The following is a 56,942-nucleotide window of genomic DNA, read 5'->3' as shown; positions in this document are numbered from 1 at the left end:
TCGATCCCGGCACCGAGACGGACAGCGAACGCGCCAAGGGCGCCGTGGATCTCATCGACGTTGTAAGGATGTATCTGAAATGAGCCACGATCACGCGATCCATTTGCCTCAAGGCACGCATGCTCATGTGTTTCTGGGTGACGATCACGAGCGCAACGAACGACGCACCTGGTTTGTGATCGCGCTGACCGCGACGATGATGGTTGCGGAGATCGTGGCGGGAACGGTTTTCGGCTCGATGGCGCTTGTCGCCGATGGCTGGCATATGTCGACACATGCTGCCGCGATGCTGATCGCGGCGTTGGCCTATCTCTATGCAAGGAAGAATGCCAGCAATCCGCGTTTCACCTTCGGCACGGGAAAATTCGGCGATCTCGCAGGTTTTGCCAGCGCTGTGATCCTCGCGCTTATTGCACTGCTGATCGGCTGGGAGAGTTTCCTACGCCTTGCCAACCCGATCTCGATCAGTTTTCCGCAGGCGATCTCCGTTGCCGTGCTTGGCCTTGCCGTCAACCTTGTTTGTGCCTGGCTCTTGCGCGACGACCATAGCCATCATCACCACGGTCACCATGGCGATAACCATCATCACCACGGTCACGATCATAATTTGCGTGCCGCCTATCTGCACGTTCTTGCCGATGCGCTGACGTCCGTCCTCGCCATCATCGCCCTTCTCGCGGGCAGCATTTACGGCTGGCTTTGGCTCGATCCGGCCATGGGAATTGTCGGTGCTCTTGTTATCGCCAGATGGTCATGGGGTCTCATCCGCGATGCGGGCGGCGTGTTGCTCGACTATGTCCCTCAGGGTGAAGACCTGCCTGATGAAATACGTGGCGCCATCGAAAAGGAGGGCGACGTGATTACCGACCTGCACGTCTGGCAGCTTGGCCCGGGGCATCACGGTGCCATTGTTTCGCTTTTGAGCGACGATCCGAAAGCGCCGTCGTCCTATCGTGCCAAACTCGCACATATCCATGAGTTGTCGCATGTGACCGTTGAGGTAGAGCCGAAGGCCGCGTAAATTTCGATTCGGGTGTGTCACACGCTGAGCTTTGAAGACCCCACGTGCGACGAACGTTCGAATAGCCGGGAGCCCATGTGATGACCGTCACGATTTACCACAACCCGAAATGCGGTACCTCGCGTAATACCCTCGCCATGATCCGCAATGCAGGGATCGAGCCGGTGATCGTGGAATATCTCAAGACGCCGCCGAGCCGGGAAACCCTGAAGGAAATGATCAGCCGGGCTGGTCTTAGCGTGCGCCAGGCCTTGCGCCAAAAAGGTACGCCCTATGTCGAGCTTGGCCTCGACAATGCTTCGCTGGACGACGATGCGCTTCTCGACGCGATGATGGCCAATCCAATCCTCATCGAACGTCCTTTCGTCGTGACCGAAAGAGGCGTGCGCCTCAGCCGCCCTTCAGAAATTGTGCTTGAGATCCTGCCAGATGCGCAGAAGGGCCCGTTTTCCAAGGAGGATGGTGAGGTCGTTATCGACAGCTCGGGCACTCGCATCCGCTGAGCCTCGATGTTATGGACGAGCAACGCCATCGGCCTGCGAAATTTCGGCGCAGTGGTCGACGCGGCTGGCGCCGCAGGGCTTGGTCGTGGAATCTTGCGGCTCGCCGATCTTGGCCCGCGTGAACTCAGTATCCATCAGGGATTTATCGGCGGCTATCGAGCGGAAAAGCCGCTTTGCAGGCTTTTCGACCCATTCGACCCGTCCGGGGGATGCCGTCGAATAGTGCCATGGCATGGTGATGAAGTGAATATTTTCAGACGAAAGATGCTGGACGGCGAAGGCGAGTTCCCGCATCACGCCGGGACTGAAACCCGGGTCGGTGATGACGGATTTCGTCGCGGCATCCATAAAGCTGAAGACCCGCACAGGGTTCGCCAATTGCGCTCCGAGCAATTTTTGAGCCATGGCACCAAAGAATTCATGCTGACGATGAATGCGTCCGATATCGGTGCCGTCGCCTATGCTGTAGCGGGCGCGCACGTAGCCTAGCGCTTCTTCGCCATTGAGGGTCTGGCATCCCGCAGCGAGGTCCAGCCCGGCAAGCTTGTCGTGGATTGGTTCGGAAATACAGTATTCGACGCCGCCGATGGCCTCCACAATCCGCCTGAATCCGCTAAAATCAACCTTGATCACGTGATCGATCTTTATGCCCGTCAGGGTTTCGACGGTCTTCCAGGTGCAGCTGATGCCTCCGAACATGAACGATGAGTTGATCATGCCGAGGTGCGCCCGCTGGCCGGGCAGGCCCTCGCGGCCGGAACAGGCGGGAAGGGGAACGAGCAGGTCGCGCGGGAAGCTCACGACATTCAACTCGCTGCGATCGGCCGAAAGATGCGCAAGCATGAGGATGTCGCTGCGCTCGCCGGGGTTGGCGACGGAAACGGTTTGCTGGTCCGAACCCACGATCAGGATGTTGAGTGCATCAGGCGATGCCTTGGCCGGGCGGCGATTGCCGAGGTCGGCTTCAGCAACCTCGAAGTGCCGCAGATTGCTCGTGAACTTCCAATACATGCCGCAAATGGCAAGCAGGATTACAAGCATCAGGCAAGTGACGGAAGCGAGCAGCAAATGCAGCCGCCGGCGTCGTTGAGGATCGCCCTCAGGCTTCGGCGCGCTGTTGATCAATCCGTCACTCACAAAATTCTCCAGTAGAACAAGCCAAGGTAATCATTATCCGGGCCAAGCCAACTAACATTTCCGTTTTAACGATGCGCATCGCACAAGCAACAACGCGAATGCCAGAGAATTCGAACAAGACCTTTGCCATGCAAAGAGCGTGCGAACGCCGCAAGGAGATGGCCAAGCCGTTGCGACACACGGCAGAACGACTATGCTGAGGGCGCGAATTGAAGGAAGGCGCTACCGCACTATGACGGACATCAATCAATTTCTCGAAGAAGCGATCGCCCTTGCACTGGACAATGCAAAAAGCGGCGGCCGTCCTTTCGGGGCCGTGGTCGTCAAGGACGGCAAGGTCATCGCGCGCGGCGTCAACCGGATTCAGGCCGACAACGATCCAACAGCACATGCCGAGCTTCTGGCCCTGCGTGCTGCCGGGCTTGCATTGCAATCCCCACGTCTGGACGGCTGCTCGGTCTACGCAAGCGGCCAACCGTGTCCCATGTGCCTAGCAGCGATGCGAATGGCCGGTATTGGCGATATCAAGTTCGCTTATTCCAATGAACAGGCAGAACCGTTCGGCCTCTCTACGGCCGTCATAGCAAAAGAGTTGGCGAAACCAATCGACCAGCAAGCGGGGCTGTCATATGCGCATTCGCCCGTGGGCGATGGTAAGCTGTATCAAGTTTGGCAGGACAACCAAAAGCGCTGATATCCGCGTCATCTGCAAGGGCTGCGGGTCTTGTCCTGAGAAGGCGGAATACCCGCAGAGCGACGGTAGCGGGAACCTGGGGCATCACTGAGCGTTTTTCGATGATACACCATCGGAGGACGAGGCCATGACAGCTCGCAGTATGCCAACGAAGGATGACATCGTAGCTCTCGAAAAATCCTATTGGGATGCGATGAAGGCGAAAGACGGCGGCCGCACCGCGGAACTGTCGGCGGATCCGGCACTCGTAACCGGCGCCCAAGGTGTGATGCGCATCGGCAAAAAGAAAATGGGCCAGATGACCGAGGACGGCAACTGGAGCCTGAAATCCTATGAATTCGCAGATGTCGAGGTTTCGACGCCGTCGCCTGATGTCGCGCTTATCGCCTACACGGTCGAGCAGAATGTAACGATGAATGGCAAATCGCAGAAAATGCGGGCCGCAGATAGCTCGGTTTGGATTCGCGGATCAAATGGTTGGGAGTGTCACGCGCACAGCGAGACGTTTCTGAAGTAGCACGAACCTGTTCAGTTGAAAATTTCATCTCCGGCCGTGAAAACGACCGGAGATGAATTTGCTTGTCTTGAACATTGTCCAGCTGATTGTGCCGGACAATGCGCGCTGCGCTTATCAGCTACAGCCGCTGGTTGCGCCGCATGTGTCGCACTTCAGGCAGGTGCCGTTGCGCACCATCGTGAAGTTCGAGCACTCTGAGCAGTTGTCGCCGGTATAGCCCTGCATCATCGACTTGATGCGCCGGTCCGACATGATTTTCTTTGCTTCGGCCTTCGCTTCCTCGGCGGCACCTTCTGCATCCTCGTTCTCGAAGAGCGCGGAAGCGGCGCTGGCCTCGGCCTCGCCCTTGGCGCGTTCTTCATAATCGCGCTTGAAGGCCGAGGATTCCTCGCTGACTGCGGCGATGGCCGGTTTGGCAGCGACGGCGACGGCGGAGCGGGCGGCAAGGGTCGTGACATTTGATGACGCAGCTGCCTTCGGAGCGCTTACCGCACCCTGACCCCCTGCATTGCTAAAACCCTTTGGATCCGCCTTGCCCGGCGAGACCACTTTCAGCGAAGCGCCGCGCGTCAGGCCCTTCGATACCGGTTCCGCCTTGCCTTCGGAAATACCACGCCCGAGCGAAGTGTTCGAGAAGTCGGACTGATCGACATGGGCGAGGTCGTGACGGTCGAGATAGGAAACGGCAAGCTCGCGGAAGACATAATCGAGGATCGATGTTGCGTTCTTGATCGCATCATTGCCCTGAACCATGCCAGCCGGCTCGAACTTGGTGAAAGTGAAGGCTTCCACATATTCCTCGAGCGGCACGCCATATTGCAGGCCGAGCGAGATGGCGATGGCGAAGTTGTTCATCATTGCACGGAAGGCGGCGCCTTCCTTGTGCATGTCGATGAAGATTTCGCCGAGACGGCCATCGTCGAATTCGCCGGTACGCAGGTAGACCTTGTGGCCGCCGACAACTGCCTTCTGCGTGTAGCCCTTGCGCCGGTTGGGCAGCTTCTCGCGGTCATGGATATATTTCTCGACGATGCGCTCGACGATCTTTTCGGTAACCTGCACGGCGCGTGCCGCGGTTGGTGCCTCGATCAGCGCCTCGACTGCATCGTCCTCATCCTCGTCCTCATCGGCGATAAGCGAGGAATTGAGCGGCTGCGAAAGCTTGGAACCGTCGCGATAGAGTGCGTTTGCCTTGAGCGCCAGCTTCCACGAGAGCATGTAGGCGGACTTGCAATCGTCGACCGTTGCTTCATTCGGCATGTTGATCGTCTTCGAGATCGCGCCGGAAATGAACGGCTGGGCGGCGGCCATCATGCGAATGTGGCTGTCGACCGAGAGGAAACGCTTGCCGACCTTGCCGCAGGGATTGGCGCAATCGAACACCGGATAGTGCTCTTCCTTCAGGAAGGGGGCGCCTTCGAGCGTCATTGCACCGCAGACATGGATATTGGCGGCTTCGATTTCCTTCTTCGAGAAGCCGAGAGCCGGCAGCATCTCAAAGGAAATATCGTTGAGCTGCTCGTCGGTGAAACCGAGAGCGTTCCTGGCAAAATCTTCACCCAGCGTCCACTTGTTGAAGGCGAACTTGATGTCGAAGGCCGACTTCAGCGCAGTGTTCAACGTTGCGATGATCTCGTCGGTAAATCCCTTCGCCCTCAGCGAGCCGGGATTGATGCCGGGCGCCTGGTTGAGATTGCCATGACCAACGGCATAGGCCTCGATCTCGGCAATCTGGCTTTCCGTATAGCCGAGCGTGCGCAGGGCTTCCGGTACGGCGCGGTTGATGATCTTGAAGTAGCCGCCACCGGCAAGCTTCTTGAATTTCACCAGGGCGAAATCGGGCTCGATACCGGTGGTGTCGCAATCCATGACAAGGCCGATCGTGCCGGTCGGTGCGATGACGGTTGCCTGGGCGTTGCGATAGCCATGCTTCTCGCCGAGCGCCAAGGCCTGGTCCCAGGCGGATTTCGCGTGGGCAATCAGGTCCTGATCGGGGCAGTCGGTGGCGATCAGGGCGACCGGGTTTACCGAAAGTGCCTCGTAGCCTTGGGTTTCGCCATGGGCAGCGCGGCGATGGTTGCGAATGACGCGCAGCATGTTGGCGGCATTCGGCGCATAGCCCGGGAAAGTGCCGAGCTCCTTCGCCATTTCGGCGGATGTCGCATAGGCAACGCCGGTCATGATCGCGGTGAGGGCACCGCCGATGGCGCGGCCTTCAGCGCTGTCATAAGGAATGCCGGAGGTCATCAGCAGGCCGCCGATATTGGCATAGCCGAGGCCGAGCGTGCGGTATTCGTAGGAGAGCCGTGCGATCTCCTTCGAAGGGAACTGCGCCATCATCACCGAGATTTCGAGGACGATGGTCCATAGACGGGCCGTATGCTCGTAGCCGACGACGTCGAACTTTCCGTCCTTCCCGCGATAGGTGAGGAGGTTGATCGAGGCGAGGTTGCAGGCCGTATCGTCAAGGAACATATATTCCGAGCACGGATTTGACGCGCGGATCGGGCCTGCCGCAGGGCAGGTATGCCAATCATTCATGGTCGTGTTGAAATGCAGGCCCGGATCAGCCGAGGCCCATGCGGCGTAGCCGATCTTTTCCCAGAGGTCGCGAGCTTTCAGCGTCTTCATAACCTTGCCGTCCTTGCGGGCAGTCAGGTTCCAGTTGCCATCACCTTCGACCGCGCGCAGGAACTCATCCTTCAGCGAAACCGAATTGTTGGAGTTCTGGCCGGCAACGGTGAGATAGGCTTCCGAATCCCAATCCGTATCGTAGGTCTTGAAGTCGATGTCCGTATAACCCTGCCGGGCAAACTGAATGACCCGCTGGATATAGTTTTCCGGAACCTGGTTCTTCTTCGCGGCCTTGATCTCGCGCTTCAACGCCGGATTCTTGGTCGGGTCGTAGCAATCGCCATTGTCGGCCTCGCAATTGACGCAAGCCTTCATGATCGCGGTCAGGTGCTGGCGAACGATCTTCGAGCCGGTTACAAGCGCGGCGACCTTCTGCTCTTCCTTGACCTTCCAGTCGATATATTCCTCGATATCCGGATGATCGACGTCAACGACGACCATCTTAGCGGCGCGGCGCGTCGTGCCGCCCGACTTGATGGCGCCGGCAGCGCGGTCGCCGATTTTCAGGAACGACATCAGGCCGGATGAGCGGCCGCCGCCCGAAAGCTTTTCGCCTTCGCCGCGCAGATAGGAGAAGTTCGAGCCGGTGCCCGAGCCATATTTGAACAGGCGCGCCTCGCGCACCCACAAATCCATGATGCCGCCTTCATTGACGAGATCGTCGGCGACAGACTGGATAAAGCAGGCATGCGGTTGCGGATGCTCGTAGGCGGACTTTGATTTTGTCAGCTTGCCGGTTTCGGGATCGACATAATAATGACCCTGGCCGGGACCATCGATGCCATAGGCCCAATGCAGGCCGGTGTTGAACCATTGCGGGGAATTGGGCGCGACGCGCTGGGTCGCGAGCATGTAGGCAAGTTCGTCACGGAAGGCGAGGGCATCTTCCTCACTGTCGAAGTATTTGCCCTTCCAGCCCCAATAGGTCCAAGTGCCGGCAAGGCGGTCGAAGACCTGGCGTGCGTCCATTTCCGAGCCATAGCGCGCATCTGCCGGCAATGCCGCGAGCGCCTCTTCGTCGGCGACTGAGCGCCAGAGCCATGACGGAACGTTGTTCTCTTCGACCTTCTTCAGCTTGGCCGGCACGCCGGCCTTGCGGAAATATTTCTGCGCCAGAATATCGGCAGCCACCTGACTGAACTGGGCTGGAACGTCGATATTCTCAAGACGGAACACGACGGATCCATCAGGGTTTTTGATCTCACTCGTCGCTACACGAAATTCGATGTCCGCATAGGCTGACTGATTGTCTTTGGTAAAACGCCGTTCTATCCGCATCTCTCTCGTCCTTGTCTCTATATATAGTGTCCATCGGGCTCCCTGTGAAGAGATGCGCAGCTATGGACACATGTCCGCCCTATCCGGCTCCAGCGGTCTGGAGCCAGCCGAATTTCCTCGACCCGTCATCGGCGCGGTCGCCCGCATGATTTCCGGGCCTGGCGGCCCTTTTTTTGACGCCTGTCGTGTGATTCATCTTTTATGATGCGTTCACACTATCTGGTATTCACTCTACCCTGTAAACACTAAATATAGTGTTAAATTGCCGTTTACCCAAGAAATATCTGCCAGCAGATGCAAAGAAGTTGTCCGTCCGGGCACAGCTTCGCCGACGCCTTGGCACAACAGGCCAAGCTGCGGAAAAACCTGAATAAACTGGTAAGAAGACCGGTAACAGACACGCCGGCCACGCCACCAACGCAACGCCGTCGATCATAAAAAATGACTCGGGCGTGAGCGTCAAGGCATAGTTTTTTACATATTTGTGACCGCAATATCTTGTGTGTCACATATGTGGATAACGGGGAGAACCTTGCGGAAAAAACGCCTGTGGAAGTCGTCGCGAAAAACGACGACGATCGTCAAGTCAGCGAAATCAGCGAGCTTGAAACTAGTGAAGATCCAGGATTGCAGGATCGAAGCTGGCGATGAGCTCGCGCAATTCCGGCTCGTCGACGCATTCTGCTGCTGCGGCGACGCTCATCCATTCGATGCGGCGCTGGCCGCGCTCCGGCCAGTTCTTTTCCTGCCGGGAAAAATGCATCGGAAAAACGTCGACAATGAAGTCGCCATTCTCGCCGTCGCACATGTCGCTCTTTTTGTAGGTGTAGGTGCCGATGGAGAAGGGCGCGACATCGCCGCGTGCGCCCGCTTCCTCATAGGCTTCGGTGCGTGCGGATTGAGCGAAAGTCTTCCGGACCTGCGGCCAGCCTTTGGGCAACACCCAGCGGCCGGTACCCCGGCTCGTAACCAGCAAGATTTCGGTCTTGCTCTTCTTCGTACGATAGACAAGCGCCGCCACCTGGCGAATTTTGCCGTTTGGCAATTCAATTCGCTTGTCGGTCACGATCTCATCCAGGTAGGTTACGTTCAATGGTCCGCTCGTACTTTAGTCTTACTATTTTCTACTAATGTGGACCGATTCTCCGAATTCACAAGTGTTTCGGCCCAACTACAGGTTGCTTATACGCCACTTGTGACGATTTTTTGAACAGCAGTGCAAAAATCTCACGCTCCACCATTCTAATTGCAGCGCAAACCAATCACACGACCAAGTGATAACTGGAAAGGGATCGCTACACGCGATAATCTGTCGTTCAACGCGATGGGAGGTGCAATGGTTTCCCAACATTCGTCTTTCGAGCACGATTTACCTCATTCGCACACTTCGACCGCGGACACCGGCCGTTCGAGCGTCATTGCCTCGTGTGTTTACGCCAATGGCAAGCGGATTGCGGATATTCCGATCGATGAGGCGGGCAACTGGTCCAAGAAAGACGGACATGTGGTGTGGATCGGGCTGCTCGAGCCTGACGGCGAACTCCTGCACCGGGTACAGAACCAGTTTGGCCTGCATAGCCTTGCGATCGAGGATGCCGAGCACGCACACCAACGGCCGAAGCTCGAGCAATATGGGGATGCCATATTCGTGGTGGCGCGCACAGCACAACTCATCGACAACCGGGTGGCTTTCGGCGAGACCCATGTCTTTGTCGGTAAGGGCTATCTCGTCAGCGTCCGTCACGGACCTTCAACGTCCTATACGGCCGTCCGCCAACATTGGGAAACATCGCCCTATGCCCTGGCCAAGGGCGAGGATTTCATCCTCTACGCCATTCTCGATTTCATCGTGGACAATTACATGCCGGTGCTCGAGTCGATCCATGACGAGGTCGAGTCGATCGAAGACCGCGTCCTGACCAAGCCCATGACCAGCAGTGATCTCGAGCGGCTCTACATGCTTCGGCGCGATCTTTTGCGCCTGCGCAACGCCATTGGTCCGCTGGTCGATGTATGCGGGCGGCTCAGCAATACGGACCTGCCGCAGATACAGACTGCGATGCAGCCCTTGTTTCGCGATGTGACAGATCATGTGCGCACGGTGCAGGAAAAGATCGACGGTTTGCGCGAGGTTCTCGCATTCGCCTTCGAGGCGAGCCTGCTTGTCGGCCAAAGCCAGGAGACGATTATTTCCAAGCGGCTCGCTGCCTGGGCGGCAATCCTCGCCGTGCCGACGGCAATTGCCGGGATCTACGGCATGAACTTCAAATACATGCCCGAACTCGACTCGCCCAACGGCTATTACTGGATCATGGCGCTGATGCTGTGCGTGTGCCTGATTCTCTTCTGGCGGTTCCGCAAGAGCGGCTGGCTCTAGCGATCAGCCACGGTGTCCCTTGGTTATCGGTTCCTGATATGTCAGGCCCATGTCCCAGGGAAAATAGATCCAGGTATCCTGCGAGACTTCCGTAACGAACGTATCGATGAGCGGGCGGCCCTTGGGCTTGGCATAGACAGTGGCGAAATGCGCCTTTGGCATCATCGAGCGAACGATAGCCGCCGTCTTGCCGGTATCGGTGAGGTCGTCGACAACGAGAATGCCTTCGCCCTCATTTTCGAGGAGCCGCGCATCGACATCCTTCAGCACCTTGAGATCGCCCTGCTCGTCATAATCATGGTAGGAGGCGATGCAGACTGTCTCGATCATCCTTATGCCCAGTTCCCGGCAGATGATCGCTGCTGGAACAAGCCCGCCGCGCGTGATCGCGACCATGGCGCGCCATTCGCGCTGCATCCCGGCAACGCGCCAGGCGAGGGCGCGCGCGTCGCGATGAAACTGGTCCCAGGAGACCGGAAAAGCTTTGTCGGGCAGGGACATGGCGCGCACTCCAATAAGGCTGGATCGATAAAATAGCGGAAATCCGCTCGGAATGCATTTCGCAATAGCGGCAAATGCCGGCCGATGGCAAGCGGCATGCGATGTTGGCCCATCGCGAGTCCTCGAAATATGTGTATTGCGGGCGCTAGCGCGACATCAGCGTCAGGCAGGGCATGTCCGCCATGATCGAACTGGTCACGCCACCGAACACCCATTCCTTAAGGCGCGACTGGCTATAGGCACCCATGACGAACAGCGATGCATTGGTCTCGGCAATGCGGCGACGCAACACCTTGTCGGTAGCCTCGCCATGGGAATCGACGATGTGGGGCGTGACGTTGACGCCGTGGCGCCGCAACGCATCGGAAAGTGGCGTGCCCGGGATTTCGAGGCTGGGATCGAGCGGCTTCTTGGGATCGATCCACAGGATATCGACGGAGTGCGCCTTGAGAAGCAGGGGAAGCGCATCGAACGCGGCGCGCGACGCCTCGCGCTTGCCATTGAAGGCGAGCACCACATGGTCGATCCGTTCCGGGATGCTGACCTTGTAGGGAACGAAGAGCACCGGCCGGCCGCTTTCCATCACAAGCGGATCGGTGACGTCGTTGACGCTGTCGGGATCGTTCGGGTCGGGCTGGCCGGCAATGATGATATCGGCGCGCAATGCACTCTGGGTGACCCCTGCGGAAGGACTGCTGCTTTCCGAGCGCACGATGCGAAATTCATGGCTGATCTTGCCGCGCCCCATTTCGGCATTGAAAAGCTTGGTAATCGCCTCAGAATTTTCCTTGTGTCGCTGCTCATGCGCTTCAAACAGCGTCGTATCGGCAAAGCCGGTAGGATCAGCGTAAACGATCGGCGAGGGGATCGTATAGAGACCAATAATGTGGGTTCGCTCGCTCGACGAAGCAATCAGTCTTGCGGCATCGATCACTCTCTTTGCTTCACGTTCGCTGCGAATGAATGCGATGATCGTGCGAAATGCCATGGTGGTCTCCATCATATCTTGCGCCGCTCGGCGCATCTGACAGTATTATACCCCTTAAACACAAGAATTTCTTTGCGTTTTCCGTAGGCTGGCGTCAATTCGATGTGTCTCAGCGTCCAAGCTGCGACGCCGACAGGCCCTCGACCATATTCCTGACCGCGGTTTCCGCAGCGATGAGTTTTTCCTTATCGCGAGCCCGGATGACGAGTTCAGTCGAGAACCTGTCATTTTCATATTTCGGATAGGACCCGATGATCGTATCGGGATGGGCGGCCTGGATATCGCGCAGGGCAGTGGCGATCGTTCCTTCGCCAAACGGGCAATTCACCGAGCGCGACAGCAACTGCTGGCCGACACGCAAAGTCGGCAAGACGTTATCGAGCATGGCCTGGAAAACCGATGGAACGCCCGCCATCACATAGACATTGCCGATATGAAAGCCTGGGGCCGTTGAAACCGGATTGGCGATATGCTCCGATCCGCGCGGCATGCGGGCCATGCGCTGGCGGCTTTCGGTAAACTCGATGCCGCGCGCCGCATAATTGTCGCCCATGATCTTCATGGCCCTGGCATCATGTTCGCACGGCACATCGAATGCCTTGGCGATAGCGTCGGCGGTGATGTCGTCATGCGTCGGACCGATGCCGCCGGAGGTGAAGACGTAGTCATAGCGGGCACGCAGCGCATTCAGCGCCTCGACGATGCGGTCTTGCTCGTCTGGAACGATGCGCACCTCCTCAAGGTCAATGCCGACCGCCGTCAGGATATCGGCGAGATGGCCGATATTCTTGTCCTTTGTCCGGCCGGAGAGCAATTCATCCCCGATGGCAAGCATGGCAGCGGTCACGACTTCGTTCGGCATCAGATTCTCCTATCGGACGGCGACGGTAATTGCAGGCGGGGCCTGCGGCAAGCCATTTCCGATGGGCGTCGTTGCTCTTCCCTTGGAAGGCCGGCGAGGGCAAATCAACGATTGACTGAATCGCCTGAACCGTCGAAAAGCAAAGCGCGCGGACGTGGCGAAACTGGTAGACGCAAGGGACTTAAAATCCCTCGGCCATAGGTCATGCGGGTTCGATCCCCGCCGTCCGCACCATGCACGCTTGCGTGAGGCGAGGTATGGCGGGTGGATTTGGTATTCAACATCGCATAAAAGCGGCACTTCCAACGCCAAGAGAAGATGATGCCGGCCATTTCAGCACAGACCACGACCACCAGGATCAAGTCATTCGCCGCGAGCAATCCAGCGATGCTGTTCGTGCTTTGCTATTTCGCCTTCCAGATATTCTTCCTGACAATGATCTCGAATGGCGCAGGGGTCGATGACGCCGAGCAACTCGCCTATGTCGGGGCTTTGCAATGGGGCTATGGCGGCTCGCAAGCCCCGCTCTATACGTGGATCAACAGCATCGCCGGCGATGTTCTGGGCATCAGTCTCTTTACGATCTATCTCGTAAAATTCAGCATGCTCGCGAACCTCTTTGCCAGCGTTTATTTTGGCGCAAGGCTTCTCGGGCTATCGCGCATGGTCGCCGCCGCAGGCATGCTGGGCATGTTCATGCTGCCGCAAATCTCGTGGGAATCGCAGCGCACGCTCACCCACTCCGTCGGCGGAACGACCGGTTGCGCCTGGGCTTTCCTCGCATTTGCCTGGCATATGAAGTCGCGGTCCTGGCATTCGGCAGCACTGCTCGGGCTCGGCATCGCCGCCGGCCTTCTAGGCAAATTCAATGCAAGTTTCTTTCTTATCGCTTTGATTTTGGCTGGTCTTTCCATCCCGTCCTATCGTGCCGTGCTGCTTTCGCGTCCAACACTCGCTGCGGTCCTCGCCTTCATAGCGGCCGTCATACCGACGGGCCTTTGGGCGCTCGCCCATACCGAAAACCTGCTCGCCCGGACGCACAAATTCGAAATGAACGCGGGCGGCCATTTTCTCCTCAGCCGTCTTCACGGTGAATGGAAGGTGCTCCTCAACAGCGTGCTTTTCTCAGGCGTGGCGCTGGCGTTCTTCGGCATTGCCTGGTGGCGCAGCCGCCGTGACCGGGTGACGGCGCGCTCCAGCGCGACCGATGGGGAAAAGTTCGTTGCGCGGCTCATCTGGTTCGCGCTCGCATGCGTTGCGGTAGGGGTCTTGATCAGCGGCGCTGCCGAGGTCAAGGATCGCTGGCTGCAGCCGGTTCTCTTCCTGTCGCCCTTGTATCTTGCCGTGCTGCTCGACCGGTTCATCAGATCAGATCTTCCCCTGAAGCGCTTTGCAGTGGTCGGGGCGATCTGCGGCCTCATCGTCATTCCGGGCCTTGCCATCAACATGCTCTACGCTCGCGATGGTGAAGATCCCTATATCGGCGAACTCGACTATGCGAAGCTTTTTGCTACGACGCGCGCCGAGGGCAGCTATCAGTCGGTCGTTTCCGACGGCCCGCAATTTCCCGGCAATTTGCGGCTTTATGATACGTCACTCACGCCGGTGCACATGGAAATGCCGAACGCCTCGGCGCGCATCAAGTTTCCAGCACTCTTCGTCTGGTTCGGCGAGGGTCTCAATCCTGGCGTCATGGCCTTGATGAGCGCTGCCGGCGTGCCCACACCGCCCACGGATGTGCGGCACATTTCGCTCAACTTCAGGAATTATCCGGATCGGAACGAGGCCGTAAGCTACGTCCTCGTTCCAGGTCCGGCAAAGCCTTAGGCCTCTCAGTCCTCGACGAAGACCTCGTCGCGCTTCTTGCGGATGCTCGGCAACAGCACGACGACGAGGACGGCAGCCGCAAGGAGCAGCAGACCGAGGCTCAGCGGCCGCGTCACGAATGTCGTCGGGTCGCCGCGCGACATGATCATGGCGCGCCGGAGGTGCTCCTCGAGCAGCGGGCCCAGCACGAAGCCGAGGAGAAGCGGCGCCGGTTCGCAGCGCAGTTTCGAAAGTCCGTAACCGAGAAGCCCGAAGAAGGCGACGGCGTAGAGATCGAATACATTGGAATTGACGCTGTAGACGCCGATCGAGCAGAACGCGATGATCGCCGGGAAGAGCATGTAATAGGGGATCGTAAGCAGCTTCACCCAAAGACCGATCAGCGGCAGATTGAGCAGGATCAGCATGAGGTTGCCGATCCACATCGAAGCAATGATGCCCCAGAACAGCGCTGGTTGTTCCGTGGCGACATTCGGGCCGGGAACGATGCCTTGAATGATCATCGCGCCGATCATCAGCGCCATGACCGGATTGGCAGGAATACCTAGGGTCAGCATCGGAATGAACGACGTTTGCGCGCCGGCATTATTGGCGGATTCCGGTCCTGCAACGCCGGCGATGGCGCCCTTGCCGAACTCTTCCGGCGTCTTCGAGATGCGCTTTTCCACCGTATAGGAGGCGAAGGAAGCGAGAATTGCGCCGCCCCCGGGCAGGATGCCTAGTGCCGAACCGATGGCCGTGCCGCGCAGGATTGGCGCAGTCATCGCCTTCCAGTCCTCGCGCGTCGGCCAGAGATTGGTCACTTTCTTGATCATGACGTCGCGCTCATGCTCGTTTTCGAGATTGCGCAGAATCTCGGCGATGCCGAAGACACCGACGGCGAGGGCGACGAAATTCAGGCCATCGGAGAGTTCGAGGATCCCGAGGTTGAACCTCGGCGTACCTGTATAAATATCGGTGCCGACAAGCCCAAGCAGGAGCCCGAGAACCACCATTCCAAGCGCCTTGATGACCGAGCCATGGGCAAGCGCGATGGACGAGACGAGGCCGACGATCATCAGCGAGAAATATTCGGCTGAACCGAATTGCAGCGCCACGGCGGTGAGCGGCGGCGCAAAGACGGCGACAAGGATCGTCGAAACGGTACCGGCGAAGAATGAGCCAATGGCGGCGATCGCGAGCGCTGCGCCGGCGCGGCCCTTGCGCGCCATCTGGTAGCCGTCGATGGCGGTGACCGCCGAGGACGATTCGCCCGGCATGTTGATCAGGATTGCCGTCGTCGAGCCGCCATACTGCGCGCCGTAATAGATGCCGGCGAGCATGATCAGCGATGAGACCGGCTCGAGCTGGAATGTGAGCGGCAGAAGCATGGCGATCGTCGCGGTCGCGCCGATGCCCGGCAAAACGCCGATCAGCGTGCCGAGAATAACGCCGATCAGGCAGAACAACAGGTTCCACGGGTGTCCCGCGGTGACGAAGCCAAGCGTGAGATTGTCGATCAGTTCCATCTTGGCCTCACTGTCCGAGCCAGGGGCCGAACCGCCGGAAGGGCAGGCCAAGCGCGTAGCTGAAAACAATTACCGAAAAAAGTGTCAGCCCGCTGACGAGGAGAAGGGCGGTTCCAGGCCGCATCTTCGAGCTGGCGAAGGCGGCGAGCAGGCCGGACAGGAACAGGGAAGGCACAAAGCCAAGTCCGCGCACCGTTAGGCCGAAAAGAATGGGAGCTGGCAGGATGAACAGCATGCCGCGCCAGGCAATCGGACCCATCGGCTCATGCTCGACCTGCGTGCCCTGGATGATCACGATGATCCCGAAAATGACGAGCAGGCCGGCGAGGACCAAAGGGAAATAGCCCGGACCCATCTTGAAGGCCGTTCCGATATCGAGGCCATAGGCCTGAATTGCGAAGAAGAGACCGACTGCGATGAAAAACAGGCCGCATATCAGGTCGCGCATACTGAAACTTAAGGATTTCATATGTCCCCCGTACCAATAAATTCTTTGTAATGGGCCGGCTCAGGCCATGAGGACCTGAACCGGCGAATAGTTCTAGTCGGCGTACTGGCCCGCGGCCTCGATGATCGGCTTCCAGCGGGAAACTTCGCTTTCAAGCTTCGACTTGAGCCCGTCAGGCGTAGCCTCGGCGTCGGTGACCGGTACGGTGCCGAGTTCGGCGAAACGAGCGACGACGTTGGGGTCTTTCAGCGCCTTCTGCAGCGACGCCGAGAGCTTGGCGGTGACATCCGCCGGCGTTCCCTTCGGAGCGTAGATGCCGTGCCAGATGCCGACCTGCAAGCCCGGCAAGCCAGCTTCCGCAACCGTCGGCAGATCGGGGAGGGCATCAAGGCGCTTGGCCGAGGTCACGGCATAGGCCTTGACCGTCGCGCCCTTGATCTGCTTGGTGGTGTTCGTGGTCTGGTCGCACATCAAATCGACCTGGCCGCCGAGAAGGTCGGTCATGGCGGGCCCGGTTCCCTTGTAAGGCACCGTCACCAGCGACGTCTTGATCTCGCTCATCAAAAGCATGCCGCACAGATGCGAAGCTGCACCGATGCCCGCATTGGCGAGGGTAATCTTGTCAGCGTTGGCCTTCACGTATTCGACGAGGCCCTTCATGTCCGCTGGCTCGAAATCCTTCTTGGCGACAATGGTCATCGGCACGTCGGTGACGAGGCCGACATATTCGAAGGCGTTCAGCGTGTCATAGGGAAGCTTGCGGTAAAGCGTGGCGCTCGTTGCCATGCCGATATGGTGCAGGAGGAGGGTGTAACCGTCCGGATCAGCCTTGGCGACCTGCGAGGCGCCCAGCGTGCCGCCGGCGCCGCCTACGTTCTCAACGACGATCTGCTGGCCGAGATCCTTCGACATCGATTCGGCTACGAGGCGCGTAACGGTATCGGTGGGTCCGCCTGCCGCAAAGGGCACGACCATGGTTATGCTGCGCTCGGGATAGCCAGCGGCATTGGCGCCGCCGGCGATAAGGGCGAAGGCAGCCGTGGCAGCCAGCGAAGAGATGAGTTTGTGCATCTTTGTTCCTCCCAGACGATTCTTGAAATTACTCGAAACGAACCATGGCGCCGAAGCTTGCCAATATCTTTCTCCTCCCGATATTGGCAGCGTCGCTTTCGGCGCGTAGCATCCAGTCTATCGGACGAAACCACGGCCGGTATGTCAAGCAATTCATGGGGTTCGTGAATATTTTTGACAGAGCGACTGTGAACAAACCCACTATGCCTTCGGCTTTAGTATAGGTTTGTTCGCACCACCAAGCATCAGAGGCAGTTTCATGGTCAAGCAAGCAAATCATGGCGGAAAGCCAAAGTCCTGGACGGAATCAGCATCCTTGCTGGTCGATGTCGCGATGGGCCGCAAACATGCCGATCTCGTGGTGCGTAATGGTCGCCTCGTCAGCGTTTATTCCGGTGAAATCATTGCAGGCATGGATATAGCCGTCGCCGCCGGCCGGTTCGCGTTTGTCGGGCACGGTGTCGAGCACTGTATCGGACCGAAGACGAAAGTGGTGGATGCGGGCGGGCGCTACCTCGTCCCTGGTCTTTGTGATGCGCACATGCACGTCGAAAGCGGCATGGTGACGGTGACCGAATTCACCCGCGCCGTCATACCCCATGGCACGACCTCGATGTTCATCGATCCGCACGAGATTGCCAATGTGCTCGGGCTCGAAGGCGTGCGCCTCATGCATGACGAAGCGCTCGCGATGCCGATCAACGTCCACGTGCAGATGCCGAGCTGCGTTCCGTCAGCCCCGGGCCTCGAAAATGCAGGCGCTGCCATCAGTCCGCACGATATCGAAGAAGCCATGACCTGGCCGAATATCATCGGTCTCGGCGAGGTGATGAATTTTCCAGGCGTCGCCAGCAACAATGCCACCATGCGCGGCGGCATCGATGCGACCATGAACGCCGGGAAAACGGTGGGCGGCCATTTCGCCTCGCCCGAGCTTGGACGGGCTTTCCACGGCTATGTCGCGGGTGGCCCGGAGGACGATCATGAAGGAACGCGCATGGACGATGCAATTGCGCGCGTACGCCAGGGCATGCGCGCCATGCTGCGGCTTGGCTCTGCCTGGTATGACGTTGCCAGCCAGATCAAGGCAGTGACCGAGCAGGGGCTCGATCCGCGCAATTTCATTCTTTGCACCGATGACAGCCATTCGGGAACGCTGGTGCATGAAGGTCATATGGACCGCGTCGTCCGCCATGCGATCACGCAGGGCCTGAAGCCGGTGACTGCGATTCAGATGGCAACGTTGAACACCGCCCAGCATTTCCGCCTTGAGCGCGAGATTGGCTCAATCACCCCGGGACGCCTTGCGGATTTCCTCATCGTTTCGGACCTTGCCAATCTGACGATCGACCGCGTCTATGCGCGCGGCAGGCATGTGGCCGAAAAAGGCAAGCTCCTCGCCGAGATCCCGCCATACAACTATCCGGCGTTCGCAAAGAACACGATCAAGCTCGGCAAGAAGCTTGCGGCGAAAGACTTTGACATCAAGGCGCCGAAGCCCGCAAAGCATGTCACGGCCCGGGTGATTGGAGTGATCGAGAACCAGGCGCCGACACGTGCGCTTGAAGCCGATCTTACCGTCTCCGACGATATCGTGCAGATGGACCGGCGCAACGATGTGTGCCAGATCGCGCTGGTCGAGCGCCATCGCGGTACCGGCGCAGTGGTCAACGGTTTCGTTTCAGGCTTCGGCTATACGCTTGATTGCGCTATGGCATCCACGGTTGCACATGACAGCCACCACATGATCGTCGTCGGTACGAACAAGGAAGACATGGCCAAGGCTGCCAATCGGCTCGGCCAGGTCGGCGGCGGCGTGGTGCTGTTCTCGAAGGGGCGCGAACTGGCGCTGGTCGAGATGCCGATTGCCGGCCTGATGTCGGATCAGCGGGCCGAGGTCGTTGCCGAGCAGGCGGACAAACTGGTCAAGGCCATGCGCGCCATGGGCTGCAGCCTCAACAACGCCTATATGCAGCATTCCTTGCTCGCTCTCGTCGTGATACCGGAATTGCGTATTTCCGATGTCGGCATTATCGACGTCAGGACATTCGAGAAGGTTGACCTGTTCCTATGACTGCATTCATCAAGGCCGTGGAGCGCGCGGCGGAAAAAATGCGCGTCCTTTTTCCAGAAACGCCGCTGCAACTCAATCACTATTTGTCCCATAAGTATGGTGCGCAGATCTGGCTTAAACGCGAGGACCTGTCGCCGGTTCGCTCCTATAAGATCAGGGGCGCGTTCAATTTCATCGCGCATTACCTGAACGAGCACAAAGGCGAAGACACCAGCTTTGTCTGCGCCTCCGCGGGCAATCATGCGCAAGGCTTCGCTTTTATCTGCCGGAATTTCGGCAAGAAGGGCGTCGTGTTCATGCCGGTGACGACACCGCAGCAGAAGATCGACAAGACGCGTACCTTCGGCGGCGAATTTATCGAGATCCGCCTTGTCGGCGACATATTCGACCAATGCTATGTCGCCGCGCAGGATTATGCCGCCGAAACGGGTGCCGTCATGGTGCCGCCATTCGACCACAACGATATCATCACCGGACAGGCGACGGTCGCGTTCGAGATTGCCCATCAGCTACCGGACAAGCGCAAGCCGGATTTGATGATCCTCCCCGTCGGCGGGGGTGGCTTATCTGGCGGCGTTACCCGCTATCTCGGCGAACTCGGCTGGGAAACGCGCTTTCGTTTCGTTGAGCCGGCTGGCGCGCCGAGCCTCAAGCGGAGTCTCGAGGCGGGCAAGCGCGTCAAGCTCGACACCGTCGACAATTTTGTCGACGGCGCTGCAGTGGCCGAGATCGGGCGCGAAAATTTCAAGATTCTCAAAGGCTTCACAGCGGACGCTGTGACTTTGATTCCGGAGAACCGCCTGAGTTCGACGATCCTCGAAATGCTCAATATCGAAGGCATCGTACTGGAGCCGGCCGGTGCGCTCGCCATCGACTCGCTCAAGGACTTCAAGAAGAGCGAACTCAAGGGGAAGCGGATCATCCTCGTGGTTTCAGGCAGCAACTTCGATTTCGAGCGGCTTCCGGAACTGAAGGAGCGATCGCTGCGCTATGAAGGTCTGAAGAAGTATTTCATCTTCCGTTTTCCGCAGCGGCCCGGCGCATTGCGCTCCTTTCTCGATCTTCTCGGGCCCGAGGATGACGTCGCGCGCTTCGAATATCTGAAGAAATCGGCGCGAAACTTCGGCTCGGTACTGATTGGCATCGAGACCAAGAACAAGGTCAATTTCGACATTCTGTTCAAACGCTTCGATGAGGCGGGCTGGGCCTATCAGGATATTACCGACAATGAGGCGATTGCCGGACTGATCATCTGATGACGACCTATATCGTCCTGTTCCGTGGCGTGGGCGGAGCAACCTTGTTGCCCGTCAAGCCGCTGAAGGACGCGCTGGTCGATGCCGGCTTCGACAAGGTCGCCACCTATATCAATACGGGCAATGTCGTTTTGGTGTCGGAGCTTCAGCGGCAAACCATCTTGCAAAGAGTGGCGTCTATCGCACTGGAAAACTTTGCGTTCTCCAAGGCAATCATGATCCTCGACCGGCAGGAATGGTCGAGCCTCATTGCCGGCAATCCGTTCCCGCAGCACGCGGCCGAGGGCAACAAACTCCACGCGTTCATTCTGGAGAAGGAGCCTGAAAAGGAGGCGGTCCAGGCCCTTGAGCGGAAGGCGGCGGGGTTGCCGGAACAATTCAAAATTCTGGGCAAGGTCCTTTACTACTATCCGCCGCAGGGGGCATCGCAGTCGAAACTGCATGGAAAAATTGAATCGACGCTGAAGGTTGCCGCGACGGCGCGCAATTGGAATACAGTGCTGAAATTGGGGGATCTGGCCGAGCGGCTGGAGGGGGAAACGCAATGACGGTCTATATCGCGCTGTTTCGCGGGATCAATGTCGGGGGCAACAAGCTTGTCAAAATGGAGACGTTGCGCAGCGCGCTGGAGGAGGCGGGTCTGGTGGACGTGACGACGTATATTCAGAGCGGCAATGTCGTCTTCAAATCGAACCAGACGGCAGCGCGTATCGAAAAGATGATTGCGGATCTCTTTCCAAAGACGTTTGGCTTTGAGTCTCGCGTCTCGCTTCGCAGCATCGACGAATGGAATTGCATGGTCGCGAAGAATCCCTATCCGCAGGCTAAGGAAAACCCGAAATCGCTGCATGCCGTGATCCTCGATAGCAAACCGACAGACGCTGCCCTTACAGAGCTTGAGACGAGGGCAAGCGGTTCCGAGAGCTTCACCGTCAGTAATCGCGTGCTTTATCTCTATACGCCCGACGGTTTCGGCACCTCGAAGCTGGCGGAAGCGCTCGACAAGGTCTTGAAAGTGCCGTTGACGGCGCGCAACTGGCGCACGGTTCTGACGCTTCAGGAAATGGCAGGCGCCATCTGAGCCCGAGCGAGCGAATCCTCCAGCGTCCGGAAAATGCGCGGGTCGGAACATTGCGCAACATTGAAGCGCATGTAGGCATTTGCTCCGGGCGAGGGACTGAACACCTGCCCGGGTGCGAAGATCACGCCTTCGGTTAGCCCGTACTGCGCGACTGCCGCCGCATCCGCACCTTGCGGCAGCTTGCACCACACGAACATGCCGCCGCGCGGTTCGATCCACGGCGTAACGCCCATGGATTTCAACCGGGAGAGGGTTTCACCCATGCTGCGCGCCAGGCGCGTGCGCAATCCATCGATGTGCTTGCGATAGCCGCCATCCTTGAGCATCAGGTAGACCAGTTCCGCGGAAATGCGGCCAGCGCCGAAGGAGGTCGCGACACGCAGGTCCACCAGAGCCTCGACCCAATCACGGCGCGCAGCGACGAAGCCACAGCGCACCGATGCGGATAGCGACTTCGAGAAACTGCCGATGTGGATCACCCGTTCGAGACCGTCGAATGCGGCAAGACGGGGAGCGGACTCGTGCTCGAAATCGGCAAAGATATCATCCTCGACGATGGTCAGACCATATTGCTCGGCAAGCTTCAGCAGGCGGTGGGCGACGACTGGCGAGAGGGTCGCTCCGGTGGGATTGTGCAATGCCGCGTTGGTGATGTAGAGGCGGGGCCTGTTCGCCTCGAGCGCAGCGGCAAAGCGTTCAAGATCGGGACCCGACGGCGTAAAGGGCACGCCTATGATCCTGGCACGGTGCGCTTTGAGCAGGGCGTGAAAGTTGAAGTAGCAGGGATCGTCCACAATAACCGCATCGCCGGGTTCGATCAGAAACCGGCAGATCAAATCGATCGCCTGCGTACCTGACTCTGTCAGCATGATCTGGTCCGGCGCTGCCTCGATCCCATGGTCGGCCATGCGGCGCGAAAGCAGTTGCCGCAGGGGATGCAGCCCGAGAGGCGAGGCGTAATCGGTGATGGCAGAAGTCTCGCCCCGCGCCAGTGTCCGCAAGGCCCTGCGGATGCCGTCCTCGGGCATCCATTCGGCGGGAAGCCAGCCGCAGCCGGGCTTTGCCACGTCCTCGCCAGCCTCAAGCGACAGGCGCGACACCCATAGCGGGTCAATGGCACGGTCGAGGCGCGGGCCAATTTCTGTCAGGCTGAGCGGCGGCAGATGGCCGGCCACGTAGAAGCCCGAGCCTCTCCGCGACTGGATGGCACCTTCCGCGGTGAGCCGGTCATAGGCCTCGACAACTGTCGATTTTGATACGCCCATTGTGGCTGCAAGGCTGCGAATGGATGGCAGCTTGGCTCCCGGTGCGAGCGTGCGCCGCATTACCCGCTGACGGATCTCGTCCATCACCTGTTCGACCAGCGTGCCCCGCAGGCGTGCAATATGCGTGCTTAAGTCCATCTGTACTGCACTTGTATCCATTACAGTTTGACAAAATTGTACCGGACCGTCTCTGGAAAATCCATCCTTCCGACGTCAGAAAAGCCCACACAAATGCAGGCAGTGGGAATCAATATGGACAAGATGGCGAGCGGCTGGATCAACGGCTTCGTGGGCGTACTTATCTTCAGCGGATCGCTGCCGGCGACCCGCGCGGCCGTATCAGGGTTCGATCCGATCTTTCTGACGGGCGCCCGGGCGACCATCGCGGCATTGCTCGGCTTGGCGCTGCTTCTCGCCTTTCGCGAAAAGCGTCCTGACAAGGCCGATCTCATTTCGCTTGTCGTGACCGCGCTTGGCGTTGTCGTCGGCTTTCCACTGTTGACAGCGCTGGCGCTCCGTCATGTCACGTCCGCGCATTCGATCGTCTTTATCGGCCTTTTGCCGCTCGCAACCGCCATTTTCGCAGTCTGGCGCGGCGGCGAGCGGGTACGCCCGCTGTTCTGGTTGTTTTCCTGCCTCGGCAGTCTGCTCGTGGTTGGCTTCGCGCTCACTCAGAACGTCAGCGCCTCGCTCGTTGGCGATCTTTTGATGTTCACAGCAATCGTCGTGTGCGGTCTTGGTTATGCCGAAGGAGCCAAACTGTCGCGCCGCCTTGGCGGCTGGCAGGTTATATGCTGGGCGCTTGTCATCTCGCTGCCAGTCATGTTGCCGCTAACGCTATATGTCATGCCCGGCGAGTGGCAGGGGATAAGCGGGCCTGCCTGGTTCGGTCTATTTTATGTCTCCCTGTTCTCGATGCTGATCGGCTTCATCTTCTGGTATCGCGGACTTGCGCAGGGCGGCATTGCCGCAGTCGGGCAACTGCAACTGCTGCAGCCTTTCTTCGGCCTTGTCCTTGCGGCAACCCTGCTGGGCGAGCATGTCGGGTGGCCGATGATCCTGGCAACGGTCGGCGTGATCGCCTGCGTTGTCGGCGCCAAGCGCTTTGCCCGATAGGTTGGACAGATTTTCTATTCCTGTGGGCCCACGCGCAAACTTATCCTTTGCCAGGGCCGCATCGACCGGTTATCGCCTGACGCACTCCTGTGATGCTGGATGCTGCACCCTCGATGAATGCCCTGGCTGATTACCTGAAGCGATACCTGCCTCCGCTTGCCCCCGTGAGCGGCATGGAGCGCTTGCGCGCCTGCATCGGCGCGTTCCTCGGCATACTCGCAACCGGCATCGTCAGCGCGGCCGCCCTCGGCCCGACCTCCAGCGTTCCCTTGCTCATCGCGCCAATGGGCGCCTCGGCGGTGCTTCTCTTTGCCGTTCCGTCCAGTCCGCTGGCACAGCCCTGGTCGATCCTTTGCGGTAACATACTCGCCTGCCTGATCGGCGTGACCTGCGCGATCTGGATCCCCGATCCTGTCATTGCATCGGCCGCTGCCATAGGCGCGGCGATTGCCGTCATGATGCTGACGAAATCGCTGCATCCGCCAAGCGGAGCGGTTGCGCTGACTGCCGTATTGGGTGGGCCTGTCGTCCATGATCTCGGCTACAGCTTCGTCATCTGGCCGGTGGGCTTGAACTCGCTTCTGCTGCTCGTCATCGCCATCGCCTACAACAATCTGACGGGCCGGCGCTATCCGCATCTGGCGCCACCGGCGGCCAAGAATATCCACGATACCGCCGATCCAATTCCGTCGGAGCGCATTGGATTTACGCGGGGCGATCTTCGATTTGCGCTAGGCCAGCACGACGAACTGATCGATGTGAGCCCGGACGATCTCGATTCCATCCTGCATCGGGCGCAAATGCACGCCTATCATCGCCGCTTCGGCGAGATACGCTGTGAGGATATCATGTCAAGCGACGTGGTGAGCGTCGCGCCCGAGACGTCCGTACGGCGCGCCTTTGCCCTGTTGCGCCGGCATCGGATAAAGGCACTGCCCGTCGTCAATAGCGAGGGCAGGCTGATCGGTATCGTGACGCAAACGGATTTCATGCAGCGCGCCGCCTGGCCGTCCCGAACCGCGCTTAGACCGGGCATTGTCGGCAAGTTTGGCAGCATTATCGGCGTCGCCCAAAAACAGCCGCGCGTGGTTGCGGACATCATGACGGCGCCGGTTCAGTTTGTCAGACCCGACACGCTTGTCACGGAACTCGTGCCGGCGATGGCCGATCGCGGCCTCCATCATTTGCCGGTCGCCGATGCGGAAGGGCGCGTGTTGGGCATCGTTACCCAATCCGACCTTATCGCTGCGCTCTACGCCCGTAACCTCAACGACAGGCAGAAGCCCGAACCGCTTTCACTTGCCGGCTAACCGGCACTCCCGACGGTGTTTTTGCGCCGCACAATAATTCATTTGCATTTTGCCGCGATAAGGCCCATATGCGGTTCAGGCGCTTGGGCCGGTTTGATCCGGTCTTCCAGAATTTGGACTTGTGGCGTCTTCAGTCCCATCCGCAAAAGGCGATGGGCACGGCTGCGCAAGTCGCTTGGGCCCGCCAATCCGGTGGTGCTTCCCTCCGCGTCTCGTCGTTCATCCATAAATTGTGCATGCAGGTTGCGCCCTGCGATGCGTTTGTGACCCGCGAAGATTCGCGCCGGTCAGTGAAAGAAGATTGAATTGAACACTCCAGAAACAAACGGCTTTGCCGCAATGGGCCTGAACGTGGTCCTTCTCAAGGCCATCGAAGCGGCCGGCATGGCAGAGCCGAAACCAATCCAGGAACAGGCTATTCCGGCACAGGTGTCCGGCAAGGACATTCTCGGCATCGCCCAGACGGGTTCGGGCAAGACGGCTGCCTTCAGCCTGCCGATCCTGCAGAAGATCATGGGTCTTGGCGACAAGCGCAAGGGCAAGACTGCCCGCGCCCTCATTCTCGCCCCGACCCGCGAGCTTGCCGTGCAGATTGAAGAAACGATCCGCAAGCTCTCGAAGGGCGCGCATATTTCGACAGCGCTTGTTCTCGGCGGCGTCTCGCGCATATCCCAGATCAAGAAGATGCAGCCGGGCGTCGACGTGCTTATAGCAACGCCGGGCCGCTTGACCGATCTCGTGCGTGAAAACTGCATCGATCTTTCGGAGACGCGTTGGCTCGTCCTCGATGAAGCCGACCGCATGCTCGACATGGGTTTCATCAACGATGTGAAGCGCATCGCCAAGGGCACGCATCGCGACCGCCAGACCGCGCTTTTCTCGGCAACGATGCCCCAGGAAGTCGCCACGCTGGCCCAGGGCCTGTTGCGCGACCCGGTTCGCGTCGAAGTCGCGCCGCAGGGCACGACCGCGGCCGAGATCAAGCAGGTGGTACACGCCATTCCGACGAAGCAGAAAAAGCAGGTTCTTTCGGCAATGCTGAAGGACGAAGCGCTGGCTTCGGTCATCGTCTTCACCCGTACCAAGCACGGCGCGGATGCGGTAACGCGCGTCCTCGAGAAGGACGGCTATGAAGTTGCCGCCATTCACGGCAACAAGTCGCAGAATGCCCGCCAGCGCGCGTTGAACGGCTTCAAGGACGGTTCAGTGCGCATTCTCGTTGCGACCGATATCGCAGCGCGTGGCATTGACGTCGTCGGCATCAGCCATGTCATCAATTTCGACCTGCCGGATGAGCCCGAGAGCTACGTTCACCGCATTGGCCGTACCGGGCGTAATGGCGCATCGGGTTCGGCGATTACGCTTTACGATCCGGCCGAAGAGAGCGTCAAGCTGAAGGCGGTCGAACGGGTCACGCGCATGCGTCTGCCGATGGCCGATTCGCCGGTTGATCTTTCGAGCCTGCCGGCCCGTGCTGCTAATAGCGACCAGCGTCCGCCGCGCCGCGAAGGCGGCAGCGGTGCTCCGGGCAAGAAGCCGCATCGCGGTCAGGCAGCTAGCAAGCCGCGCGAGGCGCGTGGTGAGAAGATCTGGAGCAATGATGGTGGCGCCCCGGCGCAAAAGCGTCCGTTCCGCCGCAACAAGCGCCGCAGCTTTGGCGCCAAGGCTGCCTGAGCCTAGCGTCTGAAACTTATAAGGGCCGCCGGCATAAACGTGCCGGCGGCCTTTCTTTTTGCTGGCATCCTGCAGCGTAATCAGACAATTCACGTGGCTGATTGAATTCTGCGCTTGAACGGCCCGCCCGGGACAAATAGGTTCAAGCCCTGCAGATTGAAGGACTTGTGCCATGCTGAATTCAGTGATCGACGCGATCGGCAACACGCCGCTCATCCGCCTCAAGAAAGCCTCCGATCTCACTGGCTGCGAAATCTACGGCAAGGCGGAATTTCTCAATCCGGGGCAATCGGTGAAGGATCGCGCGGCACTCTACATCATTCGCGACGCGGAAAGGCGCGGCCTGCTTCGTCCGGGCGGCGTGATCGTCGAAGGGACCGCCGGTAACACCGGTATCGGGCTCACCATGGTCGCCAAGGCGCTCGGCTATCGCACAGTCATCGTCATTCCCGAAACGCAAAGCGAGGAGAAGAAGGACGCCCTTCGTCTCCTCGGCGCCGAACTCGTTGAAGTGCCGGCAGTCCCTTACCGCAATCCGAACAATTACGTGAAGGTTTCCGGGCGCTTGGCGGAGCAGATGGCGAAGTCCGAGCCGAACGGTGCGGTCTGGGCCAACCAGTTCGACAATGTGATCAACCGTCAGGCGCACGTGGAAACCACCGCACCGGAAATATGGCGCGACACCAACGGCAAGGTCGACGCGTTCATTTGCGCGGTCGGATCGGGTGGCACGCTTGCCGGGGTTGCGGAAGGGCTGAAGGGGCGCGACCCGTCGATCAAGATAGGGCTTTCCGATCCGCTCGGCGCTGCGCTGTTCTCCTATTATACCACCGGCGAGTTCAAGGCAGAGGGCAACTCGATTACCGAAGGCATCGGACAGGGGCGGGTGACAGCCAATCTCGAAGGCTTCAAGCCTGATTTTTCCTATCAGATTTCGGATGCGGAAGCTCTCGACGTGGTGTTCGACCTCGTGCAGGAAGAGGGGCTTTGCCTCGGCGGCTCATCGGGGATCAACATTGCCGGCGCCATCCGCATGGCACGCGATCTTGGCCCGGAGCATATCATCGTCACGGTGCTGTGCGACTATGGCAACCGCTATCAGTCGAAGATGTTCAATCCCGAATTCTTGCGATCCAAGGACCTGCCGGTGCCGGCGTGGATGGAGACCAAGTCCGACATTTCCATCCCGTTCGAGAATTCATAATGGCTTACGATACCACGATCCTGTTTCGCGACGATTCCTACCTCAAGGAGATTGAGGCGAGGGTTGTCGGCGTCAACGAGCGCGGCGGCATTCTTACGGATCGGACGGTCTTCTATGCCACCTCGGGCGGCCAGCCCGGAGATACCGGCGCCTTCATCCGGCCCGACGGATCGAGCATCGCCATCGCCGCAACGATAACAGGCGAAACCAAGGAAGAGATCATCCATGTGCCGGCCGCGGAGCAGCCCGTGCCCGCAGTCGGCGAAAAGCTCTTGCTTCGCATCGATTGGGACCGCCGCTACAGGTTGATGCGCATGCATACGGCCTGCCATCTCTTGAGTGTCGTCTGCCCGTTTCCCATCACAGGAGCTGCGGTCAGCGAAGATGACAGCCGCGTCGACTTCGATTTGCCGGAGGCGGGGGTCACGCGCGAGGGCGTAACGGCCAAGCTGATGGAACTGGTGAACGCCAATCATCCGGTATTCACCCGCTGGATTACCGACGAGGAACTGGCGGCAAATCCGGGCCTTATCAAGTCGAAGAATGTACGTCCGCCCATGGGCACGGGACGTATCCGGCTCGTGTGCATCGGCAAGGACGCGGTGATCGATTCGCAGCCCTGCGGGGGAACCCACGTAGCGACCACCGGCGAGGTCGGAGCAATCCATATCGGCAAAATCGAAAAAAAGGGCAAGGAGAACCGGCGTTTTCGCATCAGGTTCGGCGCCTTGCCGGAGGGAGAGTGAACGTGTCGGAAAAAAGCGCCTTTGTCGTTTCGCCGGACTGGCTTGAGGAGCGCCTCGATCAGCCCGGCTTGAGCATCCTCGATGCGTCCTGGTACTTTCCGTTCCAGAACCGCGATGCCAAGGCCGAGTATGAGGCAGCCCACATTCCGGGCGCTGTTTTCTTCGACCATGAGCAGTTGTCGGATCCCGATTCTGCCCTGCCGCATACTTTCCCGAAGCCGGAAGCCTTTGCGGCCGCCGTCAGCAGCATGGGCATTACCAATGAGGACACGATCGTCGTCTATGATGGGCCCGGCATGTACACGTCGCCCCGGGTGTGGTGGATGTTCCGCACCATGGGCGCGAAGAAAGTCTTCGTGCTCGATGGCGGCTTCGACAATTGGAAGGCTTCGGGCCGCCCGGTCACGGACGCGGTGACCAAGATCGCGCCCTCCGCATTCGTGGAAAAGTTCGATGCAGGCAAGGTTGCAAGTTTCGAGCAGATGCGCCAGATCGTCGATAGCGGCTCGCGTCAGATTGCCGATGCGCGTTCCGCCGGCCGCTTCGTCGGAACCGATCCGGAACCACGCCCGGGCCTACGCTCCGGCCACATGCCGGGCGCCCGCAGCGTACCCTCATCGAGCCTTGCCGATAAGGGTTATCTCAAGGACCTCAGCGGGTTGCGGCATGTCCTTGACGAGGCGGGCGTGGACTTGTCCCGTCCGATCGTGACGAGTTGCGGCTCGGGGATCACCGCAGCCGTTATCACCCTCGCGCTCGAATCGCTCGGCCACAAGGACAATCTGCTTTATGATGGCTCGTGGTCGGAGTGGGGCGCCCACAAGGATACTCCCGTCGTAACGGGCGAAGCGTAAGCCATGGCCGACAATCCCAAGCCCCGCATGCTGAAGACCCGGGTGACGCATCTCGAACTGACCGATCGCCCGACCCAATCCGTTCCGACGCCCGTCAGTTTCAAGCTGGCAATCATGCGGGCGACGAGGATTTCATTACCCTTCTACCGGTTCCTCTATGAGCAGGTAGGCAAGCCGCATCATTGGTCGGTCCACCGTCATCTCGACGACAAGGCGCTCGCCGCGATCATTCACCGCGGCAATGTCGATATCCATGTTCTCTACGCGGATGGCTCTCCGGCCGGCTTCTTCGAACTCGTCACTGGCGAGGACGAAGGCGTCACGGAGATTCTCTATTTCGGGCTGATCCCGGAATTTCAGGGTCGCGGTCTTGCCAGGTTCTTTCTCAACGAGGCGATCTCGACGGCGTGGATGAGCGACCCGCAGAAGGTCATCATCGAAACCAACACGCTCGACAGCCCACGTGCCTTGCAGATGTACCAGCGGATGGGGTTTCATCCGGTCAGCTTCGCCGAGGCTGAAATCGAGGCGTGGGTTTAAGGCAAAGCGTCATTCCGAAATGCTCTCCCTCATCCTCGGGCTCTGGTCTGGGGACTTGGGCTGAAAGCCCGACGCAGGACGAAGAATCCAGGGCTTGCCACGTTCGAATAACGATCTGTGGAATTCGACGCGCACCGAATAGAGAAAACGCGAATAACCCCCTATGAACGCAAATAGATTCGTTCTGGGAGGTAAAATTATCTTGTCGATGCGCAGTGCCCTTTATTCCATGATCGCCATGGCCTTGCTGTCTGGTTGTGTCCCTTCCGAACTCTCGACGACCAAGGAAGGGTCGGGAAGCGCCAAGGTGTCCGCGAAAGCCGGACAGGAAACCGGACTTGCCGGATTTTACAAAGTGAACGGTGATTGTTCAGGTCGAAACCCGGGCTCGTTGAAAGTCGTCACGGAACCTGCGCACGGTACGGTCAGAATTCAACGCTTCACAGGCAATCCGACCTATGCGGCCGGGCACTTTCTTGCCAAGTGCAATTCGCACAAGGTGCCGCAACTCGGGCTGTTCTATAGACCGGCGCCCGGTTTCGTGGGAAGTGACCGGGTCGTCGTTGCAGCCAAGGCCGCGGGCAGCGATGTTTACGGCTACGTCGCCTTTCACATCGAGGTCGCGGACTTGCTGGTCAACATCCGCATGAATCGGGTGGCTCGGCTCCCTCGTTCGGTGTCTTCTTGCTCCAACAAAGGAGACACCGATGAGCACGATCCGCTATATTGCCATGTCCACCACGCTCGCTCGCCACTACCAGCAGGGCGGAGCCGACGCCAATGGCCAGACACCCGAAACCTACCTATCTGACGGCGATGGCATGCCGTGCCGCCATTGCCTGCAGAACATTGCGGCAGGCGACAAATATCTGATCCTGTCGCATAGACCGTTTCCAGCGCCGCAACCTTACGCGGAAACAGGGCCGGTGTTTCTCCATGCTGATACATGCGAGCGCTACCCGGAAACAGAGGAGATGCCGGCGATGTTTCGCGAGACGAGCGACTACATCTTGCGCGGCTATTCCTGCCAGGACCGTATCGTCTACGGAACGGGCGGGGTAATCCGAACCGAGGCAATCGACAACCGCGCCGCCGAATTGCTCGCGCGAGACGATGTCGCCTATGTGCATATGCGCTCGGCGCGCAACAATTGCTTCCAGTGCCGCATCGAGTTGCCATGAAAAAAGCCCGGACACAGGTCCGGGCTCCTTGATAATGATGCAGCGATGCGTCAGGCCGCGATGGCGGCCTTGGCTTCGACCATCTCCAGGCCAAGCGCTTCGGCAACGGCCTGGTTGGTGATCCGCCCCTTGTGGACGTTGAGGCCATTGCGCAGATGCGGGTTGTCGACCAGCGCCTTGACGCCACGGTCGGCCAGCTGCAGGCCATATTGCAGTGTCGCATTGTTCAGCGCATGGGCCGAAGTGACCGGCACGGCTCCCGGCATGTTGGCGACGCAATAGTGGATGATCCCGTCGACCTCATATGTCGGCTCGGAATGGGTGGTCGCATGTGATGTCTCGAAGCAGCCGCCCTGGTCGATGGCGACATCGACAATGACAGCACCCTTTTTCATGCCTGACAGCATTTCGCGGGTGACGAGCTTCGGCGCTGCGGCGCCCGGAATGAGCACGGCGCCGACAACGATGTCCGCTGAGAAGACCTCTTCGTCGAGGGCTTCGATAGTCGAATAGCGCGTGTGGATACGGCCGCGGAAAAGGTCGTCGAGCTGGCGCAAACGCGGAATGGAGCGGTCGAGAATCGTGACATCAGCGCCAAGACCTGTCGCCATCATGGCCGCGTTGATGCCGACGACGCCGCCGCCGATGATCGTTACTTTGCCCGGAAGAACCCCCGGCACGCCGCCTAGAAGAACGCCGCGGCCGCCATTGGCCTTCTGCAGGGCCGTTGCACCCGCCTGTATCGCAAGACGGCCGGCGACCTCCGACATTGGCGCGAGCAGCGGCAGGCCGCCGCGATCATCCGTAACGGTCTCATAGGCTATCGCCGTCACACCGGATGCGAGGAGACCCTTGGTCTGTTCCGGATCGGGAGCGAGATGCAAATATGTGTAGAGAAGCTGACCCTCGCGCAGCTGCGCCCACTCGGAGGGCTGCGGCTCTTTCACTTTCACGATCATGTCGGATTGCTGAAAGACTTCTTCGGCAGTCTTGGCGATCTTCGCGCCTGCCGCCTGGTAGGCCCCGTCGTCGGCGCCTATTCCAATGCCAGCTCCGGACTGGACGATGACCGTGTGGCCATGAGCGATGTATTCGCGTACGGCCCCCGGAGTGAGACCGACGCGATATTCATGGTTTTTGATTTCCTTCGGGCAGCCAATGCGCATAACGCCTCCTGTTAGTGTTTTTGAGTTCCCTTTTGAGGCAAATATTTCATCACGAATCCTGTCGCATGTCCTTGCCAAGACGGCTCGACGGAAGGCAAAATTTCGAATATTCTTGCGCAAGATCGGCAATTGAAAGCGGAAAGCGCGAAGAATGACATTGGACAGGATCGATATCGCGATTCTCGACAGCTTGCAGAAGGATGGACGCATGTCGAATGCGACGCTGGCGGAGAAGGTCGGCCTGTCGCAATCGGCCTGCTCGCGCCGGCTCGACCTTCTGGAGAAATCCGGCGTCATCCGCGGCTATCACGCACGGCTCTCCAACAAGATGCTCGGGCATCCGGTCATCGTCATCGTCAATATTTCGCTGTCTGGGCAGGCAGACAAGCAATTGCGGGAGTTCGAAACCGCGGTGAAACGCTGCCCCAATGTTCTTGTCTGCTATCTGATGTCGGGCGAATATGACTATCTGCTGCGGATCGCCGCGAAAGATCTCGAGGACTACGAGCGTATCCACAAATTCTGGCTTTCGGCGATGCCGCATGTAACGAAGATAAATTCGTCCTTTGCGCTGCGCGAAGTCGCGGACCGGACCGGGCTCGGGGTCGAGACCGCGCTGATCGAAATGACAGGCGAGCGCTAAGGCTTTGCTTCTACAGCTTTACGGAGCTTGGCAGGCGCCTTGGCATGCCAGGCCAATTTGATTCGATGGCCAAGTTCCGCATCCGAAATACGGCCGAGACGCATCAGGATATAGGGCCAGCCTTTATAGTGGTCGGTTTCGAAGTAGATTTCAGGGACACTCTCCATAAGGAGCGGCTTTTCCTCGAGCGGACAGTGGATGGCGAAGGTGTCGGCATCCTTGAGTCGACCGATGAACGACGTCTTTACTTTCAGGGAAGGTGTTCCATGCGTGGTGCTCTCAGCGAGTTCGGGCAATCCTAGCCCATTCGCCACGTTCCAGATGCGTTCGAACGCCTTATCCAAGCCGCTCTCAGTCATGACTTGTAGAAGACCTGGCGCACGTCGATGTATTCGGAGCGGAAGCCGGCCTCGCAATAGAACAGGTAGAACTCCCAGAGTTTCTTGAAACGGCCGTCGAAACCAAGGTGACGCAGGCGGTCCCACGAGTCCCAGAAGCGCTGGCGCCATTCGGCGAGCGTTCGCGCATAGTCCTGCGGGAACACGTGCTCGCGGTAAAGGTCGAGGCCAAAATCCTTGCCGAGCCGCTTCAGCCGTTCAGGCGTCGGCAACATGCCGCCCGGAAAAACATAGCGCTGGATGAAATCCGGCCGCCTGCGGTAGCGATCGAACGATTTGTCGTTGATGGTGATGATCTGCAGGCCGGCGCTGCCGCCCGGCTTCAAACAGTCCTTCACCTTACCGAAGAATACCGGCCAATATTTTTCGCCTACCGCCTCGAACATCTCGATCGACGCGACATGGTCGTATTTGCCGGTCTCGTCACGGTAATCCTGGAACTTGATGTTGACCTTGCCGGAAAGCTTTGCCCGTTCGATGCGCTGGCGCGCGTACTCATATTGTTCACGGCTGATCGTGAGCCCGGTCACATGCGCGCCGATCTCGCGCGCGGCAAATTCGGCAAATCCGCCCCAGCCACAGCCGATTTCCAGCACCCTGCTGCCGGGGGTAATGCCGATATTGCGGGCGAGGGCGCGATACTTGGCATTCTGGGCGCTTTCGAGGTCGGTGGCGTTTTCCGCAAACAGGGCCGACGAATAGGTCATCGTTGGATCGAGCCATTCGCGATAGAAGGCGTTGCCGAGGTCGTAATGCGCCGAGATATTCTTGCGCGAACGGCTGCGGGTATTGTCATTGAGCCAGTGCCGTAGCCGCTGCACCGTGTTGAGCATGAAATTCGAGCCGCCGGCAAGGTTTTCGCCGACCTCTTCATTGACGACGAAGAGTTCGAGGAAGGTCGCGACATCGGGGCTCTCCCAATCGCCGTCCATGTAGGACTCCGCAAGGCCTATCGTACCGCCCGAGAAGGCGCGGCCCGGCAGGTTCCAATTGTGAAGAATGACCGACGCATTTGGCCCGGCCTGCCGGCCGCCAACCTTGAACAATTGGCCATTGGGGGTTGTGATCGCCAGCGTTCCGCGGGGCAGATGAACCGCAGCGCGAAGTGCAGCCTGAGCCTTGAGAGGGAGCCCCTTCATCATGGCGCCGACATTTTCAGGCGTGAGCCACTTGGCATCGGGGTTGGCGATAGATGTTTGCTTCATGCCGTCGATCTTCCAATTGGCGGACTATTGTTGGCCCATGTTATCAAACGTTTAAGTTGCATCCAGTGGTTCTAAAACGCAAGCGAGTGATCGCGCGTGTGAATGTAGTTCGCAAGCTACTCGTGTTTCTAAAGCGCCAATATCAACTCGCGCGAGCAAGGGATTGGCGCCTTTGAGCATAAAGGCGATGGGCCACAAGTATTCGACGGCAATTGACGTCATTCGAGCGTCTTTTAGCCGACATATGAACGTTCGCTTGCGTTCGAATAGATCATCTCAATAGTAAAAATGAAACAAAACGCGATTGGTTGTTGTTGATATTAGACTAAAGTATCATAATATTTTGCAATAAAGCTCTGAACTGATCATCTGAACTAATATATTCATCCAGTTTGTCGTTAATTTCTTAATTTTAGTCGCTTCAAATAAAATTATGACAAAACTATTGCCGTACTCACGTAAACGGTAATTTAACTACCCCAATTAATAGGGGTCAAAATTTTTCATACGAATCTGATTTGAGGACACCACCAATGAGCACTAAAACACTACGCCTCGCTGCTGCCCTATTCGTGGTCGCAGCCACTTCGTCGGCCGGCTCGGCGCTTGCTGCCAGCCAGACTTCGGAACTCAATGTTCGGCTTGAAATCCAATCCGGTTGTACCGCAAATCTGCTCGAGGGCGCGACGCTCGATTTCGGCCAGGTTGCCGGAACGCCGACAAACGACATTCAGCGTTCTGCTCGCGTCAGCGTATCCTGCAGTGGCTACAAGCCGGCAACGGGCCCTGCTGCCGTTGCTCCGACGCTCGGGCTTGGCTACGGTCTCCACGCGGACGGAAACCAGCGCAATGTGCAGAGCGGCACCAACAAGGTTCCTTATTCGCTCTACAAGAATGGCTACTACGGTGATGCCTGGGGTCTTGCCGGCACCGGGTCCGGTGGTCCGCTCACTATCAACAACCTGACCAATGATACGCCGCAGGAAGTGACGATCTATGGTGTGGTCAAGAAGAGCGACATAACCAGCAAACCGGTAGGCGTCTATACCGATACGGTACAGATCGTTCTGACCTACTAATCTCGTAAGCGGGCAGGGGGAATTCTCTTCCTGCTCGCATCGTTCTGTTCGGTCTATATCTCAGTCGCTGCAGTATTTCAGATTACTGAAGAACGCGTTTAATACAACGCATTTAATACATTGCATTTGTAGGTTATTTTTATTGATGTTGCGGTATAAGCTGCCATTCTTTTCTTTGATCAGCGTCGTTTGTCTGTGGTTGTCGATGTCAACATGGGCCGCGGCGTCGTCGCTGACGGTCATGCCCATAAAGCTCGATATTTCTTCTCCGCAGGTCGCAAGCAAGCTTACGCTGACCAACGGCGACGATGAGCCGGTCAATATTCAGGTCCGGGTGTTCCGCTGGTCGACCGTCAACGGTGTCGAGAAGCTTGACCCGACACCGGATGTGGTTGCCAGTCCTCCGGCCGCTAAAGTGCCCGCAGGGGGGCAATACGTCCTTCGCGTTGTTCGGGTCAGCAAAGCGCCCGTCATCGGCGAAGAGCGCTACCGTATCCTGATCGACGAGATTCCCGACCCGAGGAAAGCCAAGGCCGGTACGGTTGGTTTTTCGCTGCGTTTCTCGGTTCCCGTCTTTTTTCACAACAAGGATGCGCTTGACGCCAAGCTAAGCTGGAGCGTGAAACAGACCCTTAGGGGCCTGGTCGTGACTGGCTCCAATGCCGGCGATATCACCGCACGCATCTCCGATCTTAAGATTCTCTCGGGCGGCCGCGTGGTTGCCAGCAAGTCGGGCCTTGTCGGCTACGTGCAGGGCGGGTCTACCGCCGACTTCGCGTTGGGGCTGGTGAAGGGTCCGCTGCAGGGCAACTTGCAGATCCGGGCTCAAAGCGATAGGGGCGCAATCGATGCGACGGTTCCTATACGTAACTAGCTTTGCGATAGCCGGAACACTTGTATTTGATGCCATTGCCTCTGCTCAGCAGTCGACGCAAGGGGCGACGCCGGTCATCCCTGCTGCAACCGGTCTGCAACCGGGAATCCTGCAATCGCAAGCGACCCAGGAACTGCAACTCGAAGTCTTTATCAACGACGTTTCCACCGGTTTGCTCGGCGCTTTCGAGCAGGCGCGGGACGGCCATCTCAGTGCCAGGGCCAAAGAACTCAAGGAACTTGGCTTGCGTCCGCCGAACGGCACGAGGCCGGACGATTTAGTCAATCTGAACGAACTCATCGGCGTTTCCTATCACGTCGTGAGCGAGACGCAGATGGTTTACATCGAGGCGGCGGATTCTGCGCGTTTGCCAAAAGTCATCGACGTCAATCCGACAGAAAAGCGGCAGCCTGCGACGGCGAGTACGGGAGCTGTCCTCAACTATTCGTTGTTCTCGAGCACCGACAACATGCTCGATGGTTCGTTCGATGCGTTTCGCGGCGTCTCCGGCGGCTTTGACGGGCGCATATTCAGTCGCTACGGCACGCTCAGCCAGTCTTTTACCGCCAGCCTGTCCGATGGCGAGCTTGGCGGCGTCGAGCGCCTAAATACGCTCTGGAGTTATTCGGACCAGAACCGCCTCGTCACCTACAAGGTTGGCGACTTCGTGTCGGGCGGTCTTTCGTGGACACGCCCCGTCTATCTCGGTGGCATGCAGGTGTCGCGAAACTTCCGCCTGCGTTCGGATCTGGTGACTTTGCCCATGCCGGGGTTCACCGGCTCGGCGGCCGTTCCATCGACACTCGAAGTCTACACGCGCAACGCCAAGACGTTTTCGATGGACGTACCCGCAGGCCCCTTCAGTCTGACCAACCTTCCGGCATATACGGGAAATGGCGACGCGCAGGTCGTGGTGCGTGACACGCTTGGACGTGAAACCCGGACATCTCTGCCATTCTACAGCACCGTCGACATGCTGAAACAAGGTCTCGTCGACTTCTCGGTCGAAGGGGGTTTTCCCCGGCGTAACTTCGGTACCGAATCGAACGACTATTTCGGCGATCCGGTCGGAAGCGCGACGGCGCGCTACGGCGCCACGGACAGACTTACGCTCCAATCCCATGTCGAGGGCGGAGCGGGTCTGATCAATGGTGGCGCCGGCGCTGTGTTTTTGGTAGGAAGCTTTGGTGCGCTTTCCTTGGCGGCTGCCGGTAGCCAGTACGAGGATGGCACAGGCATGCTCCTCAATGGTGGGCTGCAATTCGATATTGGTTCATACGGGCTTTATGGCAGCGTCCAGCAGACCTTTGGAAGCTATGACGACATTGCTTCGATCTCAGCCGATGACGGCGTCGATTTAAGCAGCAACGGCTACATATTTACCGGTTACACGCAAATCTACAGCCCGCGCGTACCGCGCCGGACCATCCAGGCTTCCTTAAGCGTGCCGACGCCGATCGAACGGGCAAGCCTCAACTTGTCCTTCACGCATATCGAGACTGATACGGGCGAGAAAAGCAGTATTGCCGGGATTTCCTACAGCCAAGCGATGTTCAAAAGCACTTCTTTCTATGCTTCGGCCTTCACCGACCTGAACGACAGCGACAGTTTCGGTATTTTCGCCGGCCTGTCGATCCCGTTCGACAATGGCATCGGTCTCAACACGGGCCTCGAGCAATCTCCTGACGGGCTGGCGGTAACGACGGCCCTGACGAAACAGGAGACGCAGCAAGAGGGCAGCTACGGCTGGAGCCTCAGGGACCGCGAGGGCGAGGCGGCAAATCGGTCGGCATCGGCAAGTTATCGATCGAAATATGCGCGAATCGAAGGTCAGGTGAATCAGTACGACGATACCGCACAGGGCAATCTCTGGGTTGATGGTGCGATCGCTGTCGCGGGCGGCGGAGTTTTCGCCACCAATCGTCTCGACGATGCCTTTGCCGTGGTCAAGGTTGGCGCGCCGGACGTCGAGGTTCGCTCGGACAATCGGGTGATCGGACGCACGAACAAGTCCGGCCGCATCATAGTTCCAAACCTGAATTCCTACGAAGAAAACCGTATCGATATCGATACGACCAATCTTCCGGTCGATGCTGCGATCGATTCGACGCGCACTATCGTCGTGCCGGCGCAGCAAAGCGGGGTCGTCGTCGATTTCGGCGTCAAGGAAGACCCCGAAGCGGCTGTCATTTCCTTCGTCGACGCGGCGGGCGAGCCGCTGGAAGCCGGGTTGGCCGGCAGTCTCAACGGAGTAGAAGATGCCTTTGTCGTCGGTTATGACGGACAGGCTTTCATCAAGGGGCTCAAGGCCAATAACGCTGCGTCCATTCATATGGCGGATGGGGCAGTGTGCGCGGCAGAGTTTGAATACCGTCCGACACCAGGGCAACAGGTGCATATCGGAGGTGTTCGATGCCAATAAAGCGCCGTCGTCTGGAGGGCAAAGGAAGCAGTCCGAGGAGACCTGTTTTATGAAAATGCTATTGGTTTGCCTCTTTTTCCTCCTGGGAATGTGGGTGGTTCCGGCTGCAGCCAACGCATCCGCGACGTGCACAAATCGGATGGATACAATAGAACTCGAGGCCATGAGCGGCGAGGCGGCCATTGTGACCTTTCCCCCGGTAAGTATCTCCTGCAATGTGACAGGGGCGAATGTCGGTTCGATTTTTTATGCATGCATCACCCTGGCTGATACCGACGACCAGACCCTGAGATCCGAAAACGGTGACAAACTCGCGTTCGACGTCTTGACCCACGGCCAGTCCGCCGCCAAGGGCGGCTACGACACCTACCGCTACGACGTGCCGGGCACGAAGGGTACAATTGAATACATGTTCGATTATTGGACCGTGAAAATTCCACCTGGTCGTTGGGTCAAGGCAGGTATCTATAAAACAGATCTCCAAGTCGATGTCTGGTATGGCGTGTTGAGCAAGGGGTCTAATCCCTCGTGCTCGGCATCAGTACCCCCACAAATGATTCGTATGGCGACGACGCGTCCACTTAGCGTCGAAATCAAGCCGAGCTGCAAGCTGAACGTCATGGGTGATCTCGATTTCGGTGTTGTCACGCCTGTCACGGATTGGAAAAATATGCGGGCCTCGACCGCGCTGAACGTCCGGTGCTCGCCCGAAGCCAACTACACGATCACGGTCGACAATGGTAAGTCGAGAAGTCCGAAGGTCCGTAAAATGTACATGGGAGGCGAGATGGAGACCTCTGTCGGCTATGAACTTTACAAGGATGCTTCCGCCGGCGTACCGTGGCGAGAAACCGACCCTGAAAAGGGGACCGGCACCGGCTTTCCAATAAAGGTCCCCGTGTACGGCAGAATCACTGAACCGCTAAACAAAAAGCCGGCTGGAAAGTATTCCGACACGGTGCTGGTGACGATCGAATTCTAGCTGCTGGCAGCAGCGGGCGATGAGCTTGACGCGGGTTTCGGCGCGGCAGGAAGATTGAGGCGAAACGGCAGAGAGCGATGAGCTTGACGCGGCAAGCCGCCATCCGGCTGCTGACTTGAGCCGCTTCGGGATGACCTCGCCGTGGCGAGGAGAAAACGTTTAGTCCAGCAGCACGTGATGAACTGGACGCGGGTTTCGGCGCGGCAGGAAGATTGAGGCGAAACGGCAGAGAGCGATGAGCTTGACGCGGGTTTCGGCGCGGCAGGAAGATTGAGGCGAAACGGCAGAGAGCGATGAGCTTGACGCGGGTTTCGGCGCGACGGTGAGACCAAAGGGAAGCGGGTAGCAAGCGATGAGCTTGATGACGTGGCAAGCCCCCTACCGCTGTGCCGCAGTGGCAGGTTCCGGAATGCCTCGCCGTCACAACGAGAAATCGTTTAGCGGCCCAGCGCTGGGCCGCCAACGAATTCGGTTCACGTAATCCAAATATTCGACGCAAATCCACAAAAGCAAAAGGCCGGGAGCGACCCGACCTTCCTAAACTTACCTCTACATCAGTGCCAGTACATCCGTGGTCAAAGACGAAGATAAGCTGTTCGCTTGAGAACGTTCACTACCCTGTTATTACGACAGAATGATGACGTGCATCGATTAAAACGGGAAGCGCGTACGCAACACCTTTTCGCGCTCGGGAACAAGGTGAACGATCAAGGTAAAGACCGGGTTAATGCGGCTATCGAACTATTGGGCCGGTCCCAACAATCGATCCTGGTTGGTTCTCCCGCCCATGCAGGTGTAGCGAACTTCATAGCGCGGATCCATGATCGCGGTCACGTCCCGAGCCGTACAGTTTCGCCCGGTGCTGCGCAGGAACTGCTCGGCCGCGTCGCGGTAGACTACCGGTGGCGTCGCCACCAGACCGCCGGCGAGGCCCTTGACGAAGCCTTGCGTCGCTCCACCGCCGCCCGGTCCAATCATCAAGCGGTTGCGCTGCGGATTGTCGATGATCTGGAATGACTGGCCGTTGCTCGCCGTAAATTGTTGCTGCGGCAGGCCGCCATAGTTGGATTTTGCGTAGTCGATCCCCGCGCAACCGGTCAAAGCGGCGAAGAGGAGAGGGGCTGTCAGCAGCAGTGAAGGTTTCATACTGTAACTCCGTAATTGACGCCTTGAGTGGCGTGGCATTCCTGTCAGGCGCACCGGGATCGGCGCCTCGGGCTCGGTTATTTGCTCTCCTCTGCGGTTTCCATCAGGGCGGCTAAAACTCTTCCGGCTGCCCGTGGCAGGTCTTCGGCAATCAGCCCAAAGCCAAGTGCATGGGCCGCCGCGCCGTGGATATGAACCGCCGCGCAGGCTGCCGCAAACGGCGCCATGCCCTGCGCCATCAATCCTGCGTTGAGCCCCGCAAGCACATCGCCCGACCCTGCGGTCGCCAAAAGGGGCGTGCCGTTGCTGTTGATGACGGCGCGCCCGTCTGGCGCTGCAATGACGGTATCGGCGCCCTTATAGATAATGATCGCGTTGGCGCGCGCAGCTGCAGCGCGTGCCCACTCCAGCTTTGAGGGCATGGCCTCCGCATCGAGATCAGGGAAGAGGCGCTTGAATTCGCCTTCGTGCGGCGTAAGTACCAGGCGCACTTCCGGCAGGCGCCGGGTCGCGGCAAACAGCATATCCGGCTTGTCCTTGAACGATGTGATCGTATCGGCATCGAAGACGAAGTGTCCGGGCGCCTTGTCAAGGAGCTCAAGCGCAAGGGCGCGCGTCTTTTCGCCAATACCGAAACCGGGCCCGATGACGAAGGCGGTTGGCTGGCGCGCTTCGATAAAGTCGGCGAGGTCCTGTCCATGGTCGCACCGGCTGAGCATGATAGATGTCAGATGCGCTGCGTTGGCCGCAAGTGCCTCACCTGGAGAAAGGACCGTGACCGCGCCCGCGCCGCTGCGGGCGGCAGCCATCGCCGACAGGCGCGCCGCCCCCGTTGACGTGGCGCCGCCCGAGAATACGGCGACGTGACCGCGACGGTACTTGTGGGTGTCGACATCAGGCGAGGGGAGTTGGTCCCGCCACAAGCCGGGCGCGTTTTCGAAGCAACGTGACGAGATCGCGGCGAGCACCTCATCCCTGATGCCAATATTGTGGACGATAAGATCGCCGCACAGCGCGCGGCCCGGATAGAGCAAATGCGCCGGCTTCTTTCTGAAGAACGTGATCGTGCTATCGGCCTGGAAGACAGTGCCGAGCGGCAGGCCGGTGGCGCCATCGAGCCCCGAAGGCACATCGACGGCAATCCGGCGCACCGGCTCCTGGTTGGCGCGCTCGATCGCCTCGGCAGCCTTGCCGGTGACCGGCCGGTCCAGCCCGGCGCCAAACAAGGCATCGACGACGACTGAGCCGGGCTGGGGCGCGAAGCCTTCGATTGAACGCGGACGTAGCGGGCAGTCCGCAAGTGCGCGGGCGGCATCGGTGCCGGCCTTGGGCGCGCCGTCCGACCAGACGAAGGCGCTGGCGCCGCTGTCGTTAAGCGCGCGGGCAATCACGTAACCGTCGCCGCCATTATTGCCGGGCCCGCAAAGAACGTGAAACGCTGGCGCATCGCCATGATGGGCAAGGAGATGGCTTGCGATGCCTTCGCCGGCACGGAGCATCAGCGTGTACCCGTCTCCCGGTCCGGCAGCGATGGTGAGCCGGTCGGCCTCGCTCATTTCGGCCGGCATCAAAATCTCATATGCCATTCGCGCTTTCCCTTGAACATTTCGCTCGAGACTAGAACAAATCCCGGCGAAATGAAGCCGGTTCAAGCGAAGCCGGTGTTGGAAGTACGCTCCGCAGCCTTCAAACGCGGCAAGGCCGGCAAAGTTCAACAGGCGGCAGCGCCAGGCGTATTTGCTGGTCTATAAAGCTCAGTCGGCGCCCAGCCGCACCAGCACCGCGCGCGGGATACCATAGTGGTTTATCGCGTCGTCATGTCTGCGCAGCCCGCAAAGTTCGCGCTGGATGAAATAGGCGTGCACTGCTTTCGCCGCTGCCTTCAGGCGCGCCGCGCGTTCAGTATCCGAGGCCGCGTTCAGTTGCTCCAGCGCCTGTTCGACTTTCTGTCCCGCGCGGCCCAGCGCCGCTGCCATTTCAGCCATGATTTCCATGTCGATCGCGCTCGGCGGCGCTCCGCGATCGAGACCGGATGAAGTGTTTTGTGGCGGTCGAAACGACATGGGCAGCTCGGTATAAGGATCATCGAAAGGCGACGATCATAATTCGAGCATACGAGCCGCCACATCGCAAGGGTGCATTGTTCACCCCGCACGGCTTGCCGCTGCCACGCAGAATCGGCTACGAATCGGCTCCGGCAAAGCCCATGCCTCCCCCCTCCATTCGGGAAAGCATCATTCATGCAGGGTGAAGATTTTTGAAACCGACTGTTCGAGCACGACGCATAAGGAGGGACTGCAGCATACGCTCGCAATAGGAGGTTATTTAGATGAAATTGTCGGCACCCGTTTTCCATTTGAAGCGCCAGGCCAAAAACCTCGCATGCGAACTCGGCATTCCCCTGCACAAGGCCCTCGATCAGATCGCAGCGAGGGAAGGCTTTACGAGCTGGAGCTTGCTCGCAGCCACAGCGCCTGCAGGCTTGCCGGCCAGCGAGTTGTTTTCCCGATTGCTTCCGGGCGACCTCGTACTGATCGGCGCGCGGCCCGGCCAGGGCAAGACGCTGATGGGTCTCAGGCTGGCCGTTCAAGCGATGAAGGCAGGTCGTCGCAGCGCGTTCTTTACGCTCGAATACACGGCAAAGGACGTCGTCGATCGCTTGCGCGCCATCGGAGGCAATCCCACGCTATTTGATCAAAGTTTCGAACTGGACCACTCCAATGCCATCTGCGCCGATTACATCATCGAGCGACTGGCAGAGGCCCCAAATGGGACATTGGCCGTCATCGATTATCTGCAGATTCTCGATCAAAAGCGCGACAGACCGGATCTGACGACACAGGTGCAAGCGCTGCGAGGGTTTGCACGGCAACGAGGGCTGATCATCGTCTTCATTTCGCAGATCGACCGGTCATACGATCCATCGTTGAAACCCTGTCCCGATCTGCGAGATATTCGATTGCCCAATCCGCTCGATCTCGCCTTATTCGACAAGGCAGTGTTTTTGAGCAATGGCGCGGTGCGGTTCCAGACCATAAATGAGTGAACGCCGATGCCGCAGGCCGGTAAACTCATGAATATGGGCCGACACGTAAGTCCGAAGCTTGTCGGCCTTCAAAAAACTGCAATAAAAGTCTGGGATTGTGCTTGGAAGTGGCTCCCCGGGCCGGATTCGAACCAGCGACCAACCGGTTAACAGCCGGTTGCTCTACCGCTGAGCTACCGGGGAACAGCTACTCAGTCATCAGCGATGTGGCCTATAGCAAAAGGGTTTCGCTTTTGCAAAGGACCATTTCGATTTTTTTTCCGCAAATGTGCATAACAGAAGGATGACATGGCCGGCCCGGCTTCTTACATCCGGTCGAAACACGTCCAGATGATGGGAAAAGTTTTGGCTGAGCGCCCGGAAGACAACAAGGAGCACGCCGAAGAGACGCACAAGGCCCGGGTCAAGCGCCGGCATATGCGCATTCTCGGCCGCCACGTACCCATGCCGCAATCGGTGGCAATGCGTCGCACGCTCGGTGGTGCGCTTGTCGCTGGCGGTACATTGGGTTTTCTCCCGGTTCTCGGGTTCTGGATGATTCCGCTCGGCCTCGTCGTGCTGTCGCATGATTCTGCCCTGGTGCGGCGCAAGCGGCGTCAGTTGGAGGTAAAGCTCGGACGCCGCTGGAAGGGGAATGTCGCGAACAAGAAAGACGGCTCGGGCACGTGATGCCTTCCGCATGAATTGGGTATTTGGTCAAATCGTCCCCGTGATAATTGACGTTCCAGAAATCGCGTTGATCGGGGTCGCGGTTCTCTTGATGCGAGCGATGCTGACGACATACCCAAAAGTCGTGACGAGGCACATCGCGCTGATGACTGTTCGTTTCGAGGTGTGGCGAGGCGGCTTACGTCGTTTACCTTTTTTCATTTCATTTGCAGAATGCACGCGTTGCTATTTCAGAACTTGCAAGCGCAAAAAGGGGCCCAGTTTTGCGACTGGCAGATCAGTCCAGACAATTTCCCAGCGGGGCATAAAGGGCCTATGGCCAAGCTTTTCTCCATATTGGGAGCAAGTGCTGCCGAGAAAGACTTGGTTCGCGGTAATCTTCGAATCCATACCCACCACATACGGCGACCCCGGTACGGATGTGTGCGACAATCTTGTGGGATGCTTAGGGAGGATCTGCCAGCGTTTCTAAGACTCGGCAGACCGGACAGCGAGACAACACTGAAATACCTAGAGCATCCCGGGGCCGGCGGCCTGTATTGGGGGCTTCATACCGCGGAAGATGCAGCGTAGAACAGAAATTAACCAATCAGGAACGATGCGAGAACGCCCGTTCGGAATGGGACGAGGAATTTCTTCGGAATGGCTTGACGGAGCGATTTCGGTCTCATAGAGAACAGCACCGGAGTTTCAACGGGTTATTCCGTGCTTCGATTGCAGTTGAGGCCTCGTGGCGGAGTGGTTACGCAGAGGACTGCAAATCCTTGTATCCCGGTTCGATTCCGGGCGAGGCCTCCAACTCTTCTGGCTCCGCTCCAACTGTTTGACATTGCTTGATTTTTTGTCGGGCGTGGCAGCATGGGCCACCACTTCACCTATAGGATGTGGCTTGGCATCCGTTCAGCCGATCATTTCCCTCAAGCATCATCAGGTCTGTGGCTTCGTCAATTGAGTCGAGCGTCGATGCTTGCAGTCGCTCGAATTTGCTCGACGAGATGCCTGGTGCTCGGAAAGCGCTTCTCCTGAAGGGCTCGAACCAGATCGAGGGTCCATCCCTCGGCTTGGACATAAAGCAGATAGTCATGGACCTGTTGCTCAAATCCGCCATCACTGACTTTCAGTCCAATCGGCCCTTTGTTGAGTTCGTTTGCGAGGAACAAGTCGAAATCCGCGGCCTTAGGAAACGTGCGCACAATCGATTCTCGCAGGACTTTCTGCTGTTTGCCGGAGATATCGTCCCAATTGACCGTCGTATAGTCGATGGGGATCGGGTCGCTGACTGTTTGTGAACGTTTGACGAAGGACGCCGCCCCGCCTTGCGATAACAAGGGTGCATTGCGCCGTCGCACGCGTGCGACGAAGATTACTATCCCGCCGATCACTATAAGCGACGCCAGGAGCGGAATCAGCGTCTTGATAAACACCTCGCCCCAGGACGCAGGCTTCACCTTGACGGAGACTTCTCCGAAATAGCTGTCGATACGCAGGCGTGCTGTAGAATCTCCGTCAGGAATGAGCGCATAAAGAGTAGCTTCGAGAATTTGATCTCCCTCGTTAAGCGCCGTTACCTGCCATTTCCAAACGGTAGGAAAATCCCCTTCGGCAATTGGCTGAATCCGCTCGCTGATCGGTACGATACGGAATGAGCTGCCCTCCAGCTGAGCTTCCATTTCTGTCGAAACATGCAACGTCTTTAACGAAGTCTGGTCATCGTGGGTCACCGTTCCCATGAGAACCTCGTCAGAAATCTTGACTCCGACGCGAGCACTCACCGTCCGCGTTTCCTGGACCGTCATTTCTCCGGGAGCAATCAAGACAATCTTGCCGACGGGGAGGGCCTTGAGGGTTTTGCCTCGTTCGTCCAGGCGGGTGCTTACCTGCCCGGAACCTTTGGCAGGATAGGCGTCCGGAGGCGGTTTCGCATTCACATCACCGAACGCGCCGTCAGCGTTAGGGAACGTCGTGCCAGTATCGGTTGGTGCTATCTTATCGCGATTGAGCGTTACTTTTTGGCCTTCGGCCCCATCATACCGGAAACTCAAGACAGTGAAGGCCGTGGCTACCGCAAGTAGCGAGATGACGCCTACGCTAATCCAGACTGATCGACGCCACTTGAACACGTGTTCGCGCCCCCTTCCGCTCAATATACTCGATTGCACGAGCGTTGCGGAGCCGGCTTTTTGCGTAACACAGCCGGAGACGCAGACGTCGTGCCGCAATTCATCGCCATCATAAGGCTCGCCAGTAGCAATACGATTGTGGAGAAGTATTTAGCCTGCGCACAATAGAATAGGAAATGGCTCAACTGTTGGCTATGCTCTGCGAAACCAATCAGCGTTCCGTATTGTTGGAGGGGTTGATTGGGGTTGCAGCGTTCGATGCCGAGGGCATTGAACTATTCGATATCCCGTCTGAATGAGGAAGGCGATATGTCTCTAAGCAATCCTTCACCCGCATTGCACAATGAGGATCTGGCACCTGCCACGGAACGAAAGTGGGGTGCCTTCAGTATATTCAACGTGTGGACGTCGGACGTTCACAGTCTTTGGGGCTATTATCTCGCCGCCAGTCTTTTTCTCCTATGCGGCAGCTTCCTCAATTTCATCATCGCCATTGGCCTTGGCTCCTTGGTGATTTTCTTCCTCATGAGCCTCGTCGGCAATGCCGGCGTCAAAACCGGCGTACCGTTCCCCGTGCTCGCCCGAGCATCGTTCGGCACGTTCGGTGCAAACGTGCCGGCGCTGGTGCGGGCGGTGGTTGCATGCTTCTGGTACGGTGCACAGACCGCAGCGGCCTCGGGCGCCATCGTCGCGCTGTTGATCCGCAATGACGCCATGCTCAACTTCCACCAGAACAGCCATATGCTCGGCCATTCGACGCTGGAAGTCATCTGCTATGTAATCATATGGTCGCTGCAACTGATGATCATCCAGCGCGGCATGGAAACGGTCCGCAGGTTTCAGGATTGGGCCGGTCCCGCGGTGTGGATCATGATGCTTTTCCTTGCGATCTATCTGGTCATCAAGGCTGGGACATTTTCGTTCGGCAGCGAAATTCCGCGCGATGTGCTTTTGGAAAAGACCAAGGATGCAGGCGTTCCGGGTGAACCCGGTTCAGTTGCAGCGCTCGCAGCGGTGGCTGCGACATGGATCACCTATTTCGCCGCGCTCTATCTCAATTTCTGTGACTTTTCACGCTATGCGAAGGATGTAAAAACGCTGCGCAAGGGCAACCTCTGGGGCCTGCCGATCAATTTGCTCGCCTTCTGCCTCGTGGCCGGCATCACCACGACGGCCGCATACACGGTCTATGGTGAAGTGCTTCTCCATCCCGATGGCATTTCAGCGAAGTTCGACAACTGGTTCCTGGCGCTGCTGGCCGCTCTCACCTTTGCCGTTGCGACGCTCGGCATCAATGTGGTGGCGAATTTCGTTTCCCCGGCCTTCGATTTTTCCAACGCCTTTCCACGGCAGATCAGCTTCAAGCGCGGCGGTTATATCGCGGCACTGATTGCCCTGTTGCTCTATCCATTCGCGCCGTGGGAGACGGGTGCTGCCCACTTCGTCAACTTCATAGGATCGACCATGGGCCCGATATTCGGCGTTATGATGGTCGATTATTACCTGATACGCAAAGGCGTCCTCGATGTGAACGCGCTTTACCAGGAAAACGGGGAATTCCGTTTCCAGGGTGGGTGGCATGCAAATGCGTTCATTGCCTTCGCGGCCGGGGTCCTGTTTTCTTCGATACTTCCGACCTTCACCAGTATTCTACCGGCCTGGTGGGGAACCTATGGATGGTTCTTCGGCGTGGCGATCGGTGGCGGCGTGTATTTCATGCTGCGCATGGGAGCGCGCGCCAAACCGGCTTTCGCCACCTGAATCGCAGGCTATCGTCGAGGGTTACTGCGAGAAGCGGGTGGGGGACTTGCCGGGATCGTTCAACTCGAACGTCGTTCCGAGTATCTGCGGTAAACGCCCTTGCCGGCCTTCTTGGCGATGTAGAGCGCTGCGTCGCCACACCAGAGCAGGCTTTCCGGCGTATCGCCGTCGCGGGGCGCCAACGCTGCGCCAACATTGACGGTGACCGTGACCGGTTCCGCGCGCCCAAGGTCGAGCGGTTCGGATACGGTGCCAATGATGCGGTCGGCGATGTTCGCAACTTCGTTGGCGGTTACTTGCAAAAGGATGATGGCGAATTCGTCGCCGGCAATGCGATAGACGACATCGTTCCTGCGCATGCATGACTGGAGCCGGTCGGCTACCAACCGCAGCAGGGTGTCGCCATCGGCGCGGCCATAGCGCTCATTGAACTTGCCGAAGCCATCGACGTCGATGCACAGGATCGCGAACTGCAGACGATCGTCGAAATCGCTGTCCGCATAGGTGCCGCACAGGCTGTCGAGATGTTCTTCAAGCGCGGCGCGGTCCGCCAGTCCGGTCAACTCGTCCTGCGTGAACGGAACATCGCCGAATCCTTTGACCTCAATCATTTGCCTCGATTTCCTATCGTCCATGTGGACGCATCCTCCGCGTTCCATGTGGACAATGACAGGTGGGCGCCCAACGTTCAATCCCGCATTCAGCCAAGGGTTAAGCAACCGTACCCGAGGCGCGCGCATGGCATCATTTGGCTATGATCTCCGCCCAGCGTTGCGTATGCGCAAGTGGTGCACGAACGCCGCAATCCTCCAAAAATTTGGGTCATGCAGTCCGAAGCGCATTAGTCATTCATTGACGCTAACGGAATTTTTTGCCACACCCTTTAAGTAAAATAGTAACTTCTGTGAGAGGGTGATCCGGCGAAGGACCATCAGCTTGACGGACGGCGGGTTTGATGGGGATTCGCCAGAAGCATGTTACGCGCTTGCAAAGCGTAGTGGTTGCAAGCGCCTTGCCAGGAAAGCTTGTAGAGAATGACACCGAATTTCGAAGACCTGCGGATCAAGATGGTCGACAATCAGTTGCGCACGACTGATGTGACCGCAAAGGCCGTTCTGCAGGCTTTTCTAGACGTTCCACGGGAAAAATTCGTGCCGGCTGCGCGTCAGCCGCTGGCCTATATCGACGAGGATGTGCTGCTCGCTTCGGATCGTGCCGGATCGGGCCCGCGTTATCTGATGGAGCCGTCTCCCTTCGCGAAACTTGTACAGCTTTGCAATATCCAGCCCGGCGATGTCGTTCTCGATATTGGCTGCGGCACGGGCTATTCCGCTGCCGTCCTGTCGCGAATCGCAAGCTCGGTGATAGCTCTCGAAAGCGACAAGGAATTGGCTGACAAGGCCGCCGAAACCTTGCCTGCGCTCGGCTTCGACAACGTTGTCCTGGTCAATGCGCCGCTGAAGCAGGGATATCCGGCCGAGGCGCCCTACGATGTAGTCATTATTGAGGGTAGCGTGGACGAGGTTCCTGGTACATTATTCGACCAGTTGAAGGAGGGGGGACGACTCGCGGTGGTCGTGGGGACCGGAAACGCGGGCAAGGCTATGCTCTACGGAAAGAATGAGGGGATTGTTTCCGGGCGCCGTGCCTTCAATGCCGCGGTCAAACCGCTTCCTGGATTTGAGAAGGTTGCTGCGTTCGAGTTCTGACTGCGGGCGATGAGACAAATGTGCAACTGTAGCTGAATTTTGTTGCACATCGGAAGTTGTGCCTGTGGCCATCTTGGCAATTGGCAGTTATTGAACCACATGTTGTCGAACCAATCGGTTCGGTTAAACGTGAGAGTTAGAGAATGAAGGGGCTTATGGTGTTCAAAGCGGGTAAGCGAGTTCTAACCGCAGCGCTATTGTCAGCGACGGTGTTGTCCACAACGCCTTCGATGGCAGAGACGATCTTTGGCGCGATGGCCAAGGCCTATAACAACAATGCTTCGCTGAACGCAGACAGGGCCGGCGTGCGCGTTACCGATGAGGGCGTTGCAGTCGCGAAGTCCGGCTACCGCCCGATCGTTTCTGCGACGGCGGATCTGACGTCTACCAATCGCCGCCTGGATGGCGGCCCAAGCGGCACTTCGAATGTTGGTACATTCGGCGTTTCGGTCAATCAGGTGCTTTTCGACGGTTTTACCGTAAGCAACAACATCAAGGCTGCGAAAACCCAGGTGTTGGCCGCGCGCGAAAACCTGCGCAATAACGAGCAGAACCTGCTTTTCAGCGCTGCGCAGGCCTATATGAACGTCTATCTGACGCGGCAGATCGTCATTTTGCGCCAGAAGAATCTCGAGTTCCTCGATGAACAGTTGCGCGCCGCAAAGGCGCGTTTCGACGTTGGCGAGGGCACCCGGACGGACGTTGCGCAGGCAGAGGCATCAAAGGCTTCCGCGATTGCAACGCTCGATGCTGCAAAGTCCGACGAGAAGACCGCCGAGGCGACCTATATCCAGATCGTCGGTGACACTCCGGGCAGGCTTGCTGCCGCGGCGATGGCAACGAAAGCCGTACCGAAATCTATGGATCAGGCATTCTCCATTGCCACCAACAATCACCCCGCGATCCTTTCCACACAGTACGCCGTTGACTCGGCGGGCTACAATGTGAAGGCCAATGAAGGTCAGCTCCTGCCGCAGATCGGCTTGAATGGCACCGTCCAACGCGACGAGATTTTTTCCGGTGGTATCAGTTCGGGAACGACCGACGGAACGTCTGCTTCGGCGGGCATCCAGGTGACGATCCCGATCTATAATGGCGGCCGAACCTCTGCGCTCGTGCGCCAATCAAAGGAAACGTTGGGCCAGCGTCGTATCGAAGTTGACGTCGCTCGCGACAGCGTGCGCCAGGCAATTGCCCAAGCCTATTCGGAGATGGAATCCGCCAAGGCGCAGATTGTTGCTCAGCGTTCGGTTGTTGCCGCCGCCCAGCTTGCCCTGAACGGTGTCATCGAAGAACGCAAGGTCGGACAGCGGACAACGCTCGACGTCTTGAATGCCCAGGCTGATGTTCTGACTGGCCAGATCAATCTCGCGCAAGCGGAGCGCGACAGCGTGGTGACGAGCTATGCGGTTCTTTCCGCCGTGGGTCGCCTGACCGCGATGCAGATTGGACTCCAGGTTGCAGAGTACAAGCCTGAAGAGCATTACGATGCAGTCAAGGACAAGTGGATCGGCTTGCGGACACCAGACGGCCGCTAACTCTTCTCCGTTTCTGATTGATTATTTGCCGTCAGGTCGATCGCCTGGCGGCAAATCCATTTCAGGGCTTCGGGCAATCGCCTCCAGAAAATCTGTGGGTTAGCGCCAAACACCGCGCGCAGGGATTCTCAAACTCAATCCGAGCCTCTACACTGAATACAGATTCGTTGCAGCGCAACGGAACAAGATGTAGTGGGCAAGGGTATTATGGCACAATCATCCAGCGTCGCGCGGGAACCTTCGATGGAGGAGATTCTCGCATCGATACGTCGTATCATTGAAGAAAGCGACACGACGCGGACCGACGATGTGCCGCCCAAAGCGGTCAACACCGACGTCGCTTCGCCTGTAGCGCGCTCCGAGCCCCCCGTCAGCGAAGAAACGGTCCTGCCACCGCGCGAGGGGATCGCAGTACGGCCACCGGTTGCCAGCGCGCGGCCGACCTTTGAAGCGCCCTTGCGCCGGGCTGCGTCACCGGTACAGGCGAAAGCCAGCGAACCGGAGATTGCCCAAGCGAAACCGATGGAACTACCCGCCGAAGATGCGGCAGAGCAGGCAACCGCCAGCTACGCGGCTCAGGCTGAAGCGAACGAAACTGTCGTGTCGGCACCCGTTCTGGATGTTCCGGCCCATCTCCAGCAGCCAGTGACTGAGATGAGTATCGAGGAGGCTCGAGCTCTTCTGCCGGAGTTCGAGCCGATCGCAGATGTCAGGCCACCGGTTGCGCCAAGGGTAGAACCTGCCGCAGTGCCCGAGTACCTGGCCGAGCCAACGAAGGAACAGGAAGACGTGCATAGCGCAAATCCGGACGAGGCGGTCTCGCTCAATCTCGAACAGGCGCTGGAGCCGATTCTTTCCGCAGCAGCGGAGCGCGAGGTCAGTGCCGCTTTCGATAATTTGTCGTTTGCCGTGCGCAATGAGCAGCGCCGCTCCTTTGACGAGATTGCGCAGGAGATCATGCGCCCGCTCTTGCAGGAATGGCTCGATAATAACCTTCCGACGCTGGTAGAGCGCCTTGTGCGCGAGGAGATCGAGCGCGTCGCACGTGGTGGGCGGCGGGCCTAGGCCTTCCAATTCAATTGCGATTTCGGCGAGGCTCTACCGCGCGGGCGAGGATGCGCTCGCTGAACCAAAATGCGCCACATTGCGCATGCCATTGGGTAAAAAGCCCAATGATTCTGCGAGCAGTGCCGGGCACGCGTTCGACAAGCATCATTGACTTATAGGCAGGCATTCGGTTTACACCGTAGCCAATCCTTTCCGCGAAATGACGGACCATTTGCATGCTTGAGAAGACGTATGACGCAGCGGCCATAGAGCCGAAGATCGCAGAAATCTGGGACGAGGCCGGGGCCTTCAAGGCCGGGGCCGGTTCGAGACCGGGCGCCGATCCTTTTGCCGTCGTCATTCCTCCGCCCAATGTCACCGGCTCGTTGCACATGGGCCATGCGCTCAATAATACCATTCAGGATATTCTCGTGCGCTTCGAGCGCATGCGCGGCAAGAACGTTTTGTGGCAGCCCGGCATGGACCATGCCGGCATTGCGACCCAGATGGTTGTCGAGCGCCAGTTGATGGAACGCCAGCTTCCCGGGCGCCGCGCCATGGGACGTGAAAAGTTCGTCGAACGTGTGTGGGAATGGAAAGCGGAGTCCGGCGGCATCATCGCGGGACAGCTCAAGCGCCTGGGGGCTTCCTGCGATTGGTCGCGCGAACGCTTCACCATGGACGAGGGCCTTTCGAAGGCGGTTCTCGAAGTCTTTGTAACGCTTTACAAGGAAGGTCTCATCTACAAGGACAAGCGCCTCGTCAATTGGGATCCGAAGTTGCTTACCGCGATTTCGGACCTCGAAGTCGAGCAGCGGGAGATCAAGGGCAATCTCTGGCATTTCCGCTATCCGCTTGAGAACGTCGCATTCGACCCGGAAAACCCGCACACGTTCATCGTCGTCGCTACCACGCGCCCGGAGACCATGCTTGGCGATACCGGTGTTGCCGTCAATCCGGACGACACGCGGTATCACGCGCTGGTCGACAACAATGTCGTGCTGCCGCTCGTCGGCCGGCATATTCCGATCGTTGCCGACAGCTATGCGGATCCGGAAGCAGGTTCCGGGGCAGTCAAGATCACGCCGGCACATGACTTCAACGATTTCGAAGTCGGCAAGCGCAACGATCTGCGCCAGATCAACATCCTCAATACCGATGCGTCGATACATCTGAAGGACAATGACGATTTCCTGGAAGGCCTCGAGCCTTCGCGAAATCTCACCCAACTTATCCATGTGCTCGACGGCAAGGATCGCTTTGCGGCGCGCAAGCTGGTCGTGACCATGATGGAGGAGGGCGGCTACCTTGAGAAGATCGAGGAACATACGCACATGGTCCCGCATGGTGACCGCGGCGATGTGCCGATTGAACCTTTCCTGACCGACCAGTGGTATGTGAACGCAGCCGAACTTGCCAAGCCGGCGATCGCGAGCGTGCGCGAAGGCAGGACCAATTTCGTTCCGAAGAATTGGGAAAAGACCTATTTCGACTGGATGGAAAACATTCAGCCCTGGACGATTTCCCGCCAGCTGTGGTGGGGTCATCAGATTCCGGCCTGGTATGGTCCCGATGGCCAGGTTTTCGTCGAGCGTACCGAGCAAGAAGCGCTGAGCGCCGCTATCCAGCATTATCTCGCGCATGAAGGCCCGATGAAGGCCTATGTCGAAGACCTCTTGGAAAACCTCAAGCCAGGTGAAATCCTGACGCGCGACGAAGATGTGCTCGACACGTGGTTCTCCTCGGCACTCTGGCCGTTTTCTACGCTTGGCTGGCCGGACAAGACGCCGGAACTTGCCACCTATTACCAGACCGATGTGCTCGTCACCGGTTTCGACATCATCTTCTTCTGGGTCGCCCGGATGATGATGATGGGCCTGCACTTCATGAATGAAGAACCGTTCCATACGGTTTATGTGCACGCTCTCGTCCGCGACAAGAACGGCGCCAAGATGTCGAAGTCGAAGGGCAATGTCATCGACCCGCTCGACCTTATACACGAGTACGGCGCAGACGCGTTGCGCTTTACCCTCGCCATCATGGCGGCGCAGGGGCGCGACGTGAAGCTTGACCCGAGCCGTATTGCCGGCTACCGCAACTTCGGCACGAAACTGTGGAACTCGACGCGCTTTGCCGAGATGAACGGCGTCAAGCGTGACCCGTCGTTCAGCCCGCAGGATGCCAAGCTCACGGTCAATCGCTGGATCCTGACCGAACTAACCAATGCAGTGCGCGACGTCACCGACGGGATAACCAGCTATCGCTTCAATGAGGCGGCGGGCGCAGCCTACCGCTTCGTCTGGAACCAGTTCTGCGACTGGTACATCGAACTATTGAAGCCGGTGTTCAATGGCGAGAATGCCGAAGCGAAGGCGGAAGCGCAGGCTTGCGCTGCCTATGTGCTCGACGAAATCTACAAGCTGCTCCACCCGTTCATGCCGTTCATGACCGAGGAGCTTTGGGCCCATACGGCGGGAGAGGGCCAGAGCCGCGATACCCTGCTTTGCCATGCTCCATGGCTGCAGCCGGATTTCCTTGATGCGGAAGCCGCTGCCGATATCAACTGGCTGATCGATCTTGTCACCGGCATTCGCTCTGTGCGGGCCGAAATGAATGTCCCGGCAGCAGCTGTTGCGCCGCTCGTCGTCGTCGGAGCCAACGAAGCCACGCGCGAGCGGCTGCAGCGGCACGAGGCCTCGATCAAATGGCGGGCGCGCGTCGATTCGATCACGATCGGCGATAATGTGCCGAAGGGCTCAGCGCAATTCGTTATCGGCGAAGCCACTGCTTGCCTTCCGCTTGGCAGCCTTATCGACGTCGATGCCGAGGTGGCGCGGCTCGGAAAGGAAGCCGGCAAGATCGCCGACGAGCTCGAAAAGATCACCAGGAAGCTCGGCAATGAGAAATTCGTTGCCAATGCGAAGCCGGAAATCGTCGCCGCTGAGCGCGAGCGTCTCGCTGAACTCGAAGCTGCGGCTAAAAAGATCGAGACTGCAATTCTGCGTGTCCGCGACGTCGAATAACCCATAACGAGGATTCGCTTACCTGAGCGAATCCTCAGTTGTTGCCTCCGGCTTTCCCCGATGGAGGTTGTGGGTAACTTCCTATTTTCGCCTGTCATTTACCCCAATTTCGTCATTTTTCAACGTCGTTGCATTTGCGCAACAACGGCAACTTTGACGCGAAAACCGTCCTTTTTGGCCGTAACCCTTTCGGATTAGTTTGGAAAATTGCGAAAAGCGTCGCTTCGAGGCGGCAAATTTCGTGGTTTTGCAAAAACCCGTTAACCCAACCAAAGAGAGTCCTCCCTTAAAGTCGTTGCACGTTCTGTGCGCTTTGTTACCTATTACGTATTAGTAACAATTCTGCTGAACCGTATTGATGTTCAGCGTGCTTTTTGGACTTCGGGAGGGGTTTTATGTCAGGGGCAATATCGAAAATCGTGGGCGGGGCATTGCTCTTGGCAAGTG

Annotated in this window: 50 protein-coding genes and 3 tRNA genes (2 of these 53 running past the window's edge); 34 read left to right on the top strand and 19 right to left on the bottom strand. The window is 58.4% G+C overall.

Annotation, left to right across the window (positions count from 1 at the left end; translation table 11 throughout):
* The 3 genes from BM074_RS10460 to arsC all read left to right on the top strand — a co-directional run.
* Positions 1-83, top strand: partial view of a metal/formaldehyde-sensitive transcriptional repressor gene (locus BM074_RS10460; RefSeq protein ID WP_091921815.1) — the 3' end only. It extends 196 nt beyond the left edge of the window; only the last 83 of its 279 coding nucleotides appear in the window; its start codon lies off the left edge, out of view; it ends in the stop codon at positions 81-83.
* Positions 80-1,021, top strand: a complete 942-nt coding sequence (gene dmeF, locus BM074_RS10455) for a CDF family Co(II)/Ni(II) efflux transporter DmeF (RefSeq protein WP_091921813.1) — start codon at positions 80-82, stop codon at positions 1,019-1,021. Before BM074_RS10460 ends, dmeF begins: the two co-directional genes overlap by 4 nt.
* Before the next feature lie 80 nt (positions 1,022-1,101).
* A complete protein-coding gene (arsC, locus tag BM074_RS10450; protein WP_091921811.1) occupies positions 1,102-1,524 on the top strand; it encodes an arsenate reductase (glutaredoxin) in 423 nt (140 codons plus the stop codon).
* Between the two features lie 9 nt (positions 1,525-1,533).
* Here the strand turns inward: arsC and BM074_RS10445 are convergent, their stop codons facing one another.
* Complete coding sequence (locus tag BM074_RS10445) at positions 1,534-2,661, bottom strand: LCP family protein (protein WP_139217649.1); 1,128 nt, start codon at positions 2,659-2,661, stop codon at positions 1,534-1,536.
* A 232-nt stretch (positions 2,662-2,893) separates the two neighbouring features.
* Here BM074_RS10445 and BM074_RS10440 point away from each other — a divergent pair, with 232 nt between their 5' ends.
* The gene (locus BM074_RS10440; RefSeq protein WP_091921804.1) at positions 2,894-3,355 is read left to right on the top strand and encodes a nucleoside deaminase; all 462 of its coding nucleotides are present in this window, start codon (positions 2,894-2,896) and stop codon (positions 3,353-3,355) included.
* 127 nt (positions 3,356-3,482) lie between these two features.
* Positions 3,483-3,872 carry a nuclear transport factor 2 family protein gene (locus tag BM074_RS10435; protein ID WP_091921802.1) on the top strand — a complete coding sequence of 130 codons (390 nt, stop codon included), beginning with the start codon at positions 3,483-3,485 and terminating at the stop codon, positions 3,870-3,872.
* A 114-nt stretch (positions 3,873-3,986) separates the two neighbouring features.
* Here the strand turns inward: BM074_RS10435 and BM074_RS10430 are convergent, their stop codons facing one another.
* Positions 3,987-7,784: a vitamin B12-dependent ribonucleotide reductase gene (locus BM074_RS10430; protein ID WP_091921800.1), complete on the bottom strand. Its 3,798-nt coding sequence runs from the start codon at positions 7,782-7,784 to the stop codon at positions 3,987-3,989.
* 610 nt (positions 7,785-8,394) lie between these two features.
* Positions 8,395-8,877, bottom strand: a complete 483-nt coding sequence (locus BM074_RS10425; protein ID WP_027231558.1) for an NUDIX hydrolase — start codon at positions 8,875-8,877, stop codon at positions 8,395-8,397.
* Between the two features lie 243 nt (positions 8,878-9,120).
* Here BM074_RS10425 and corA point away from each other — a divergent pair, with 243 nt between their 5' ends.
* Positions 9,121-10,161: a magnesium/cobalt transporter CorA gene (gene corA, locus BM074_RS10420; RefSeq protein ID WP_027231557.1), complete on the top strand. Its 1,041-nt coding sequence runs from the start codon at positions 9,121-9,123 to the stop codon at positions 10,159-10,161.
* A 3-nt stretch (positions 10,162-10,164) separates the two neighbouring features.
* On the opposite strand, the gene gpt is transcribed toward corA, so the two are convergent.
* The 3 genes from gpt to BM074_RS10405 all read right to left on the bottom strand — a co-directional run bounded on the left by gpt (position 10,165) and on the right by BM074_RS10405 (position 12,512).
* Positions 10,165-10,662 carry a xanthine phosphoribosyltransferase gene (gene gpt / locus BM074_RS10415; protein ID WP_027231556.1) on the bottom strand — a complete coding sequence of 166 codons (498 nt, stop codon included), beginning with the start codon at positions 10,660-10,662 and terminating at the stop codon, positions 10,165-10,167.
* A gap of 145 nt (positions 10,663-10,807) precedes the next feature.
* Positions 10,808-11,650: a universal stress protein gene (locus BM074_RS10410; RefSeq protein ID WP_027231555.1), complete on the bottom strand. Its 843-nt coding sequence runs from the start codon at positions 11,648-11,650 to the stop codon at positions 10,808-10,810.
* Positions 11,651-11,759: 109 nt separating this feature from the next.
* A complete protein-coding gene (locus BM074_RS10405; protein ID WP_091921797.1) occupies positions 11,760-12,512 on the bottom strand; it encodes a competence/damage-inducible protein A in 753 nt (250 codons plus the stop codon).
* Between the two features lie 148 nt (positions 12,513-12,660).
* Here BM074_RS10405 and BM074_RS10400 point away from each other — a divergent pair.
* A tRNA-Leu gene (locus BM074_RS10400) sits at positions 12,661-12,746 on the top strand.
* An 87-nt stretch (positions 12,747-12,833) separates the two neighbouring features.
* The gene (locus tag BM074_RS10395) at positions 12,834-14,339 is read left to right on the top strand and encodes an ArnT family glycosyltransferase (protein ID WP_091922415.1); all 1,506 of its coding nucleotides are present in this window, start codon (positions 12,834-12,836) and stop codon (positions 14,337-14,339) included.
* A 5-nt stretch (positions 14,340-14,344) separates the two neighbouring features.
* Here the strand turns inward: BM074_RS10395 and BM074_RS10390 are convergent, their stop codons facing one another.
* From BM074_RS10390 to BM074_RS10380, 3 genes are all read right to left on the bottom strand, one after another.
* Positions 14,345-15,847 carry a tripartite tricarboxylate transporter permease gene (locus BM074_RS10390; RefSeq protein WP_027231553.1) on the bottom strand — a complete coding sequence of 501 codons (1,503 nt, stop codon included), beginning with the start codon at positions 15,845-15,847 and terminating at the stop codon, positions 14,345-14,347.
* Between the two features lie 7 nt (positions 15,848-15,854).
* Complete coding sequence (locus BM074_RS10385) at positions 15,855-16,316, bottom strand: tripartite tricarboxylate transporter TctB family protein (RefSeq protein WP_027231552.1); 462 nt, start codon at positions 16,314-16,316, stop codon at positions 15,855-15,857.
* Positions 16,317-16,388: 72 nt separating this feature from the next.
* Positions 16,389-17,366 carry a tripartite tricarboxylate transporter substrate binding protein BugD gene (locus tag BM074_RS10380; protein ID WP_091921795.1) on the bottom strand — a complete coding sequence of 326 codons (978 nt, stop codon included), beginning with the start codon at positions 17,364-17,366 and terminating at the stop codon, positions 16,389-16,391.
* Between the two features lie 259 nt (positions 17,367-17,625).
* On the opposite strand from BM074_RS10380, the gene ade reads away from it, so the two are divergent.
* From ade to BM074_RS10355, 4 genes are read left to right on the top strand one after another with little or no spacing between them, the layout of a single operon-like run.
* Positions 17,626-19,440, top strand: coding sequence for an adenine deaminase (gene ade / locus BM074_RS10370; RefSeq protein WP_027231549.1), 1,815 nt, complete (start codon positions 17,626-17,628; stop codon positions 19,438-19,440).
* Positions 19,437-20,696 (top strand): threonine ammonia-lyase IlvA, encoded by a 1,260-nt coding sequence (gene ilvA, locus BM074_RS10365; RefSeq protein WP_027231548.1) that lies wholly within the window; start codon positions 19,437-19,439, stop codon positions 20,694-20,696. The genes ade and ilvA overlap by 4 nt, the downstream gene beginning before the upstream one ends.
* On the top strand, positions 20,696-21,244 hold the full coding sequence (locus BM074_RS10360) for a DUF1697 domain-containing protein (RefSeq protein ID WP_091921793.1): 549 nt from the start codon (positions 20,696-20,698) through the stop codon (positions 21,242-21,244). The genes ilvA and BM074_RS10360 overlap by 1 nt, the downstream gene beginning before the upstream one ends.
* On the top strand, positions 21,241-21,777 hold the full coding sequence (locus BM074_RS10355) for a DUF1697 domain-containing protein (protein WP_091921791.1): 537 nt from the start codon (positions 21,241-21,243) through the stop codon (positions 21,775-21,777). Before BM074_RS10360 ends, BM074_RS10355 begins: the two co-directional genes overlap by 4 nt.
* Here the strand turns inward: BM074_RS10355 and BM074_RS10350 are convergent.
* Complete coding sequence (locus BM074_RS10350) at positions 21,753-23,180, bottom strand: aminotransferase-like domain-containing protein (protein ID WP_091921789.1); 1,428 nt, start codon at positions 23,178-23,180, stop codon at positions 21,753-21,755. The two genes, BM074_RS10355 and BM074_RS10350, sit on opposite strands and share 25 nt — an antisense overlap.
* Positions 23,181-23,294: 114 nt before the next feature.
* Here BM074_RS10350 and BM074_RS10345 point away from each other — a divergent pair, with 114 nt between their 5' ends.
* From BM074_RS10345 to BM074_RS10310, 8 genes are all read left to right on the top strand, one after another.
* A complete protein-coding gene (locus tag BM074_RS10345; protein ID WP_091922413.1) occupies positions 23,295-24,158 on the top strand; it encodes a DMT family transporter in 864 nt (287 codons plus the stop codon).
* 113 nt (positions 24,159-24,271) lie between these two features.
* Positions 24,272-25,468: an HPP family protein gene (locus tag BM074_RS10340; protein WP_091922411.1), complete on the top strand. Its 1,197-nt coding sequence runs from the start codon at positions 24,272-24,274 to the stop codon at positions 25,466-25,468.
* A 339-nt stretch (positions 25,469-25,807) separates the two neighbouring features.
* Positions 25,808-27,142, top strand: coding sequence for a DEAD/DEAH box helicase (locus tag BM074_RS10330; RefSeq protein ID WP_051615001.1), 1,335 nt, complete (start codon positions 25,808-25,810; stop codon positions 27,140-27,142).
* A 172-nt stretch (positions 27,143-27,314) separates the two neighbouring features.
* Positions 27,315-28,346, top strand: a complete 1,032-nt coding sequence (locus BM074_RS10325) for a cysteine synthase A (protein WP_091921785.1) — start codon at positions 27,315-27,317, stop codon at positions 28,344-28,346.
* Positions 28,346-29,092: an alanyl-tRNA editing protein gene (locus BM074_RS10320; protein WP_091921783.1), complete on the top strand. Its 747-nt coding sequence runs from the start codon at positions 28,346-28,348 to the stop codon at positions 29,090-29,092. Before BM074_RS10325 ends, BM074_RS10320 begins: the two co-directional genes overlap by 1 nt.
* A gap of 2 nt (positions 29,093-29,094) precedes the next feature.
* Positions 29,095-29,946, top strand: a complete 852-nt coding sequence (gene sseA / locus BM074_RS23000) for a 3-mercaptopyruvate sulfurtransferase (RefSeq protein WP_091945787.1) — start codon at positions 29,095-29,097, stop codon at positions 29,944-29,946.
* A gap of 3 nt (positions 29,947-29,949) precedes the next feature.
* Positions 29,950-30,486 (top strand): GNAT family N-acetyltransferase, encoded by a 537-nt coding sequence (locus BM074_RS22995; protein WP_244532808.1) that lies wholly within the window; start codon positions 29,950-29,952, stop codon positions 30,484-30,486.
* A gap of 707 nt (positions 30,487-31,193) precedes the next feature.
* Positions 31,194-31,667, top strand: coding sequence for a DUF1203 domain-containing protein (locus BM074_RS10310; RefSeq protein ID WP_091921781.1), 474 nt, complete (start codon positions 31,194-31,196; stop codon positions 31,665-31,667).
* Positions 31,668-31,717: 50 nt separating this feature from the next.
* Here the strand turns inward: BM074_RS10310 and ald are convergent, their stop codons facing one another.
* Positions 31,718-32,833 carry an alanine dehydrogenase gene (ald, locus tag BM074_RS10305; RefSeq protein WP_091921779.1) on the bottom strand — a complete coding sequence of 372 codons (1,116 nt, stop codon included), beginning with the start codon at positions 32,831-32,833 and terminating at the stop codon, positions 31,718-31,720.
* A 151-nt stretch (positions 32,834-32,984) separates the two neighbouring features.
* Between ald and BM074_RS10300 the strand changes: the two genes are divergently transcribed.
* Positions 32,985-33,476 (top strand): Lrp/AsnC family transcriptional regulator, encoded by a 492-nt coding sequence (locus BM074_RS10300; RefSeq protein WP_027231533.1) that lies wholly within the window; start codon positions 32,985-32,987, stop codon positions 33,474-33,476.
* Here BM074_RS10300 and BM074_RS10295 read toward each other — a convergent pair.
* Both BM074_RS10295 and BM074_RS10290 read right to left on the bottom strand, forming a co-directional pair.
* The gene (locus BM074_RS10295; RefSeq protein WP_244532807.1) at positions 33,473-33,820 is read right to left on the bottom strand and encodes an MmcQ/YjbR family DNA-binding protein; all 348 of its coding nucleotides are present in this window, start codon (positions 33,818-33,820) and stop codon (positions 33,473-33,475) included. The genes BM074_RS10300 and BM074_RS10295 overlap by 4 nt on opposite strands.
* A gap of 11 nt (positions 33,821-33,831) precedes the next feature.
* Positions 33,832-35,079, bottom strand: coding sequence for an SAM-dependent methyltransferase (locus BM074_RS10290; RefSeq protein WP_091921777.1), 1,248 nt, complete (start codon positions 35,077-35,079; stop codon positions 33,832-33,834).
* Between the two features lie 533 nt (positions 35,080-35,612).
* Between BM074_RS10290 and BM074_RS10285 the strand changes: the two genes are divergently transcribed.
* The 4 genes from BM074_RS10285 (at position 35,613) to BM074_RS10270 (ending at position 40,436) form a co-directional block, all read left to right on the top strand.
* The gene (locus tag BM074_RS10285; RefSeq protein ID WP_027231530.1) at positions 35,613-36,158 is read left to right on the top strand and encodes a Csu type fimbrial protein; all 546 of its coding nucleotides are present in this window, start codon (positions 35,613-35,615) and stop codon (positions 36,156-36,158) included.
* A gap of 205 nt (positions 36,159-36,363) precedes the next feature.
* The gene (locus BM074_RS10280; RefSeq protein ID WP_175498975.1) at positions 36,364-37,032 is read left to right on the top strand and encodes a fimbrial biogenesis chaperone; all 669 of its coding nucleotides are present in this window, start codon (positions 36,364-36,366) and stop codon (positions 37,030-37,032) included.
* Complete coding sequence (locus tag BM074_RS10275) at positions 37,007-39,454, top strand: fimbria/pilus outer membrane usher protein (protein WP_091921773.1); 2,448 nt, start codon at positions 37,007-37,009, stop codon at positions 39,452-39,454. Before BM074_RS10280 ends, BM074_RS10275 begins: the two co-directional genes overlap by 26 nt.
* Before the next feature lie 49 nt (positions 39,455-39,503).
* Positions 39,504-40,436: a Csu type fimbrial protein gene (locus tag BM074_RS10270; RefSeq protein ID WP_175498973.1), complete on the top strand. Its 933-nt coding sequence runs from the start codon at positions 39,504-39,506 to the stop codon at positions 40,434-40,436.
* 741 nt (positions 40,437-41,177) lie between these two features.
* On the opposite strand, the gene BM074_RS10265 is transcribed toward BM074_RS10270, so the two are convergent.
* The 3 genes from BM074_RS10265 to BM074_RS10255 all read right to left on the bottom strand — a co-directional run bounded on the left by BM074_RS10265 (position 41,178) and on the right by BM074_RS10255 (position 43,645).
* Positions 41,178-41,582, bottom strand: a complete 405-nt coding sequence (locus BM074_RS10265) for a hypothetical protein (RefSeq protein WP_091921769.1) — start codon at positions 41,580-41,582, stop codon at positions 41,178-41,180.
* Positions 41,583-41,659: 77 nt separating this feature from the next.
* Complete coding sequence (locus BM074_RS10260; protein ID WP_091921767.1) at positions 41,660-43,168, bottom strand: NAD(P)H-hydrate dehydratase; 1,509 nt, start codon at positions 43,166-43,168, stop codon at positions 41,660-41,662.
* A gap of 168 nt (positions 43,169-43,336) precedes the next feature.
* Positions 43,337-43,645: a DUF6665 family protein gene (locus BM074_RS10255; RefSeq protein WP_091921765.1), complete on the bottom strand. Its 309-nt coding sequence runs from the start codon at positions 43,643-43,645 to the stop codon at positions 43,337-43,339.
* Between the two features lie 266 nt (positions 43,646-43,911).
* On the opposite strand from BM074_RS10255, the gene BM074_RS10250 reads away from it, so the two are divergent.
* On the top strand, positions 43,912-44,628 hold the full coding sequence (locus BM074_RS10250) for a DNA helicase (protein WP_091921763.1): 717 nt from the start codon (positions 43,912-43,914) through the stop codon (positions 44,626-44,628).
* Positions 44,629-44,736: 108 nt separating this feature from the next.
* Here the strand turns inward: BM074_RS10250 and BM074_RS10245 are convergent.
* Positions 44,737-44,811 (bottom strand) — tRNA-Asn (locus tag BM074_RS10245).
* Between the two features lie 234 nt (positions 44,812-45,045).
* On the opposite strand from BM074_RS10245, the gene BM074_RS10240 reads away from it, so the two are divergent.
* Together BM074_RS10240 and BM074_RS10230 are read left to right on the top strand one after the other, a co-directional pair.
* Positions 45,046-45,297, top strand: coding sequence for a hypothetical protein (locus BM074_RS10240; protein WP_091922409.1), 252 nt, complete (start codon positions 45,046-45,048; stop codon positions 45,295-45,297).
* Between the two features lie 724 nt (positions 45,298-46,021).
* Positions 46,022-46,095 (top strand) — tRNA-Cys (locus tag BM074_RS10230).
* A gap of 146 nt (positions 46,096-46,241) precedes the next feature.
* On the opposite strand, the gene BM074_RS10225 is transcribed toward BM074_RS10230, so the two are convergent.
* On the bottom strand, positions 46,242-47,417 hold the full coding sequence (locus BM074_RS10225; RefSeq protein ID WP_091921759.1) for an effector-associated domain EAD1-containing protein: 1,176 nt from the start codon (positions 47,415-47,417) through the stop codon (positions 46,242-46,244).
* 309 nt (positions 47,418-47,726) lie between these two features.
* Between BM074_RS10225 and BM074_RS10220 the strand changes: the two genes are divergently transcribed.
* Complete coding sequence (locus BM074_RS10220; protein WP_027231495.1) at positions 47,727-49,178, top strand: NCS1 family nucleobase:cation symporter-1; 1,452 nt, start codon at positions 47,727-47,729, stop codon at positions 49,176-49,178.
* A gap of 59 nt (positions 49,179-49,237) precedes the next feature.
* Here BM074_RS10220 and BM074_RS10215 read toward each other — a convergent pair whose 3' ends face one another.
* Positions 49,238-49,789: a GGDEF domain-containing protein gene (locus tag BM074_RS10215; RefSeq protein WP_051614898.1), complete on the bottom strand. Its 552-nt coding sequence runs from the start codon at positions 49,787-49,789 to the stop codon at positions 49,238-49,240.
* 423 nt (positions 49,790-50,212) lie between these two features.
* Between BM074_RS10215 and BM074_RS10210 the strand changes: the two genes are divergently transcribed.
* The 5 genes from BM074_RS10210 to BM074_RS10190 form a co-directional block, all read left to right on the top strand.
* Positions 50,213-50,887, top strand: coding sequence for a protein-L-isoaspartate O-methyltransferase family protein (locus BM074_RS10210; protein ID WP_027231494.1), 675 nt, complete (start codon positions 50,213-50,215; stop codon positions 50,885-50,887).
* 143 nt (positions 50,888-51,030) lie between these two features.
* A complete protein-coding gene (locus tag BM074_RS10205) occupies positions 51,031-52,425 on the top strand; it encodes a TolC family outer membrane protein (protein ID WP_081815858.1) in 1,395 nt (464 codons plus the stop codon).
* A 207-nt stretch (positions 52,426-52,632) separates the two neighbouring features.
* Positions 52,633-53,490, top strand: a complete 858-nt coding sequence (locus BM074_RS10200; protein ID WP_091921757.1) for a PopZ family protein — start codon at positions 52,633-52,635, stop codon at positions 53,488-53,490.
* A gap of 218 nt (positions 53,491-53,708) precedes the next feature.
* Positions 53,709-56,495 (top strand): valine--tRNA ligase, encoded by a 2,787-nt coding sequence (locus BM074_RS10195; RefSeq protein ID WP_091921755.1) that lies wholly within the window; start codon positions 53,709-53,711, stop codon positions 56,493-56,495.
* 395 nt (positions 56,496-56,890) lie between these two features.
* On the top strand, positions 56,891-56,942 hold the 5' portion of the coding sequence (locus tag BM074_RS10190) for an OmpP1/FadL family transporter (protein ID WP_036814316.1). It continues 1,253 nt past the right edge of the window; only the first 52 of its 1,305 coding nucleotides appear in the window; its start codon is at positions 56,891-56,893; its stop codon lies off the right edge, out of view.

Origin of the sequence: Phyllobacterium sp. CL33Tsu, assembly GCF_900113985.1 — a bacterium.
Lineage (GTDB): Bacteria > Pseudomonadota > Alphaproteobacteria > Rhizobiales > Rhizobiaceae > Phyllobacterium > Phyllobacterium pellucidum.
The sequence above is the reverse complement of the archived record's forward strand: the minus strand, read 5'-3'. Positions and strand labels throughout refer to the sequence as shown.

What these genes read in the sequence shown, in the direction of transcription:
- dmeF (WP_091921813.1), top strand. Translation starts at nt 80, where the DNA reads ATGAGCCACGATCACGCGATCCATTTGCCTCAAGGCACGCATGCTCAT.
- arsC (WP_091921811.1), top strand. Translation starts at nt 1,102, where the DNA reads ATGACCGTCACGATTTACCACAACCCGAAATGCGGTACCTCGCGTAAT.
- BM074_RS10440 (WP_091921804.1), top strand. Translation starts at nt 2,894, where the DNA reads ATGACGGACATCAATCAATTTCTCGAAGAAGCGATCGCCCTTGCACTG.
- BM074_RS10435 (WP_091921802.1), top strand. Translation starts at nt 3,483, where the DNA reads ATGACAGCTCGCAGTATGCCAACGAAGGATGACATCGTAGCTCTCGAA.
- BM074_RS10430 (WP_091921800.1), bottom strand. Translation starts at nt 7,784, where the DNA reads ATGCGGATAGAACGGCGTTTTACCAAAGACAATCAGTCAGCCTATGCG.
- corA (WP_027231557.1), top strand. Translation starts at nt 9,121, where the DNA reads ATGGTTTCCCAACATTCGTCTTTCGAGCACGATTTACCTCATTCGCAC.
- gpt (WP_027231556.1), bottom strand. Translation starts at nt 10,662, where the DNA reads ATGTCCCTGCCCGACAAAGCTTTTCCGGTCTCCTGGGACCAGTTTCAT.
- BM074_RS10410 (WP_027231555.1), bottom strand. Translation starts at nt 11,650, where the DNA reads ATGGCATTTCGCACGATCATCGCATTCATTCGCAGCGAACGTGAAGCA.
- BM074_RS10405 (WP_091921797.1), bottom strand. Translation starts at nt 12,512, where the DNA reads ATGCCGAACGAAGTCGTGACCGCTGCCATGCTTGCCATCGGGGATGAA.
- BM074_RS10395 (WP_091922415.1), top strand. Translation starts at nt 12,834, where the DNA reads ATGCCGGCCATTTCAGCACAGACCACGACCACCAGGATCAAGTCATTC.
- BM074_RS10390 (WP_027231553.1), bottom strand. Translation starts at nt 15,847, where the DNA reads ATGGAACTGATCGACAATCTCACGCTTGGCTTCGTCACCGCGGGACAC.
- BM074_RS10385 (WP_027231552.1), bottom strand. Translation starts at nt 16,316, where the DNA reads ATGAAATCCTTAAGTTTCAGTATGCGCGACCTGATATGCGGCCTGTTT.
- BM074_RS10380 (WP_091921795.1), bottom strand. Translation starts at nt 17,366, where the DNA reads ATGCACAAACTCATCTCTTCGCTGGCTGCCACGGCTGCCTTCGCCCTT.
- ade (WP_027231549.1), top strand. Translation starts at nt 17,626, where the DNA reads ATGGTCAAGCAAGCAAATCATGGCGGAAAGCCAAAGTCCTGGACGGAA.
- ilvA (WP_027231548.1), top strand. Translation starts at nt 19,437, where the DNA reads ATGACTGCATTCATCAAGGCCGTGGAGCGCGCGGCGGAAAAAATGCGC.
- BM074_RS10360 (WP_091921793.1), top strand. Translation starts at nt 20,696, where the DNA reads ATGACGACCTATATCGTCCTGTTCCGTGGCGTGGGCGGAGCAACCTTG.
- BM074_RS10355 (WP_091921791.1), top strand. Translation starts at nt 21,241, where the DNA reads ATGACGGTCTATATCGCGCTGTTTCGCGGGATCAATGTCGGGGGCAAC.
- BM074_RS10350 (WP_091921789.1), bottom strand. Translation starts at nt 23,180, where the DNA reads ATGGACTTAAGCACGCATATTGCACGCCTGCGGGGCACGCTGGTCGAA.
- BM074_RS10345 (WP_091922413.1), top strand. Translation starts at nt 23,295, where the DNA reads ATGGACAAGATGGCGAGCGGCTGGATCAACGGCTTCGTGGGCGTACTT.
- BM074_RS10340 (WP_091922411.1), top strand. Translation starts at nt 24,272, where the DNA reads ATGAATGCCCTGGCTGATTACCTGAAGCGATACCTGCCTCCGCTTGCC.
- BM074_RS10330 (WP_051615001.1), top strand. Translation starts at nt 25,808, where the DNA reads ATGGGCCTGAACGTGGTCCTTCTCAAGGCCATCGAAGCGGCCGGCATG.
- BM074_RS10325 (WP_091921785.1), top strand. Translation starts at nt 27,315, where the DNA reads ATGCTGAATTCAGTGATCGACGCGATCGGCAACACGCCGCTCATCCGC.
- BM074_RS10320 (WP_091921783.1), top strand. Translation starts at nt 28,346, where the DNA reads ATGGCTTACGATACCACGATCCTGTTTCGCGACGATTCCTACCTCAAG.
- BM074_RS22995 (WP_244532808.1), top strand. Translation starts at nt 29,950, where the DNA reads ATGGCCGACAATCCCAAGCCCCGCATGCTGAAGACCCGGGTGACGCAT.
- BM074_RS10310 (WP_091921781.1), top strand. Translation starts at nt 31,194, where the DNA reads ATGAGCACGATCCGCTATATTGCCATGTCCACCACGCTCGCTCGCCAC.
- ald (WP_091921779.1), bottom strand. Translation starts at nt 32,833, where the DNA reads ATGCGCATTGGCTGCCCGAAGGAAATCAAAAACCATGAATATCGCGTC.
- BM074_RS10300 (WP_027231533.1), top strand. Translation starts at nt 32,985, where the DNA reads ATGACATTGGACAGGATCGATATCGCGATTCTCGACAGCTTGCAGAAG.
- BM074_RS10290 (WP_091921777.1), bottom strand. Translation starts at nt 35,079, where the DNA reads ATGAAGCAAACATCTATCGCCAACCCCGATGCCAAGTGGCTCACGCCT.
- BM074_RS10285 (WP_027231530.1), top strand. Translation starts at nt 35,613, where the DNA reads ATGAGCACTAAAACACTACGCCTCGCTGCTGCCCTATTCGTGGTCGCA.
- BM074_RS10280 (WP_175498975.1), top strand. Translation starts at nt 36,364, where the DNA reads ATGTCAACATGGGCCGCGGCGTCGTCGCTGACGGTCATGCCCATAAAG.
- BM074_RS10275 (WP_091921773.1), top strand. Translation starts at nt 37,007, where the DNA reads ATGCGACGGTTCCTATACGTAACTAGCTTTGCGATAGCCGGAACACTT.
- BM074_RS10270 (WP_175498973.1), top strand. Translation starts at nt 39,504, where the DNA reads ATGAAAATGCTATTGGTTTGCCTCTTTTTCCTCCTGGGAATGTGGGTG.
- BM074_RS10265 (WP_091921769.1), bottom strand. Translation starts at nt 41,582, where the DNA reads ATGAAACCTTCACTGCTGCTGACAGCCCCTCTCCTCTTCGCCGCTTTG.
- BM074_RS10260 (WP_091921767.1), bottom strand. Translation starts at nt 43,168, where the DNA reads ATGGCATATGAGATTTTGATGCCGGCCGAAATGAGCGAGGCCGACCGG.
- BM074_RS10255 (WP_091921765.1), bottom strand. Translation starts at nt 43,645, where the DNA reads ATGTCGTTTCGACCGCCACAAAACACTTCATCCGGTCTCGATCGCGGA.
- BM074_RS10250 (WP_091921763.1), top strand. Translation starts at nt 43,912, where the DNA reads ATGAAATTGTCGGCACCCGTTTTCCATTTGAAGCGCCAGGCCAAAAAC.
- BM074_RS10240 (WP_091922409.1), top strand. Translation starts at nt 45,046, where the DNA reads ATGCGCATTCTCGGCCGCCACGTACCCATGCCGCAATCGGTGGCAATG.
- BM074_RS10220 (WP_027231495.1), top strand. Translation starts at nt 47,727, where the DNA reads ATGTCTCTAAGCAATCCTTCACCCGCATTGCACAATGAGGATCTGGCA.
- BM074_RS10215 (WP_051614898.1), bottom strand. Translation starts at nt 49,789, where the DNA reads ATGATTGAGGTCAAAGGATTCGGCGATGTTCCGTTCACGCAGGACGAG.
- BM074_RS10210 (WP_027231494.1), top strand. Translation starts at nt 50,213, where the DNA reads ATGACACCGAATTTCGAAGACCTGCGGATCAAGATGGTCGACAATCAG.
- BM074_RS10205 (WP_081815858.1), top strand. Translation starts at nt 51,031, where the DNA reads ATGAAGGGGCTTATGGTGTTCAAAGCGGGTAAGCGAGTTCTAACCGCA.
- BM074_RS10200 (WP_091921757.1), top strand. Translation starts at nt 52,633, where the DNA reads ATGGCACAATCATCCAGCGTCGCGCGGGAACCTTCGATGGAGGAGATT.
- BM074_RS10195 (WP_091921755.1), top strand. Translation starts at nt 53,709, where the DNA reads ATGCTTGAGAAGACGTATGACGCAGCGGCCATAGAGCCGAAGATCGCA.